The sequence below is a fragment of the Streptomyces sp. NPDC042102 genome, assembly GCF_055582305.1.
The window spans coordinates 360,908-417,553 of the sequence record NZ_JBVJDL010000002.1 but is presented as its reverse complement, the minus strand read 5'-3'; the positions used below and the strand labels follow the sequence as shown (position 1 = coordinate 417,553).

Below are 56,646 nucleotides of genomic sequence, written 5' to 3'. Positions count from 1 at the left end.
CTGATCGATGATCGATCAAAGAAAAGTGTCGAAAAAATGGCCGAAAGCCAAAAGTAGGCACTGCGTGCCGTGTCGAGAGGCACGCAGTGCCGGGCAAAACGGTACAAACGGTCCCGGTCAGGCGCGCGGCGCGCAGCCGAGCACATGCCGCTTCACGAGCAGCCCGATCTCCGGATCCTGGTTCCGGAACGCCTGCACCAGCGCCTCGTGCTCCTCCGCGTACGACTTCTGGACCGTCCCCAGCCAGCGGATCGACAGCGCCGTGAACACCTCGATGCCCAGGCTCTCCCAGGTGTGCAGCAGCACGCTGTTGCCCGCGGCCCGCACCATCTCCCGGTGGAACCCGACCGTGTGCCGTACCTGCGCCGTGCCGTCCTCGCTGCGGTCGGCCTCCCACAGCGCCGCCACGTGCGGTTCCAGCTTCGAGCAGTCCAGCGCGAGGCGCGGGGCGGCCAGCTCGGCGGCGATCTGCTCCAGGCCGGCCCGGACCGGGTAGATCTCCTCCAGGTCCGCCGCCGTCAGGTTGCGCACCCGTACGCCCTTGTTCGGCGCCGACTCGATCAGCCGCAGCGTCTCCAGCTCGCGCAGCGCCTCGCGCACGGGCGTCTGGCTGACTTCCAGCTCCACCGCGATCCGCCGCTCCACGATGCGCTCACCGGGCTTCCAGCGCCCGCTGACGATGCCCTCCACGATGTGCTCGCGGATCTGCTCGCGGAGCGAGTGCACCACGGGTGGGGTGATCATCGGGACGTCATCTCCTGGAGGGTCGCGCAGGGGCCGGGATGAGAGTACTGATGCGTAGACAATACGGCGGCGCCCCCGCCCGGGAGTATCCCGGACGGGGGCGCCGACGGTGAGGCTGGTTACAGGCAGGCCCCGCAACAGCCCTTACAGGCCGAGCTCGACCTCGAACTCGCCGGCTTCCAGGATCGCCTTGACGGCGCTCAGGTAGCGGGCGGCGTCCGCGCCGTCGACCAGACGGTGGTCGTACGACAGGGTCAGGTACGTCATGTCGCGGGCGCCGATGACGGTGCCCTCGGGGGTCTCCATGACCACCGGGCGCTTGACCGTGGCACCGATGCCCAGGATGGCGACCTGGTTCGGCGGCACGATGACCGTGTCGAACAGCGCACCGCGCGAGCCGGTGTTGCTGATGGTGAAGGTCGCGCCCGACAGCTCGTCCGGCGTGATCTTGTTGCCACGGACCTTGGCGGCCAGGTCGGCGGTCGCCTTGGAGATACCGGCCAGGTTGAGGTCACCGGCACCCTTGATGACCGGGGTCATCAGGCCCTTCTCGGAGTCCACGGCGATGCCGATGTTCTCCGAGTCGAAGTAGGTGATGGTGCCCTCGTCGTCGTTGATCCGGGCGTTGACGACCGCGTGGGCCTTCAGCGCCTGGGCGGCGGCCTTGACGAAGAACGGCATCGGGGAGAGCTTGACGCCCTCGCGGGCCAGGAACGACGCCTTGGCCTTCTCCCGCAGCTTCATGATCTTGGTGACGTCCACCTCGACCACGGAGCTGAGCTGCGCCTGCGAGTGCAGCGCCTTCATCATGTTGTCGCCGATGACCTTGCGCATGCGGGTCATCTTGACGGTCTGGCCGCGCAGCTCCGAGACCGCGGCGGCCGGAGCCTTGGCGGCCGGGGCGGCAGCGGCGACCGGGGCGGCAGCGGCGGCCTTGGCGGCCTCGGCGGCGGCCAGGACGTCCTGCTTGCGGATCCGGCCACCGACGCCGGTGCCCTGCACCTGCGCCAGGTTCACGCCGGACTCCGAGGCCAGCTTGCGCACCAGCGGGGTCACGTACGCACCCTCGTCGCCGGTGACGGCCGGGCTGACCGGGGCCGGGGCGGCCACGGGGGCCGGAGCGGCGACCGGAGCCGGGGCCGGAGCGGCGGCGGCGGGCGCGGCCACGACCGGAGCCGGGGCGGCGACCGGAGCGGCCGGGGCGACCGGAGCCGGAGCGGCGACCGGGGCAGCCGGGGCGACCGGAGCCGGAGCGGCGACCGGAGCCGGGGCGGCGGGGGCCGGGGCGGCCGCGGGGGCGGCACCGGCGGCACCGACGACCGCCAGACGCGCGCCGACCTCGGCGGTCTCGTCCTCGCCGACCAGGATCTCCAGCAGCGTGCCGGAGACCGGCGACGGGATCTCGGTGTCGACCTTGTCGGTGGAGACCTCGAGCAGCGGCTCGTCGGCCTCGACCGTCTCGCCGACCGACTTCAGCCAGCGGGTGACGGTGCCCTCGGTGACGGACTCGCCCAGGGCGGGCAGCACGACGTCGGTGCCGGCGGCCGGAGCGGCGGCGGCCGGAGCGGCCGCGGGGGCCTCGGCGACCGGAGCCGGGGCGGCGGCGACCGGGGCCGGGGCGGCGGCGACCGGGGCCGGGGCGGCGGCCGGAGCCTCGGCCACGACCGGCTCGGCGGCCGGGGCCGGAGCGGCGACCGGGGCACCGGTGCCGTCGTCGATGACGGCCAGCTCGGCGCCGACCTCGACCGTCTCGTCCTCGGCGACCTTGATGGACGCCAGAATGCCGGACACAGGGGAGGGGATCTCGGTGTCGACCTTGTCGGTCGACACCTCGAGCAGCGGCTCGTCGGCCTCGACGCGCTCGCCCTCGGCCTTCAGCCAGCGGGTGACAGTGCCCTCGGTGACGCTCTCGCCGAGCGCCGGAAGGGTTACGGAAACCGCCATGGTTTCAGTTGCTCCTAACGGAATTGCGGAAGTGGTCGTCGCGCCCGTGACTGCTAGTCGTGGGAGTGCAGCGGCTTGCCGGCGAGGGCCAGGTGGGCCTCGCCCATCGCCTCGTTCTGGGTCGGGTGCGCGTGGATGAGCTGCGCGACCTCGGCCGGCAGGGCCTCCCAGTTGTAGATCAGCTGGGCCTCGCCGACCTGCTCGCCCATCCGGTCACCGACCATGTGGACGCCGACGACGGCACCGTCCTTGACCTGGACGAGCTTGATCTCGCCCGCGGTCTTGAGGATCTTGCTCTTGCCGTTGCCGGCCAGGTTGTACTTGAGCGCGACGACCTTGTCCGCGCCGTAGATCTCCTTGGCCTTGGCCTCGGTGATACCGACGGAGGCGACCTCGGGGTGGCAGTACGTCACCCGCGGCACACCGTCGTAGTCGATCGGGACGGTCTTGAGACCGGCCAGGCGCTCGGCCACCAGGATGCCCTCGGCGAAGCCGACGTGCGCGAGCTGGAGGGTGGGGACGAGGTCACCGACGGCCGAGATGGTCGGCACGTTGGTCTGCATGTACTCGTCGACCAGGACGTAGCCGCGGTCCATCGCGACGCCCTGCTCCTCGTAGCCCAGGCCCTGCGAGACCGGGCCGCGGCCGACGGCGACCAGCAGCACCTCGGCCTCGAAGGTCTTGCCGTCGGCCAGCGTGACGCGGACGCCGTTCTCGGTGTACTCGGCCTTGTCGAAGAAGGTGCCGAGGTTGAACTTGATGCCGCGCTTGCGGAACGCGCGCTCCAGCAGCTTGGAGCTGTTCTCGTCCTCGACCGGGACGAGGTGCTTGAGGCCCTCGATCACGGTGATGTCGGAGCCGAAGGACTTCCACGCCGAGGCGAACTCGACGCCGATGACGCCGCCGCCCAGGACGATGGCGGACTCGGGCACGCGGTCCAGGACCAGCGCGTGGTCCGAGGAGATGATGCGGTTGCCGTCGATCTCCAGGCCCGGCAGCGACTTCGGCACGGAGCCGGTCGCCAGCAGGACGTGGCGGCCCTGGATGCGCTGGCCGTTGACGTCGACGGAGGTCGGGGAGGAGAGGCGGCCCTCACCCTCGATGTAGGTCACCTTGCGGGAGGCGACCAGGCCCTGCAGACCCTTGTACAGGCCGGCGATGACCTCGTCCTTGTACTTGTGGACACCGGCGATGTCGATGCCCTCGAAGGAGGTCTTCACGCCGAACTGGGCGGCTTCGCGGGCCTGGTCCGCGACCTCGCCCGCGTGCAGCAGAGCCTTCGTGGGGATGCAGCCGTTGTGCAGGCAGGTGCCACCGAGCTTGTTCTTCTCGATCAGGGCAACGTCCAGACCCAGCTGGGAAGCGCGCAGCGCCGCGGCGTAACCGCCACTGCCACCGCCGAGGATCACTAGGTCGAAAACGGTGCTGGCGTCGTTCGCCACGTCACGTCCTCCATGCATGTGCGCCGGGCACCGGTCCTCTGTGACCGGGCGGCGGCTGGTAATCGGCCGCTTTTTTTCGGCCCTGTGGTGGGGGCCCTGTCCTGCCGAGAACCCATCTTCGCATTTGTCGGGGGAACGCGGGACGCCGGGCCCGAGGTGTGGCAGGTCGTTCTGCCCGAAGTAGGGGTTACCCGAGCGTAGAAACGTACGGATTTCGTCGAGAGTGAACACGTGACCATGGACACGCCACACGAAACGGCCCCGGACCAGGCAGGTCCGGGGCCGCGTGTTATCCGTACCACAGCGGCGGGGCCGCCGCGGGATGCGGAGCGTGCGTCAGCCGAGGTCGCCCGTGGCCGTGCGCTCGGCCAGCCGCACCAGGGTGCGCACGGCGGAGCCGGTGCCGCCCTTGGGCGTGTAGCCGTACGGGGCGCCCTCGTGGAAGGCCGGGCCCGCGATGTCCAGGTGCGCCCAGGTGATGCCCTCGCCCACGAACTCCTGGAGGAAGAGGCCGGCCACCAGGCCGCCGCCCATGCGCTCGCCCATGTTGGCGATGTCGGCGGTCGGGGAGTCCATGCCCTTGCGCAGGTCGGCGGGGAGCGGCATCGGCCAGGAGGCCTCGCCGACCTCCTCGGCGATCTCGTGGATCGACGTGCGGAACGCGTCGTCGTTGGCCATGATCCCGAAGGTGCGGTTGCCCAGGGCCAGCACCATCGCGCCGGTCAGGGTCGCGACGTCGACGATCGCGTCCGGGTTCTCCTCGGAGGCCTTGGTCAGCGCGTCCGCCAGGACCAGGCGGCCCTCGGCGTCGGTGTTGAGGACCTCGACGGTCTTGCCGCTGTACATGCGCAGCACGTCGCCGGGGCGGGTGGCCGAGCCCGACGGCATGTTCTCCGCGAGCGCCAGCCAGCCGGTGACGTTGACCTCCAGGCCCAGCTTGGCCACCGCGACGACGGCGGCGAACACGGCGGCGGCGCCGGACATGTCGCACTTCATCGTCTCGTTGTGGCCGGCCGGCTTCAGGGAGATGCCGCCCGAGTCGTAGGTGATGCCCTTGCCGACGAAGGCGAGGTGCTTCTCCGCCTTGGCGTGGGTGTAGGACAGCTTCACCAGGCGCGGCAGGTTCTCGGAGCCCTTGCCGACGCCCATGATGCCGCCGAAGCCGCCCTTGACGAGCGCCTTCTCGTCCAGCACCTGGACCTTGATCCCGTTCTCCTTGCCGGTCGTCTGGGCGACGGCGGCGAAGGCCTCGGGGGTGAGGTCGTTCGGCGGGGTGTTGATCAGGTCGCGGGCGATGTTCACCTCGGCGGCGACGACCTTCGCGCGCTCCGCGGCGGCCTTGTGGTCCTTGTCGCGCGGCTTGGCGCCCAGCAGGGCCACCTCGGCCAGCGGCTGCTTCGGGCCGGCGTCCTTGCCCTTGCCGTTCTTCTCGCCGCCCATGTACGCGGTGAAGGCGTACGCGCCCAGCAGCGCGCCCTCGGCGACCGCGGTGACGGCGGAGGCGTCCTCCAGCGGCAGCGCGAACGCGGCCTTCTTGGTGCCGGTCAGCGCCCGCGCGGCCGCACCGGCGGCACGGCGCAGCGCCTCCTCGTCGTAGGACTCGTCCTTCTCCGGTACGGAGCCGAGCCCGACCGCCAGCACGACCGGGACCTTCAGGCCGGCCGGCGCGGGCAGCTTGGTGACCTCGCCGTCGGCGCCCGAGGCACCCAGGGCGTCGAGCACGGCGGCCAGCTTGCCGTCGAACGCCTCGTCCACGGCCTCGGCGCCGGCCGCGACGACGGGACCCTTGGGGCCCTTCGCCACACCGACCACGAGGGCGTCGGCGCGCAGCGTCGCAGCGCCGGCAGTGCTGAGAGTCAGAGCAGTCACGGTGGTGAAGTCTCGCTTCCGTATGTGTGATGTGGAGCTGCGGTCGGCTCGGGGTCGCCGGCCGTCCCGTGCAGCGATCGTAGTTCCGGCCCGGCGGCCGCCGGAAAGAGCGTACGCGCCCGCACTCGACCGTACGTCACTCCAGAGTTTGGCAAGGTGTTCGATCCCGAACCGTCCAGATTCACCCATCTGTGGACTGTGTTCCGGGTTTGCCTCGCCGACCTGACGAGGTCCGCGAGACTCGGGCCCACTCTCGCAAGGGGACGCGGGGTTCCTTTGCATGATTTCCACAGAGCCTCTCCGGCCCGGCCGACCGCCTGGGGCCGTGTCCAGGGATGCCTGCGGGGGGAAAGGCCGGCATGGTCAGGAAGAACAGGATGAACAGGGTCGCCGCCGCGTGCGCGGTGGCCGCCCTGATGTCCGTGGCGCTGCCCGGCGCGACCGCCTCGGCGGCCGCCGCGACACCGCGCGTCGACCTCAGGGTGCTCGTCGTCGACGACGGCGGCAGCTCGGTCGACGCCATCACCGCGGAACTGAAGGACACCGGAGTCCCGTACACCCGGGTCGCGCTGGGGGAGAGCGGCCGCCCGGTCATCGACGCGGCGTTCCTCGCCGACACCGTCGACGGCCGGCCGCGCGCCAAGTACCAGGGCGTCGTGCTGCCCAACGAGAATCCTTTCGGCGCGGGCAGCGCCGAGATGGCCGCCCTGGTCGCGTACGAGACGGCGTACGGGATCCCCCAGGTCGACGCCTACACCTGGGCGCACCCGGGCGTGGGCCTGGAGTACACCGACAACGGCGGCTACAGCGGCCCGCTCGACGGCGCGCAGGCGGCCGTCACCGCCGCCGGCACCAGCGGCCCGTTCGGCTACCTCGCCGGGCAGGTCGCCTTCGAGGACAACTCGCCCCTGATCCAGGAGAGCTACGGCTTCCTGGGCAAGCCGCGCACCGGCTACACCAGCTACGTCGACGCGCCCGCCGCCGGCGGCCGCGCCTCGCTGGTCGGCGAGTACGCCCACGACGGCCGCCGCGAACTCGTCATCACCTTCGGCTACAACCAGCACCAGCGGCAGTTCCGGCTGCTGGCCCGCGGCATCGTCGAGTGGCTCACCCAGGGCGTCCACCTCGGCCAGAGCCGCAACTACTTCGCCGTCCACGTCGACGACGTGTTCGCGCCCGACGCCCGCTGGAACAAGGAGCTCAACTGCACGCCCGGCGACTACGCCTGCGCGGGCGGCGAGGGCAAGGAGAGCACCATCCGCATGACGGCCGCCGACGCCGTGTACGCGGCCCAGTGGCAGCAGCAGAAGAACTTCAAGCTCGACATGGTCTTCAACGGGGGCGCCGGAGAGGAGTGGAAGGCCGAGAACGGCGGCACCGACGCGATGACCGCCCAGCTGCTCGCCGACCGCGCCAAGTACCGCTGGATCAACCACACCTACACCCACCCCTTCCTGGGCTGTGTGCAGAACGTCGCCACCGTGCCCTGGTCCTGCACCAAGAACGCCCAGGGCGCCGTCCAGTGGATGAGCCGCGCCGACATCGCCGCCCAGATCCGCGACAACAACAACTGGGCGGCCGCCCGCGGCATCTCCCTGGACCGCACCGAACTGGTCACCGGCGAGCACTCGGGCCTGAAGACCCTGCCGCAGCAGAACCAGGACAACCCCAACCTCGCGGCCGCGCTCGCCGACAACGGCGTCAAGTGGATCGCGAGCGACAACTCCCGCGAACCCGCGCAGCGCCCCGTCGGCTCCGCCCTGACCGTCCCCCGGCACCCGATGAACGTGTACTACAACACGGGCACCAACGCCGAGATGGCCGACGAGTACAACTGGATCTACACCAGCCGGGCGCACGGCGGCAGCGGCGTCTGCGAGGACAACCCCGGGACCTCCACCTGCCTGCCGGCCCCGCTCGACGTCAGCACCGGCTACCTGACGCACATCGTCCCGCAGGAGGCCCGCACCGCCCTGCGGCACGTGCTGGCCAACGACCCGCGCCCGCACTACGTCCACCAGTCCAACCTCGCCGAGGACCGCACCCTCTACCCCGTGCTCGACGAGGTCCTCGGCACCTACCGCGGCCTGTACGCCGCCAGCACCCCGATCGTGAACCAGAGCCAGAAGGACACCGGCACCGAGCTCCAGCGCCGTGCCGCCTGGAACAAGGCACTGGCCGACGGCAAGGTCACCGCCTACCGGATCGGCAAGGACGTCACCGTCAAGGCGCCCTCCGGAGTGCTCGCCCCGGTTACCGCGCCGGAGGGCACCCGCAAGCAGATGCTGCTCGGCACCGCGGTGTACGGCTCCCCGTACGCCGGCGCGCGCTCCGCCTGGGCCGCGCCCGAGCTGCTCCAGAGCGCCCTCGTCCTCAAGCTGCTCTGACAGCGACCGCGGGAACGCAGTACCTCGAGTCCGGCGCGCCACCGATCCGGTGGGCGCCGGCCCTTATCCGTCCTGGGGGGACACACACGCATGAGCCATGGGCGTCATGTCACCATGCTCACCGAAGGCACCTATCCGCACGTCCACGGAGGCGTCAGCACCTGGTGCGACCAGCTCGTCCGGGGGATGCCCGAGGTCGATTTCAACGTCATAGCCCTGACCGGCTCCGGCCGGGAGCCGGTCACCTGGGAACTGCCCCGCAACGTCTACCGGCACACCGCGGTCCCGCTGTGGGGACCACCGCCCGGCCGCGGCCGGGCCCGCCGGGCCGCCCTGCGCGGCAGGGCCCACCGCCGCTTCGCCGAGACCTACGAGCAGTTACTCCTCGCCCTCCTCGCCCCGCCGGCCACCGCCGGGGACGCCCCCGTGCACGGCGGGTTATCCGAGGCCCTGCGCGAACTCGCCCGGCTCGCCCGGGCCGGCCGGCTCGCCGCCACCCTGCGCTCCGAATCGGTGCTCCGCCAGCTGATGGCCGTATGGACCCGCCCGGGTCTGGTCACCGCGGCCGCCGCGCCCACCGTCCACGACGCGCTGACCGCCACCGACCTGCTCGAACACGCGCTGCGCCCACTGGCCGTGCGCATCCCGCCCGACTCCGTCGCCCACGCCGTCAGCAGCGGCCTGGCCACTCTGCCCGCGCTGGCCGCCAAGTCCCTCGACGGGGTGCCGTTCCTGCTCACCGAGCACGGCATCTACCTGCGCGAGCGCTACCTCGGCTACCGCACCGCCGCCCACCGCTGGCCGGTCAAGGCCCTGCTGCTCGGCTTCTACCGGGAGCTCAACTCCGAGGGCTACCGGCAGGCCGACCTGATCACCCCGTGCAACCAGTACAACCGCCGCTGGGAGGAGCGCGGGGGCGCCCCCGCCGACCGGATCCGCACCGTCTACAACGGCGTCGACCCGCACGCCTTTCCCGCGGCCGGTCCCGAACCGGAGATCCCCACGCTGAGCTGGTGCGGCCGGATCGACCCCATCAAGGACCTCGAAACCCTCCTGCGCGCCTACGCGTTCATGCGCGCCGAACTGCCCGCGCTGCGGCTGCGGCTGTTCGGCCCGGTCCCGGCCGGCTGCGAGGAGTACCGGCGGCGCCTGGAGCTGCTCGCCGCCGACCTCGGCGTCACGGACGGGGTCACGTACGAGGGCCGGATCGACGACGTCGCCCGGGCGTACGCGGCGGGCAGCGTCGTGATGCTCTCCAGCATCAGCGAGGGCTTCCCCTTCAGCATCATCGAGGCCATGTCCTGCGGCCGCACCACCGTCTCCACGGACGTCGGCGGGGTCCGCGAGGCCGTCGGTGACACCGGCCTGGTGGTACCGCCGCGCGAACCGGAGACGATGGCCCGCGCCACCCTCGCCCTGCTGCGCGACCCCGTGCGCCGCGCCGAACTGGGCCGGCTCGCCCGCCGCCGGGTGGTGGAGAAGTTCACCCTGCACCAGTCCGTGGACGGCTTCCGCCACATCTACCGGGGCCTGGCCCACCAGCAGCACACCGACCGGGCCGTGCTGCCCGTCCGCGCGGGCGCCGACTGGGCGCACTGGCCGGCCGATCCCTGGTACCGCGAACTGGCGGCGGACGGGAGCGTGTGGTGAGCGGCTCCCTCTGGCTGAAACCGGCCGGCGCGCCCGGACCGGCGGGCCTCCCGGCCCGCCGGTTCCCCGGCGCCCCGCCCGGCCCCGACGGGGGCGGCGGCACCCTGCCCGCCGTCCCGCGCCGCCGCCGCGAGGGCCCGGCGGCCGCCGACCCCATGGAGGAACTGGCCGGCCGCCTGGACACGCTGGTCGCGGCCGCCGTCCACCCCGACGAGATCGCCGCCGTCCTGGAGTCCGACGGCATGACGGACGAGCACATCCGGCTGGCCTACGGCCGGCCCGACTCCTTCGGGCTGGCCGAGGACCTCTACGCCCGGGTGCCGCGCGCCTTCCCCGAACCCGCCGAGGCCCCCGACCCGTGGCGGGTCCCGCTCACCGCCTGCCTGCTGCGCGGCGTGATCTTCGCGCTCCCCGGGCTCGCGTACCTGCTGGGCGCGCCCCTGCTGGAGGGGCCGCCCGACCGGCTCGGGCTGCCCGCCGGCACGCTCACCCTGCTCGCCGGGGCGCTCATCGGCTGGGTCTGGGACCAGACGCTGTCCCACCGGGCGTACTCCTGGCTGGGGCTGGGCGACCGGGCCGCCGCCGGGCGGACCCTGCTCGTCGGCGCACCCGTCGGCGCCCTCCTGGGCATCGGCGCGGCGCTCGCCGTACCCGGCGGGCCCGCCTTCTCCTACGCCTTCGCCGCGGGCCAGGCCCTGTACGTCGGGGCCGCCACCGTCCTGCTGGTGCTCGGCCGGGAACGGCTGCTGCTGTGCGCGCTCGCCCCCATGGCCGCCGGCGCCCTGCTCACCCTGCGCGTCGACCTGCCGATCCCGGTGCGGCAGGCGCTTCTCGCGCTGTCCCTGCTCGCCGCGTGCGCCCTGGGCTTACGCGAACTGCCCCTGGCCGCGGGCCTGCGGGGCGCGGCCCGCAGGCTGCGCCGACTGCGCCGGCCCCAGGACCGCGGCACCAGGAAGGGCACCGTCCGCTGGCGGACCCTGCGCGGCGCCGAGGACGAGTTCGCGCCGTGCGGGCCCCGGCTCGCCGACTCGGTGCCGTTCGGCGTCTTCGGACTCGGCACCGGGCTGCTCGTGCTGTACGCGGCGCTCGGCGAAGTCCTCGCGGGCGGGCCCGCCGAGGCGGTGGCGGCGCCGTCCGCCGTGGCGCTCACCCTGAGCATGGGGCCCGCCGAATGGCTGCTGCACCGCTTCCGCAGCGGCAGCCTGGCCGGGCTGCGGGCCGCGCGGTCGCCGCGCGCCTTCTGGGGCCGGATGCTGCTCACCCTGCTGCGCTGCCTGTCCGCCTACCTGCTGGTGGTGCTCTGCCTCGGCATCGTCGGCACCCTGCTGTGGCCCGGAGCCCCGTCCCTGACCGGCGTCCGCGTCGCCGCGCTGCTGCTGCTCGGCGCGGTGATGTGGACCGGGCTGCTCCTGCAGTCCTTCGGCGCCGTACGGATCGCGGCGGCCGTGTGCGCCGGGGCCGCCGTCGCCCAGAGCCTCGCGCTGCTGCTCGACCTCGCCGGGCCCCGCATGGTCCAGCTCGCCGTGGCGGGCTCGGCGGCCGTCCTGCTGGCCGGGACCGTCGTCGTCCTCCTCGGGCGGGCGACCGCCCACCGATGACCCGCCGATCATGAGAGAACCCATGCTGCTGGTGCCCCTGTACGAGCACCCCGCCGACCGCCCCGACGCCTGGGAGACGCTGATCCGCTCCGCCGGGCGGCTGCACTCGGTCGTGCTGAACCCCGACAGCGGACCCGGGGCCGCGCGCGACGAGCGGTTCGCCGCCGTCGCGGCGCGGCTGCGCGACGCGGGCGTGCCCGTCCTCGGGTACGCCGACACCGACTACGGGCGGCGCCCGCACGCGTCGGTCGTCCGGGACCTGCTGTCCCACCGCGACTGGTACGGCACCGACGGCGCCTTCCTCGACCAGACGGCCGCCGGCCCCGAACTGCTGCCCCACTACCGGCGGCTGGCCGTCGCCGCGCGGGCCGCCGGAGCGGGCACGCTGGTCCTCAACCCCGGGACGCACCCGCATCCCGGGTACGCCGAGATCGCCGACCTGCTGGTCACCTTCGAGGGGCCCTGGGACGCGTACCGTGAGGCGGGCACCGCTCCGTCGTGGACCGCCGGGTACCCGGCCCACCGGTTCTGCCACCTCGTGTACGCCGTCCCGCCCGGCGCCCCGGCCGCCGAGCTGGCCACCGAGCGGCGGGCGGGCGTGCACTGCGCGGTGCCCGGGGGCGGGGCGCACCCGTGGGGCACCCTGCCGTACGCCCTGGAGGACACCCGATGAAACGGTCACGCACCGCCCCGTTCCTGCTGCTGCCCGTGCTCCTGCTCCTGCTCGCCGCGTGCACGGCCGGGCCCGGCGAGGGGGACGACCCGACCGGACCCACCCCCTCCCCGCGGGCCCCGGGGGAGCGCTGGCAGCCCAGACCGGGGACCGCCTGGCAGTGGCAGCTCTCCGGCCCGCTCGACCTGTCCGTCAAGGTGCCGGTGTACGACGTGGACGGCTTCACCACCACCCGGGCACAGGTCGCGAAGCTGAAGGCGGCCGGCCGCGACGTCATCTGCTACCTGTCCACCGGCGCCTGGGAGGACTTCCGCCCGGACGCGGACGCCTTCCCCGAGGAGCTGCTCGGCCGGAGCAACGGCTGGAAGGGCGAACGCTGGCTCGACATCCGGCGCACCGACCTGCTGGAGCCGCTGATGGCCGCGCGCCTGGACATGTGCCGGGACAAGGGCTTCGACGCCGTCGAACCCGACAACATGGACGCCTACCGCAACAACACCGGCTTCCCCGTGAGCGCCGACGACCAGCTGCGCTACAACCGGCTCATCGCCCGCCTCGCCCACGACCGAGGCCTGGCCGTCGGCCTGAAGAACGACCTCGACCAGATCCCGCAGCTGGTGGGCGACTTCGACTTCGCGGTCAACGAACAGTGCGCCCAGTACGGCGAATGCGACAAGCTCGCCCCGTTCATCGCGGCGGGCAAGGCCGTCTTCCACGTCGAGTACGAACTGGGCACGGAGCGCTTCTGCGCCACCTCGCGCCGCCTCGGGCTCAGCTCGCTGGAGAAGAAGTACGAGCTGGGGGCCTGGCGCAGACCGTGCTGAGGAGCGGCCGGACCCCCCGCTACATGGGGAGGATCACGTGCACCCGGTAGCCGCCGCCGTAGCGGGGACCGGCGAAGCAGGAGCCGCCCAGGGCGCCCGCCCGTTCGCGCATGCCCAGCAGGCCGTGGCCGCCGCCCCCGTCGGGGGCGGGGGAGGAGTCCGCGCTCGTGCCGCCGTCGTCCAGGACGGTGACCTCGACCGAGGGGCCCACGCGGATCACGCTGACCTCCGCCCGGGCGCCCGGCCCGGCGTGCTTGCGGACGTTGGTCAGCGCCTCCTGGATGACCCGGTACGCCGCCAGGTCGACGGCGGCCGGCAGCGGTCCCCCGGAGTCGTTCAGCGCGACGTCCACCGGCAGGCCGGCGTGCCGGAAGGTGTCCACCAGCTCGTCGAGCCGGGCCAGCCCCGGCGCGGGCTCGGTCGGTGCCTCCGGGTCGCCGGACTGCCGCAGCAGCCCCACCGTCGCCCGCAGTTCGTTCAGCGCCGACCGGCTGGCCTCCCGTACGTGCGCCAGGGCCTCCTTGGCCTGGTCCGGCCGCTTGTCCATGACGTGCGAGGCCACCCCGGCCTGCACATTGACCAGGGCGATGTGGTGGGCGACCACGTCGTGCAGATCGCGCGCGATCCGCAGCCGCTCCTCCGCGACCCGGCGGCGGGCCTCCTCCTCCCGGGTCCGCTCGGCCCGCTCGGCCCGCTCCCGGATGGCGTCCACGAACGCCCGCCGGCTGCGCACCGCGTCCCCGGCCGCCGCCGCCATCCCGGTCCACGCGAAGATCCCCAGGTTCTCCTGCGCGTACCAGGGCAGCGGCCCGGCCAGCATGGCCACGCCGGTCAGCACGGTCATGGTGAGCAGGCCCACCCGCCAGGTCGTGGGCCGGTCGGTGCGCGAGGCCACCGTGTACAGCGCGATCACCGTGCACATGGCGACCGGGGCCCGGGGCTCGCCGGTGCCCAGCTCCAGCAGGGACAGCGCCACGGTCGCGGTCAGCACGGCGAGCGGCCGGCGGCGCCGGAAGACCAGCGCGGCCGCGCCGAGCACCATCAGCACCAGGGACGTCGTGTGCGGCGTACGGGTCCCGAAGGTCGGCCCGTGCGGCCCGTGCGGATCGGCGAACGATCCGACGATCATGCAGACGAGCACCCCGGCCGCGAGCAGGGCGTCGGTGCCCAGCGGATGCGCCCGCATCCAGTTCCGGGTGGGCGCGAGCCGCCCGAGGTGTGTCGTCACCCGGATACGGTACGGCCTGCCCCGCGCGCCCGACACGGGCCGGCCGCCGCGCTCAGCTCCCGCGCTCAGCCCCGGCGCAGGCCTTCCCCGGGCGGTGGCGGTGGCGGCGGCGGGGGCCGGCCCGTGTCGGCCACGGGCCGCGGGGAGCGCCGGGGTCCCCACGCGGCCCGCGCCGCGCACACGGCCATGACCGCGACGATCGCGGCGAGGTGTTCCTTGCCCGCGAGGTTGTTCTTGACCAGCACCTCGACGATCATCACCGCGACCACCAGGAACCCGGTCAGGTACGCCCGGTAGCGCCAGCAGACGTACATCGCGAGCCCGACCACCGCGGCCGACGGCCCGGTGTCGTTGACGATCCGGTCCGACACCGGCAGGCCGAACGGATGGTCCGGGCCGAGCGCGAGCCCAGCCCGCGCGTACGTCGTACCGGCGAGCGTGGCGACGTACCCGACCAGCAGGGTGCGCCACCAGCCGATGCTGATCTCGGCGATCCCGAACACCAGCAGGACCTGGGCGAGCGCTCCCCAGACCGGCAGGTCCAGGGCGGGCACGAACAGCGACAGCGGCGTGCGCAACAGGGCCAGCCAGAACGGGTCGACGGCCTGGACCGAGCCCAGGTCCTGCACCAGCCGGAAGCCCCACGGCCGCTGGTGCTGCACGATGTGGAAGACCGAGGTCAGCGCGACGGCGCCCAGCGTCATCGGGACCGCCCGCCACGCCCTGGTGGCCAGCGCGTCCCGGACGGTCCGGTACAGCGGCCCCCATTCGCGGCGGGCGAACCGCCGCACGGCGGGCGAGGACGTCAACGCTTGCTCTCCAGATGTCTGCGGTGCAGCCTCCCCCAGACTCCGTCCGGGGGGACCCCCAGCAGCCCGGGCGCTTCGAGGAAGCCCTCCGCGCGGCCCGCCGCGATGCCGATCCGCAGCAGGTCGGCGCTCTTCTCGAAGAGCATGAACCGCGGTTCCCAGATCGGCCGGTATTTGGCGTTGGCCCGGTAGAGGGACTCGATCTGCCACCACCGGGAGAAGAAGCTCAGCAGCGAACGCCACATCCGCAGCACCGGGCCGGCGCCCAGCCGGGAGCCGCGCTCGAAGACGGACCGGAACATGGCGAAGTTCAGCGACACCTGGGTGACGCCGATCTCCTTCGACCGCTCCAGGAGTTCGATGACCATGAACTCCATCAGGCCGTTCTCCGAGTCCCGGTCCCGGCGCATCAGATCCAGGGACAGGCCCTTGGCGCCCCACGGCACGAACGACAGCACGGCCCGCAGGTCGCCGTTGCCGTCGGTGCACTCCAGCATCACGCACTGGCCGTCGGCCGGGTCGCCCAGCCGCCCCAGCGCCATCGAGAAGCCGCGCTCGGTCGCCCCGTCGCGCCAGTCGTCGGCGCGCCGCAGCAGCTCGTCCATCTCGGCCGCCGGGATGTCGGCGTGCCGGCGGATCCGCACCTCGTACCCGGCCCGCTTGACCCGGTTGTAGGCCTGCCGGACGGTGCGCATGGCGCGCCCCTCCAGCGTGAACTCGTCGGTCTCCACGATCGCCTCGTCGCCCAGCTCCAGGGCGTCCAGGCCGTGCCGGGCGTAGATCTGCCCGGCCTCCTCGCTCGCCCCCATCACGGCGGGCACCCAGCCGTGCTCGCGGGCCTCGGCCAGCCACGGCTCGATCGCGCCGGGCCAGGCCTCGGGGTCGCCGATCGGGTCGCCGGAGGCCAGCGAGACACCGCCCACGACCCGGTAGGTGACGGCGGCCTTGCCGGTGGGGGACCAGATGACGCTCTTCTCGCGGCGCAGCGCGAAGTAGCCGAGCGAGTCCCGGGCACCCTGGCGGGCCAGCAGCGCCCGCAGCCGCTCCTCGTCCTCCTCGCTCAGCGGGTCCACGGCGCGGCGCGAGCGGAACGCGGCCAGCAGCACCCCCAGGAGCAGCAGGAACGACATGACGTTGATGCACACGTCCACCCACGGCGGGGTGACGATCCCGTGGTAGCCGGTGTCATCCGTGGCCAGGGTGACCAGGCGCATCACGCCGTAGCGCCAGCGCGCCAGGAAGGAGGCCTCCTCGGGCGCCGGGGCGCTGTTGGTGGCGCCCACCAGCAGGGCGGCGACCAGCGAGGTCACCAGCAGGCCGACGGCCGCGACGGCGGTGGCCAGCTTGGGGTTGGAGCGGTCGCCCTTGGCGTAGAACTCGCGGCGGCCCAGCAGCAGCGCGCCGACGAAGAGGGCGGTCAGGCCGAGCGAGACCCAGTTCTGGGCGTGCGCGCGGATCTCCCGGTAGTCCGGCTGGCAGAACGCCGCCACCAGCAGCGCCAGCATCAGGCCGCTGAGCGCCAGGTTCAGGATCCAGGCCGCCCGCTTGCGGCGGCCCATGGTCACGGCGAGCAGCAGGGTGAACAGGCCGGAGCCGAAGCCCGCCGTCAGCAGGTACGGCGTGTACAGGTCGGCGGTGTTGTGGTCCCGCAGGTCCTGCCCCAGCGACACCCACACCGCACTCAGGAAGTTGATGAACGTGACCGCCCGCAGGTACCAGACCGCGAACGCGGCCGCGCGCCGCGACCGGACGCCCCGTCCGGCGCCGTCCCCCTTGCCGTTGTCCCCCGTGCTGCTGCTGTTGCTGCTGCTGCCTCTGGTGGCGCCGCCCGCGTCCGCCCGGGGTGTCCGGTCGGTCGTGCGGTCGGTCTCTGCGCTGGCCAAACGGACCTCTCCCATGAAAAGCGATCATATGGGTCATCGCAGTCCACAGGAGGGGCGGTTGACGTGCCGACTGGTCAGGCCGGCGGTCGACCGCGGCTCACTCCGAAGGCTCCTCCGCCCGCTCCGGGAGCTCCGCCGCGAGTGCGGCGGCCGCCCGGACCAGGGGAAGCGCCAGCAATGCCCCGGTTCCTTCACCTACTGTGACGCCGTGATCGAGCACGGGGTTGAGTGCCATTCGGTCAAGTGCCTTGGCCTGACCCGGCTCCCCGCTGGCCTGGCCGGCCACCCACCAGTCCGGGGCCCGGAACGCCGCCCGCTGGGCCACCAGCCCGCAGGCCGCCGAAACGATCCCGTCCAGGATCACCGGGGTCCGGCGCACCGCGCACTGGAGCAGGAAACCGGTGATCGCGGCCACGTCCGCGCCGCCGACCGCGCCCAGCAGCGCCACCTGGTCGCCCAGCGCCGGGCGGGCCCGGCGCAGCGCGTCCCGGATCGCCGCGCACTTGCGCATCCACGCCAGGTCGTCGATGGGCGTGCCGCCCCGCCCGGTCACCACCGAGGCGTCCGTCCCGCACAGGGCCGCGACCAGGGTCGCGGCCACCGTGGTCCCGCCCACGCTCAGGTCGCCGAGCACCACCAGATCGGTCCCGGAGTCGGCCTCCTCGTCGGCGATCCGCATGCCCAGGCGCAGCGCCGCCTCGGTCTCCTCCGGCGTCAGCGCGTCCTCGATGTCGATACGCCCGCTGCCGCGCCGTACGCGGTGCTCGACGACGTCCTTGGGCAGCAGCTCGGGGTCGCAGTCCAGGCCCGCGTCCACCACCCGGATCCCGATGCCGAAGCTGCGGGCCAGGATCGACACCGGGCTGCGCCCGTCGAGCACCGCCCGTACCAGCTCGTGCGCGCCGCCCGCGGGTCCCGCGGACACCCCGAGGGAGGCCACCCCGTGGTCGGCGGCGAACAGCACCACCTTGGGACGCTCGACCGGCGTGACAGGAACCCGCCCCTGCGCGGCGGCCAGCCATTCGGCGAGCTCGTCGAGCCGCCCCAGCGCCCCCGGCGGCACGGCCAGCCGCTCACGGCGGTCCTCGGCGTCCCGCCGTACGCCCCCGTCGGGGCGCTCGATCAGATCGGAGAAGTCGTCGAGATTCAGCGTGGTCATCTGCCGAAGGGTACAGGCGGTCAGGCCCTGCCCAAGCCCGGTCCTCCGGAGTTGAACGGCGGGCCGCGCCCGGGCCTATTCCTTGAGAACGAGGGCCGTTCCGGCGACCACCAGCAGGACGTGCTCGCACTCCCCGGCGACCGCCGCGTTCAGCCGCCCCAGCTCGTCGCGGAAACGCCGACCGGAGGCGGTGGCGGGCACGACGCCCGAGCCGACCTCGTTGCTCACGACGACCGCCGTGCGCCGGGTGGCCCGGAAGGCCGCCACCAGCTCGGCGGTGCGCTCCCGCAGCTCCTTCTGCCCCGGGCCCGCCCACGTCTCGTCGTCCCAGGCCCCGGCCCGGTCCATCGCGTCCGTCAGCCACAGCGCCAGACAGTCGATCAGCAGCGGCGGCCCGCCCTCGGTCAGCAGCGGTACCAGCTCGCAGGTCTCCAGCGTCCGCCAGCCGGCCGGCCGCCGCTCGCGGTGCAGCCCCACGCGCTGGGCCCACTCCGCGTCGCCGTCACGGGTACCGCCGGTGGCCACATAGTGCACCTCGGGGAAGGTCTCCAGGCGGCGTTCCGCCTCGTACGACTTGCCCGAGCGCGCCCCGCCCAGCACCAGCGTGCGGCGCGGCAGGTCCGGCACCGCGTGGTACTCGCCGACGATCACCGTCGCCCCGTCCGGCACCGCCCGGGCCCCGGCGGCCGCGCAGCGCCGGTCCAGCTCCGCCCCCGGCGGAGTGCCGTGGTCGAGGTGCACGGCGATCACATCGGTGGCCGGGCCCACCGCGCCGACCGCCCGCAGCCGGGCCAGCGCCTCGGGGCGGCCCAGGACGTCGGCGAGCACCATGTCGTACGGCGGGGCGCCCGGCGCCGCGTCCGCCCCGGCCGGGGCCCCGCCGGGCGGCAGGTACAGCAGCCGGTCCCCGTCCGGCCCGGTGACCTCGTACCCGGTGCCCGGCGCGTCCATCGGCACCGCCCGCACCCGGTGCCCGCTGATCACCGCGAGCTCCCGCCCGTCCGGCACCCGCCCGGCCGCCGGCAGCCCCGGCGGCAGCTCCACGGCGGGCCCGTCGTGCGGGTGCGTCAGCAGCACCTGCCGTACCCCGGCCAGCGAGTGCCCGGCCCGCGCGGCGGCCAGCACCGCCCCGGGCGTCAGGTCGAGCAGCAGCGCCCCGTCGACGAGTACGGCGGTCGCGGCGCGCGCCCGGGTGCCCACGGAGACCGCGCACGCGGCGCAGGGACAGCCGGGGCGGGGCAGTCCTTCGGGTGTGCCGGTGCCCAGCAGAGTCAGTTCCACGTAGAAGATCCTCCCGCGTCGCCGCGCGTGATGCGCGCCCGGTTAGTCTGCGGGGCAGACTCACCAGGAGCCCGGACGGCGAGCGGACGGGCAGCGGACGGGCAACGGAGGCGGACATGGCGTGGACGTGGCGGTTCGAGAAGGCCGACGGTACGGAGGGCGCGCCCGCGGTGGAGCCGGAGGAGTTCACCACGCAGGGGGACGCGGAGTCCTGGATCGGCGAGTACTGGAAGGAGCTGCTGGACGGCGGCATCGAGCGGGTGAAGCTGTCGGACGACGCCGGCACGGAGCTCTACACGATGAGCCTGCGCGACGCGGTCGACGCCTGACCCCCCGCCCCGCTCCGGTCCCTGTGACCTGAACGCACACGGCCCCGCTCCGGCCCACGGACCGGAGCGGGGCCGTGTCGGTGTGCGGCGATTCAGCGGCTCGCGCCCTCGGGCCACAGGACGCGCACCGGAACGCCGGTCCGTTCGGCGTACGCGACGACATCGGCGGTGCCGCCGTACCCCCATGCCTGCCTGCCGTCCCAGACCGCGATCAGCTCATCGACCAGGCCCACGAGAACCTCGCTGCCGGCCATGTGCGCAGCCGGGTCGGAGGCCGCCATGCCGGTGTGGTGGATCTCGGACGCGCGGCGCGTCAACTCGTCGTACGCCGGCCAGTGCTCCTCGGGAAGGCCCCCTCGGTACTCCTCCGCCGGAATCACCACCTCCAGGCGCCCGCCGTGAGCGAGTACGTACTGGGCGAACCACGCATCGGGACCGTCTGCGATGCAGGAGACGCCTACCAGGTCGGCGCCGCCGTAACCTGTCACCGCGGCTTCGAGGAGTTTGCGTACCTTCTGCTCGACCTCGGTGCTCAGCCCCCGATGGCCGGTGATTCCCACACGCATGGCGCATTTCCCCTACAGGTAGACATCGTGCAACCGCTCGTCGAAGTCGCGGACCACCTTCGGTGGTGATGCGGTCCGGTACGAGCGTCGGACCGCGCGAGCGCGGTCGACGATCCTTCCGGAACGGTACTGGAGTCCGGTCTCCAGCGCGCGGGACGCCAACGCGAACGCGGCCTCCACGCGGCCTGCCGCCAGGTGGCCGGTGGCGACGTCGAGCACCAGAAGGGCCCGCTGCTTGGCGTGACCGGTCGCGAGCGCCTCGGTGTCCGCCTCCAGCACCCAGGACGGCAGCCCGAGCCGGGCCCCGCATGTGACACGAGCTGCCGCCACCTTGGTCTCGTCGAAGGTGAACACCCACGGCCACGGCGGAGGTTCCTCGGTGTCCAATCGCGCGACCTGAGCCCTGCTCGCGGTCAGCGCCCGGTCCGCGGCCCGCTCATTCCCGGCAGCGGCGTGGGCCGTGGCCTCGACCGAAGACAACCACGCGTCAGCCACCGCGGGCCTTCGCTCATCGAGGTACCCGCGAGCCGCCCGCGTCCAGTTCAGTGCCTGGACCCCGTTGCCCGCATCTGCCTCGAACTGGGCCATGCTCCCGGCCTGGTAGGCGGTGAGCAGAGGGTCACCGGCCGCGCGAGCCGCTTTGATCGCCGACCCGTACCACGTACGGGTCGAGCCGTGGTCGCCCATGTCCCAGGACAGCCACCCGACCAGGCTTGCCGCCTCGCTGCCCGCGGCTGCCAGTCGGGACCGTTGCCGCTCGTCGCCCGCCGCCCTGCTCACGTGCTGTACGAGCCGCAGGTGGGATCTGACCGCCTCGGCCAGTTCGCGGGAGGGAGTGGATCCGTCCAGGCGTCGGTAGGAGGCGGTGCCGAGTCTCAGGGTCGCTGCTTGACCAGCGCCTTCGCCCGGGTCGGGGAGGGCGGACAGGGCTGGGGCGGCAACGACCGCAGCCGCTCCGCCGAGGAAGTTCCGTCGTTCCACGTGCTCGAACCCATCTCGTACTGCCGCGTCCGCGAGACCTACGAGGGGCCCGGGGATGCCCAGGTGTACGGCTATCGCCGCGAGGGCATCCGTCGTGTACGCCCCGGGGCCGCGCTTCTCCAACCGGGAGACGGCCGACTGGGACAGCCCGCAGGCCTGCCCCAACTGGGTCTGCGTCATTCGGGCGTCCTTCCGGACCAGCTCGATGACCTTCCCGTAGTCCTTCGCCCGGGACGCTTCTCTGACCGCCGGCGAAATGCTCAACATCCCCCCAGCCTCGGGATCGACCAGCTCCGTGCACATGCCCGTACCCGCTGCGCGCATACCCGTATGCGCATCCCGCATCGCAGATGCTCCCACGTCCGCTCACGGCCGTTGACTGGTCACAGACGCCTGACGGTCATGACCGCTTCAGGCGACACCCCGCGATGCCCGGCGCCGAGATCGGGCCGCACCACCCGCTGACGACGGCAGGGAGCACCGTTATGGAAGTCCGTGAGACCGGCATGTCGACGTTCGGGCATGTGCCGCACCGGCTGCTCGGGCAGCGGGTCGTGGACACCCGGTCGCTGAGGGAGGGCGAGCTGCGGGCCGTCGTGGCCGGCGACGACGGCGGCCTCACGGCGTACATCCGGGGACGGGACCACCGGGAGTTCGAGGCCCCGCTCGCCTGTGTGCGGGCCGCCACGTGAGCGGGTGGCGGAGCCTGGCCCGGATGGAGGCCGAGGCCGCGAACCTCTTGGTGACGGGTCTCGGGCTGGAGGCACGCGCCTCCCCCGCCCACCCGGGCGGCATCTGCCGCACCGTCACCGTGCCGTGCCCCGCGTGCCGGCGGCCGGGCGCTCTGCAACGGCGGTTCGGCTCCACCTTCGTCCACTGCGCCCGCTGCTCGGCCGGCTTCGGGATCGCGCACGATCCGGTGCGCTGCTGGGAGCCGCTGCGATGACCGGCGGCCCGCTGAACGCCCGAAGGGGCGCCCCCCGCACCGGGGGGCGCCCCTTCGTCGTACGCCGGACCCTGAGGGTCCGTGAAATCCGTCGGAGCCGGAGCGGGAGGTCAGCCGCCGCGGACGCCGCAGAGGTGGAGCAGCGCCGCCACCCCTCGGTAGGGGTCGGTACGGCCGGCCCGCTCCTCGGCGGTCAGCAGCCGCTCCAGCTCGGCCTCCGGCGGCAGCTGCTCGGCGGCCTCGGTGCCGTCGGTGAAGACCCGCACCCCGTACCACGCCGACAGCGGCGCCCCGATCCCGGACAGCGTGGACGTCAGGTCCCCCAGCCGGTCCGCCCGGACGTCCAGCCCGAGCCGGTTGGTGTACGCGGTCGTGTCGAAGGCGGTCAGGGCCGTGGCCCAGTCGCCGGCCATCCCCGGCCGCATCGCCAGCGCGTCCCCGTTGCGGACCAGCAGCGACAGCAGACCGCCCGGGGCCAGCATCCGCGCCAGCCCGGCGAGCATGCCGTCCCGCTCGGGCACGTACATCAGCACCCCGTGGCACAGCACGACGTCGAAGCTGCCCGGAAGGAAGTGCGCGCCGGTCTCCCGGCCGTCGCCCTCCAGCAGCCGGACCCGCTCCCGGATCCCGGCCGGCTCCCGCTCCAGCGCGTCGCGCGCCACGTCGAGCATGCCGGGGTCCTGCTCCAGCCCGGTGACCTGGTGGCCGGCCCGGGCCAGCCGCAGCGCCTGCGTGCCCTGGCCCATGCCCACGTCGAGGACCCGCAGCCGCTGCCCCACGGGGAAGCGCTGTGCGATCTGCTCCTCGATCTGGCGCCCTACGAGCTCTTGCCGGACCGCGTTGCGCAGACCCCCCAGACCCTCCAGCCACAACCGGGAACCCCCGGTGAAAGCGTCCGGGCCCCCCGCTGCGCTCAGGGCCGTTCCCCGCGCTTGACCTGCGGCTTCGGCAGTCGCAGCCGACGCATCTGGAGGGTGCGCATCAGGCCGTACGCGGCGGCGCCGCGCTTGGGCTCGTCCGGGAACCGCTCGTTGAGCGCGCGGCGCAGGCGGATGAACAGGGCGATCGAGTCGACGATGATCAGCGCGATCACACCGAGCCACAGCGTCAGCGCGATGGTCTGGATCGAGGGGACCTTGATCATGGTGAGCACGAGGATGACCACCGCGAGCGGCAGGAACATCTCGGCCACCGAGAAGCGGGAGTCCACGTAGTCGCGGACGAACCTGCGCACCGGGCCCTTGTCGCGGGCCGGCAGGTAGCGCTCGTCGCCGTTGGCCAGCGCCTCCCGCTGCCTGGCCATCTCGACGCGGCGGCGTTCGCGGGCGCGCTTGGCGTCCTCCTTGCGATTGCCGGTCGAGGCCACGACCGCCTTGCGCTGCGACTGGGCCACAGCACGCTTCGGCGTCGGGCGGCCCTTGGGGGCCTGCGGGTCACGGGGCTGCGAGGGGTCAGCGGTCACCTTGTCGGTGGCGGCTGCCTTCTCTTCCTTGGACGAACGGCTACCAAACACAAAACCCAAGGGTACGGGGTCGCGGGGTTGCACCCCCACCCCGGAGGGGAACGATCCCGCAACGGCGGGCGTCTTCCTTGATGGGACGGGAGTGCTTCTCACGTTCCTCGCGGTTCTTCTCGGGGGACTACCTACTCCTTACGCCTGACATGGGCGGTGGTGTAGTCGTCCTGGAGGAGGAGCGCATCCGCCCGCGAACAGTGCGGTAATGGAGACAGGGCCCTTACTGTGGGTTCTGTTGATGACCTGAGGCCGAAGTCCGTCAGAAGGGGGCGCGCGAAGCCCATGAGCGGTGTGATGAAGCGTATGGGGATGATCTTCCGCGCGAAGGCGAACAAGGCCCTTGACCGGGCCGAGGACCCGCGCGAGACCCTCGACTACTCGTACCAGAAGCAGCTGGAGCTGCTCCAGAAGGTGCGCCGCGGTGTCGCCGACGTCGCGACCTCCCGCAAGCGCCTGGAGCTGCAGCTGAACCAGCTCCAGGGCCAGTCGGCCAAGCTGGAGGACCAGGGCCGCAAGGCCCTCGCCCTGGGCCGCGAGGACCTGGCGCGCGAGGCCCTCTCCCGCCGTGCCTCGCTCCAGCAGCAGGTCAGCGACCTGGAGGTGCAGCACCAGACCCTCCAGGGCGAGGAGGAGAAGCTGACGCTGGCGGCGCAGCGCCTCCAGGCCAAGGTGGACGCCTTCCGTACGAAGAAGGAGACCATCAAGGCCACCTACACCGCGGCCCAGGCCCAGACCCGGATCGCGGAGTCCTTCTCCGGCATCTCCGAGGAGATGAGCGACGTCGGCGTGGCCATCCAGCGGGCGGAGGACAAGACCGCCCAGCTCCAGGCCCGGGCCGGCGCGATCGACGAGCTGCTGGCCTCCGGCGCCCTGGACGACCAGTCCGGCCTCGGTTCCAAGGACGACATCCAGGCCGAGCTGGACCGCCTCTCCGGCGGCACGGACGTTGAGCTGGAGCTCCAGCGGATGAAGGCCGAGCTGGCGGGCGGCCCGTCGGCGCAGCAGCAGGCCATCGAGGGCGGCACCCCCGGTGCCGCGCAGCAGCAGTCGCAGCAGAGCCCGCACCGGTTCGACAAGCAGTAGGACAGGGGCCCGTCATGATTGTCCGCATCATGGGGGAAGGGCAGGTCAGGCTCGCCGACGCACACGTCGCGGAGCTGAACGCGCTGGACGACGAGCTCCTGGAGGAGATGGAGTCCGGTGACGAGGCGGGGTTCCGGCGCACGCTGGAGGCCTTGCTGGACGCCGTACGCCGGCTCGGCAGCCCGCTGCCGGACGACGCGCTGGAGCCGTCGGAGCTGATCCTGCCGGCGCCGGACGCGACGCTGGACGAGGTCCGGGAGATGCTCAGCGACGACGGGCTCATTCCCGGCTGATCCCCGGCGGCTCCGGACGGTCGTGGTCCGGAGCCGGGTCCGGGGTCTTCTCCGGGTCCGGGGCGCCTCCGATGAAGTCCTGGAACCGGCGGCGCGGACCCGCCCAGCGGCGGTCGTGGTGGAAGGCGCGCAGCCCGGCCCTGGCCCGGGCGCGCGGCCGGTTGGCGTAGAACCGGTTCGCGTACGGGGACCCGGGCCGGGCCAGCCGGACCGCGCCGATCAGCGCGACGAACGGGACCACGGTGCCCACCAGCGCCGTGCGTGCCTTGCCCTTCCACAGGGCGACCAGGGCCAGGAAGAAGTTCAGGGCGGTGTTCATGACCACCAGCCCGCGGTTGTGCCGCTCGTCGGCGGTCAGCTCGTTGACCCCGAAGGGCAGAAAACCGCCGAGGACCAGCGCCACCAGCGCCGCGGTCAGCACGACGATCTCCACGCTCTTGCGGCCCTGCTCGCTCCAGTAGACGTCGTCGAGGTGCAGGATCAGCGCGAACTCGTCCAGGACCAGGCCCGCGCCCAGCCCGAACAGCACGGCGGAGAGCATCGCCCCGAAGCTGTTCCCGGTGCTGCCGACCGCCCCGAAACCGCCGATGATCACCAGGACCACGCCGGGCACCACGTGGTGGACGTGCAGCCCGCCCGGGGTGATGTTCTTGAACGGCCCCCGCCCGGCCCGGATCAGCCGGGTGATGGTCCGGGTGACCAGGAACGACATCACGAACGAGACGAGCGCCAGCAGCAGCGGCAGCTTCCCCGGTTCGACGATGTTCCGGTACCACCAGTGACCCATGCCCAGCTCCCCATGTGGTGCGTAAGGGGCAATTTACCGGCTGCTTCGAACAGGTAGCGTTCGCCGGGATGACCGGATCCCCGCCCCCGCCGCCCCCCGCTCCCGCGTCCCCGGCCCCGGAGCGCGCCTCGCTGCTCGACGGCGTCCGCTTCGCCTTCGGCACGCTCACCGTGCTGCCCGCCCGCATCACGCGGTGGGACCGGCCCGCGGCGCGCACCGGCATGGTGTGCGCCCCGCTGGCCGGGCTGGTCGTCGGGCTCTGCGCCGCGGCCCTCGGCACCGCCCTGGTCCTGCTGTCCGCGGGCCCGCTGCTGGCCGCCGTCGCCACCGTCGCCGTCCCCGCCGCCCTGACCCGCGGGCTGCACCTGGACGGCCTGGCCGACACCGCCGACGGCCTGGGCAGCGCCAAGCCCGCCGAGACCGCCCTGCGGATCATGAAGCAGTCCGACATCGGCCCCTTCGGCGTCATCACCCTGCTCCTGGTCCTCCTGACCCAGGTCGCCGCGCTGTACGACCTCTACGCCGGCGGCTGGGCGCCCGGCGCCCTGGCCGCCGTGACCGCCGCCGTGACCGCCCGCCTCGCCCTGACCCTCGCCGCCCGCTCCGGCGTCCCCGCGGCCCGGCCCGGCGGCCTGGGCGCCGCGGTCGCCGGTGTGGTCCCGGGCCCGGCCGCGGCGGCCCTCGCCGTCCTCACCGCGCTCGCCGCGGCCGCCGCCGCCCTGCCGCTCGGCCTGCCGGCCGCCGTCCAGCACGCGGGCGCGGTCCTGGCGGGACTGGCCGCCGCCGAACTGCTGCTGCGGCGCTGCGTCCGCCGCCTCGACGGGGTCACCGGGGACGTCTTCGGCGCCGTCGAGGAGACCGCCACGACCTGTGCCCTGGTCGTCCTCGCGCTGGGCTGACCGCCCCCGGGCGGGCGGGGCGACGTACGCTCTGGTCCGTGGAACACCCCCTGCCCCCGCCGGAAGAACAGTCCCCGGACCCGTCGGCGACGCCCATCAGGGTGCTGCTCGCCGACGACCAGGCGCTCCTGCGCAGCGCCTTCAAGGTGCTCATCGACTCCGAACCCGGCATGCGCGTCGTGGGGGAGGCCTCCGACGGCGCGCAGGCCTGCGCGCTCGCCCGGGAGCTGAAGGCCGACGTGGTGCTCATGGACATCCGGATGCCCGGCACCGACGGCCTCGCCGCCACCCGCGCGATCAGCGCCGACCCGGAGCTGGCGGACGTCCGCGTGGTGATGCTGACGACCTTCGAGGTGGACGAGTACGTCGTCCAGGCCCTGCGCGCGGGGGCGTCCGGGTTCCTCGGCAAGGGCGCCGAACCCGAGGAACTGCTGAACGCCATCCGCATCGCCCACGCCGGCGAGGCGCTGCTGTCCCCGGCCGCCACCAAGGGCCTGATCGCCACCTTCCTCGCCCAGGGCGGCCGCTCCGGCCCCGCCGACGGGGTCCCCGACGGCGCCCGCGCCCAGCGGCTGGCCGCGCTCACCGGACGCGAGCGCGAGGTGCTCGTCCTGGTCGCGGCCGGGCTGTCGAACGACGAGATCGCCGGACGGCTGGAGGTCAGCCCGCTCACCGTCAAGACCCACGTCAACCGGGCCATGGCCAAGCTCGGTGCCCGTGACCGGGCGCAATTGGTGGTCATCGCGTACGAATCGGGACTTGTCCGCCCGCGCGCGGAGTAGCCGGGCGCCGAGATGCGTACTGCGTTCGCGGTATGCGTGAGATAAGGACGCGACCTGGGGCCGAGGTCCCGGTGCCACCCGGTGGGATGGGATGGGAGGGACCAGCTTTCGGCCACAGCAGAGAGATCCCACCCATGTCCTGGCTGTCCCGCTTCAGCCTCGCCCAACGCGCGCTGATCGGACTCGTGTCGATCGTCGCGCTCCTCTTCGGCGTCATAGCCATCCCGCAGCTCAAGCAGCAGCTGCTGCCCTCCATCGAACTCCCGATGGTCTCCGTGCTCGCGCCGTACCAGGGCGCCTCGCCCGACGTGGTCGAGAAGCAGGTCGTCGAACCGATCGAAGGCGCCCTCAAGGGCGTCGACGGGATCACCGGCATCACCTCCACCGCGACCGAGGGCAACGCCCTGATCCGCGCCACCTTCGACTACGGCGACTCCGGCACCAAGCAGCTCGTCGCCGACGTCCAGCAGGCCGTCAACCGGGTCCGCGCCACGCTGCCCGCCGACGTCGACCCGCAGGTCGTGGCCGGCTCGACCGACGACATCCCCACCGTCGTCCTCGCCGTCACCTCCGACAAGGACCAGCAGGCCCTCGCCGACCAGCTTCAGCGCACCGTCGTCCCGGCCCTGGAGGACATCGACGGCGTCGGCCAGGTCACCGTCGACGGCGTGCAGGACCTCCAGGTCGCCGTCACCCCCGACACCGCCAAGCTCGCCGCCGCCGGCCTCGACGCCGGCAAGCTGGGCGAGGCCCTCAAGGCGGGCGGCGCGACCGTCCCGGCGGGCTCCCTCGACGAGGCCGGCCAGAACCGCACCGTCCGCGTCGGCGGCGGCTACACCTCCCTGGCCCAGGTCCAGGACCTGCGGCTGAGCGCCGGCACCGGCAAGGGCGCCGTCCGGCTCGGCGACGTCGCCACCGTCACCCAGCAGCCCGCCAAGGCGGTCTCGCTGACCCGCACCAACGGCAAGCCCAGCCTCGCCGTCGTCATGACGATGGACAAGGACGGCAGCGCCGTCGCCATCTCCGACGCCGTCACCGCCAAGCTGCCCGGGCTGCGCGCGGACCTCGGCTCCGGCGCCGCCCTGACCGTCGTCAGCGACCAGGGCCCGGCCGTGGCCACCGCCATCTCCAGCCTCACCACCGAGGGCCTGCTCGGCCTGCTCTTCGCGGTGATCGTGATCCTGGTCTTCCTGGCCTCGCTGCGCTCGACGCTGGTCACCGCGGTCTCCATCCCGCTGTCCGTCGTCCTCGCGCTCATCGTGCTGTGGACCCGCGACCTGTCGCTGAACATGCTCACCCTCGGCGCGCTCACCATCGCCATCGGCCGCGTCGTCGACGACTCGATCGTGGTCCTGGAGAACATCAAGCGCCACCTCGGCTACGGCGAGGAGCGCGAGAGCGCGATCATCGCCGCCGTCAAGGAGGTCGCCGGCGCGGTCACCTCCTCCACCCTGACCACCGTCGCCGTCTTCCTCCCCATCGGGCTGGTCGGCGGCATGGTCGGCGAGCTCTTCGGCTCCTTCTCGCTGACCGTCACCGCCGCCCTGCTGGCGTCCCTGCTGGTCTCGCTGACCGTCGTACCGGTGCTGGCGTACTGGTTCCTGCGCGCCCCCAAGGGCACCGCCGAGGACCCGGCCCGGGCCCGCCGCGAGGCCGAGGAGAAGGAGGCCCGCAGCCGGCTCCAGCGCCTGTACGTGCGGGTGCTGGGCTTCGCCACCCGGCGCCGCCTGACCAGTGTGGTCATCGCCGTCGTGGTGCTCCTGGGCACCTTCGGCATGACCCCGCTGCTGAAGACCAACTTCTTCGACCCGGGCGAGCAGAAGGTCCTCACCCTCAAGCAGGAGCTGGCCCCCGGCACCTCGCTGGCCGCCTCCGACGCGGCCGCCCAGAAGGTCGAGAAGGTCCTCGCCGACACCGACGGCGTCAAGGACTACCAGGTCACCGTCGGTTCCTCCGGCTTCCTCGCGGCCTTCGGCGGCGGTACGGGCTCCAACCAGGCCTCGTACCAGATCACCCTGAAGGACTCGGCCTCCGCCGAGGACACCGTCCGCCGCATCGAGAAGGGCCTGGCCGGCCTCGACGGCATCGGCGAGACCAACGTCGTGGCCGGCGAGGCCTTCGGCAACCAGGACCTCAGCGTGGTCGTCAAGGCCGCCGACGCGGCGGTGCTGGCGAAGGCCGCCGAGCAGGTCCGCGCCGAGGTGGCCGGCCTGAAGGACGTCACCAACGTCCAGAGCGACCTGTCCCAGTCGGTGCCCCGGATCTCCGTCACCGCCACCCCCAAGGCCGCCGAGGCGGGCCTGGACCAGACGATGCTGGGCGGCATCGTCGCCCAGGCCGTCCACGGGATCCCGGCCGGCAAGGCCGTCCTGGACAACACCGAGCGGGACATCGTCATCACCTCCGCGCAGCCCGCCAGGACCCTGGCCGAGCTCCAGGCGCTGCCCGTCGGCCCGCTCCGGCTCGGTGACGTCGCCGAGGTCGAGGAGGTGCCCGGTCCGGTCGGCATGACCCGTATCGACGGCGCCCGCGCCGCGACCGTCACGGCCAAGCCGACCGGCGACAACACCGGCGCGGTCAGCTCCGCCCTGCAGACCAAGCTGAAGGCCCTGGACCTGCCCGACGGCGCCACCGCCTCGATCGGCGGGGTCTCCGAGGACCAGGACGAGGCGTTCGCACAGCTGGGGCTGGCCATGTTCGCGGCCATCGCCATCGTGTTCATGCTGCTGGTCGCGACCTTCAAGTCGCTGGTCCAGCCGCTGATCCTGCTGGTGTCCATCCCGTTCGCGGCCACCGGCGCGCTCGGCCTGCTCATCGTCACCGGCACCCCGATGGGTGTCCCGGCGATGATCGGCATGCTGATGCTCATCGGCATCGTGGTCACCAACGCGATCGTCCTGATCGACCTCGTCAACCAGTACCGCGCCCAGGGCCTGGGCGTCGTCGAGGCGGTCGTCGAGGGCGGCCGGCACCGGCTGCGCCCCATCCTGATGACGGCCCTGGCGACGATCTTCGCCCTGCTGCCGATGGCGCTCGGCGTCACCGGCGAGGGCGGGTTCATCTCCCAGCCGCTCGCGGTGGTCGTGATCGGCGGCCTGATCAGCTCCACCCTGCTCACGCTGCTCCTGGTGCCGACCCTCTACACGATGGTCGAGCTGCGCAAGGAGCGCCGCCGGCAGAAGCGGGCCGCGAAGCGGGCCGGCCGGCTGACGGTGGTCCCGGCCGCGGACACGCCGGCCTCGTCGGGTACCTCGTCGGGCTCCTCGCCGGACGACGACCCGGTCCGGGTCTGACGGAGCCGAGGGCCCTTCGGGGTCCGGAGTACGACGAAGGGGCGCCCCCCCGGTGCGGGGGGCGCCCCTTCGGGCGTTCAGCGGGGCGGGCCGGGCGTTACGGCAGCGCCAGCATCCGCTCCAGCGCGAGCTTGGCGAAGCTCTCGGTCTCCTTGTCGACCTGGATCTGGTTGACCAGCGTGCCCTCGGCGAGGGATTCCAGGGTCCACACCAGGTGGGGCAGGTCGATGCGGTTCATCGTCGAGCAGAAGCAGACCGTGCGGTCGAGGAAGACGACGTCCTTGCCCTCCGGGGCGAATCGATTCGCCAGGCGCTTGACCAGGTTCAGCTCGGTGCCTATCGCCCACTTCGAGCCGGCCGGGGCCGCCTCCAGGGTCTTGATGATGTACTCCGTCGAGCCGACGTGGTCCGCGGCCGCCACGACCTCGTGCTTGCACTCGGGGTGGACCAGCACGTTCACGCCCGGGATGCGCTCGCGCACGTCGTTGACCGAGTCCAGCGAGAACCGGCCGTGCACCGAGCAGTGGCCCCGCCACAGGATCATCTTCGCCGCGCGCAGCTGCTCGGCGGTCAGACCGCCGCCCGGCTTGTGCGGGTTGTAGACGACGCAGTCCTCCAGCGACATGCCCATGTCGCGGACGGCGGTGTTGCGGCCCAGGTGCTGGTCGGGGAGGAACAGGATCTTCTCGCCCTGCCCGAACGCCCACTCCAGGGCCTTCTTCGCGTTGGACGACGTACAGATCGTGCCGCCGTGCTTGCCGGTGAAGGCCTTGATGTCGGCGGAGGAGTTCATGTACGACACCGGCACGGTGACGTCGGCGACACCGGCCTCGGTCAGCACGTCCCAGCACTCGGCGACCTGCTCGGCGGTGGCCATGTCGGCCATCGAGCAGCCGGCGGCCAGGTCCGGGAGGACCACCTTCTGGTCGTCGCCGGTCAGGATGTCGGCCGACTCCGCCATGAAGTGCACGCCGCAGAAGACGATGTACTCGGCCTCCGGCCGGGCGGCCGCGTCCCGGGCCAGCTTGAAGGAGTCACCGGTGACGTCCGCGAACTCGATGACCTCGTCGCGCTGGTAGTGGTGGCCGAGGATGAAGACCTTGTTCCCGAGCTTCTCCTTGGCCGCGCGGGCGCGCGCCACCAGGTCCGGGTCCGACGGCGAGGGCAGGTCGCCCGGGCACTCGACACCCCGCTCGCTCCGGGGGTCGGCCTCGCGGCCGAGCAGCAGCAGGGCGAGGGGCGTCGGCTGGACGTCCAAAGGCTGGGCGGTGGTCACGACACGCACCCTTTCTGTTCCGCGACGACGAGATCTCGGTCCTGGCCGGTCCAGGAAGATGCGACTTCTCGTCTATTTGACGCTATCTATCATAGCCGTTTCATGTCACTTTGACGATGGCGATAGTGTCGATGTGACGAATTCGCCGTCCCCGGGCGAGCGGCTCCACCGCTCCGCCCGGGTGTGCGAGCATGAATGTCTGAAACAAGCGTCAGGCCCGGAATGAATCCGCGGCCGCGTCGGTTGCAGCCGACGGCAAGAGTCCGACGTTTCCCTGCCCCGGCGGGGAGCCGCCCCACTTCGGGAGTGAATGCAGATGTCCGTTCAGGACGACAAGACCACTGTGAGCGACGGCATCCTCCTGTCCGACGCCGCCGCCGCCAAGGTCAAGGCCCTGCTCGACCAGGAAGGCCGGGAGGACCTGGCACTGCGCGTCGCCGTCCAGCCCGGTGGCTGCTCGGGCCTGCGCTACCAGCTCTTCTTCGACGAGCGCTCGCTCGACGGTGACGTGGTGAAGGACTTCGACGGTGTGAAGGTCGTCACCGACCGCATGAGCGCCCCGTACCTGGGCGGCGCCTCCATCGACTTCGTCGACACCATCGAGAAGCAGGGCTTCACGATCGACAACCCGAACGCCACGGGCTCCTGCGCCTGCGGCGACTCCTTCAGCTAAGGCTCAGCCGTGCGTGAGCCGCGCCTGTAGCGGTACGCGAGGGGCCCCGCCGGAATCGTCCGGCGGGGCCCCTCGCGTATGCCGCCAGGCCCCTCGCGTATGCCGTCGAGGCCCCTCGCGCATGGCCGCGGGCCGGTGTCCGCGCTCAGGAGGCGCGCGGCAGCTCCTTGGCGGTCTTCGCGTCGATCACCTTCCGGTTCCCGAGCGGCTCCTGGAGCGTCACCGACCGGGACATCTCCTCCGCGATCAGGATGCACGCACGGCCCGGCTCCCGCGGCGTATCGGTGATCTTGACCAGCACGGACGCCGCGCTCTCGCGCGCCTCGAGGGCGTAGTCGCTGCACACCCCGCCCCAGAAGTGCACCGTCAGCTTCCGGTCGCTCTCGCTGTACGAGAATCCGGGCACCGTCTGGCCACCGCCGTTACCGCCGCCGCCGTCCGCCGGTGCCTCCGCGGCGGCCGGCTGCGCCACCGTGTGCCCGGCCGCGGTGCCCTGGCCGGCCACCTCGAACAGCCAGGCCGGCACCAGGCCCCGGCCGCCGTCCACCGTGCCCGGGGCCAGCCCCAGCACCGCCTTGGCCACCTGCTCCGTCCGCGGCGGCTTCATCGGCCGCGGCTCGGGGTTGCAGGGCAGCGGGCCGTCGGAGGACACCGGGGCGTCCGGCTCCAGCGGCACCGACGTGGCGCAGCCGCTCGGATCCGGGTTCCGCACCGGGCCCGAACGTCCGTTGAGCCGCTTCAGTGCCTCCTCGGCCCCGATCACCGGCCGGTCGGCGGTCTTCACGGGGGCCTTCAGCTCACCGCTGCCGCCCACCACCTGGCCGTCCGCGCCCACGTTCACCTTGGTGGCCCAGCCCTGCGTGGGCAGCCCGCCGATCACCGGGTCGGCGCTGACCACGCGCACGGCGCCCTGGGTGAGCCGGGCGTCCAGCCGCGCGCCGCTCTGCCCGACCGCCGTCAGCACCGCGGCCGCGGCCGTCTTCGCCGCCTCCTCGGGCACCGCCTTGCCCGGGTTCCCCTCGGCGGGCGGCACCGGACCGCAGGTGTCCTTGCCCTTCTGGCAGTTGTCCCCGCCGCCCAGCTGGGCGTGCGTGTACGTCCAGGAGCCCGGCGCCTTGCGGGTCACCTGGAGCCGCGGGCCGGAGGAGTCCCGGACCGTGCCGGCCTGCCACACCTCGCCCGACAGCCGGGGCTCGCCCTCGATCCCGAGCGCCGCCGCCAGCCGGGCCACCTCCTCCTTGGACACCTCGCCGTCCGCCTTGAACGCGGGCGCGGACGCGGGCCCCTGCGGCAGCGGTCCGGTGGCCTCGTACGTCACCCCGCCGCCGGACGGGTCGGGCTCACCGGGCGCGATGCCGGGCGTGGAGGCGGCCGGGCGGGGCGCCGTCCGCAGGGAGGCCGCGGCGTCCGCCGTATCGGCGCGTTCGCTGCTGCTGCCCTGGGCCGTCGTCGCCCAGTACGCCGTACCGCCGCCCGCCAGCAGCACGGCCGCCGCGATCGAGCCGACCGCCCAGTGCCGCCGCCGTCGGTGGGGGTGAGGGGTGGTGTGCTGCTGGTCGCTGGTCACCGCATCGCTCCTTCGCCGTGTGGCTGATGCGGGTGTGACGCGACGCCGTCCGTTCCGGTTCCCCTACGCGCCTGCCGGCCTACTGGCCTACTCGCCGTACTGGGCGGTGGCGGCGATCAGGCGGGCCGAGGACGGGGGCACGCTGATCCCGTGGATCTGGGAGGGGGCCACGCGCGCGGGGTGCGGCTCGGCCGGGACCGTCCAGTGCGGGGCCATCCGGGCGCAGTCGCCGAGGAGCTGAGCGAGGCCTTCGGGGTGCCCGTAACCATCGGTAGACGTCATGGGGGCACGGTAGGCACGGCGGGCCGCGCGGAGAAAGACCTACTACGGGGTAGTTTCGGGCATTCGGCCGAACGGCCGGGACCGGGTAGCGTTGACTGTCCTCTGTCGCCCCTCGCCCACGCAGGAGCATCAACGCCGTGCGTATCGCAGTCACCGGCTCCATCGCCACCGACCACCTCATGACCTTCCCCGGCCGCTTCGCCGACCAGCTGGTCGCGGACCAGCTGCACACGGTCTCCCTCTCCTTCCTCGTCGACAACCTCGACGTGCGCCGGGGCGGTGTGGGCCCGAACATCTGCTTCGGCATGGGTCAGCTCGGCACCCGGCCGATCCTGGTCGGCGCGGCCGGCTACGACTTCGACGAGTACCGCGCCTGGCTGGACCGGCACGGCGTCGACACGCAGTCCGTCCGTATCTCCGAGGTGCTGCACACCGCGCGCTTCGTCTGCACGACGGACTCCGACCACAACCAGATCGGCTCCTTCTACACGGGTGCGATGAGCGAGGCCCGGCTGATCGAGCTGAAGGCCGTCGCCGACCGCGTGGGCGGCCTGGACCTGGTCCTGATCGGCGCGGACGACCCGGAGGCGATGCTGCGCCACACGGAGGAGTGCCGGACGCGGGGCATCCCGTTCGCGGCGGACTTCTCGCAGCAGATCGCGCGGATGGACGGCGACAACATCCGCACGCTGATGGAGGGCGCGACGTACCTCTTCTCGAACGAGTACGAGAAGGGCCTCATCGAGTCGAAGTCCGGCTGGAGCGACGAGGAGATCCTCGGCAAGGTCGGCACGCGCGTGACCACGCTGGGCTCGCGGGGCGTGAAGATCGAGCGGACCGGCGAGGCCCCGATCGTCGTGGGCTGCCCGGAGGAGACCGCGAAGGTCGACCCGACGGGTGTCGGCGACGCGTTCCGCGCGGGCTTCCTGACGGGGCTGGGCTGGGGCGTGGGCCTGGAGCGGGCCGCGCAGGTCGGCTGCATGCTGGCGACGCTGGTCATCGAGACGCTGGGCACCCAGGAGTACACGCTGGCCCGTGCCCACTTCATGGAGCGCTTCACCAAGGCGTACGGCGACACGGCCGCCGCGGAAGTCCGCGCCCACCTGTCCTGACACCGGGCCCCCGGGCCCACGCTCGCCGGCCCCGGGTCCGACCCGCATCCCGGGCCGCCCGGCCGGGCCGCCGGGCCCGACCCGCCCCACCGGCCGGGGCCGGGACCCACGTCCCGCCCGGCCCTCCGGGTCCGACCTGGGCCGGCCGACCACCGCCCCCTGGGCCCTGCGCGGTGGGGGTCGGGCCCTGCGGGGCTCGTTCCCCCACCCCGCCCCTTCCCGAAACCGGGGCTCCGCCCCGAGACCCCGCCCGGGGCCGATACGGGCGCTGCGCGCCCGTGCGCTCAAACGCCGCGCGGGCTGGAAGTGCCGCGCGCCGCACTTCTCAGCCGCGCGGCGACACCAACCCAGCCTCGCCGGCGTTTGAGGCGCGGGGGTGTGGGGGCGGAGCCCCCGCGGGGGTGGTCCGACGAGCGGGCTCCGGCTCCGGCACGGGCACCTTTCCAGCCTCGCCGGCGTTTGAGGCGCGGGGGAGTGGGGCGGGGCCCCGGGGTCAGTGGGTGCGGCGGACCTTGTACGACGTGCCCTTCGGGTGGGGGGACTCGCCCAGGTAGTCGTGGCCGCGCAACGTGCACCACGCCGGGATGTCCAGGCGGGCCACCTCGTCGTCCGACAGGACCGTGACCGTCCCGCCCACCGCCACCGTGCCGATCGCCCGCGCCAGCTCGATCACCGGCTGCGGGCAGCGCAGGCCCAGGGTGTCCACCTCCACCGAGGGCGTGGACACCGACGGCTCCGGCGGCGGCGGGGTCGCGCCCAGGCGGGCGCGGACGTCCGCCACCACCCCCGGCAGGACCTCCAGGAACGCGTTCACCGACTCCGCCGTCGTCCCCACCGGCAGCGACACCCGCACGTTCCCCTCCGACAGCACCCCCATCGCCCGCAGCACATGGCTCGGCGTCAGCGTGGAGCTCGTGCAGGAGGAGCCCGACGACACCGAGAAGCCCGCCCGGTCCAGCTCGTGCAGCAGCGTCTCGCCGTCGACGTACAGGCAGGAGAACGTCACCAGGTGCGGCAGCCGCCGGTCCGCGTCGCCCACCACCTCCACGTCCGGCACCAGCCGGGCGACCCGCCGCCGGATCCGGTCCACCAGCACCCGCAGCCGCCGCCCCTCGGCCTCCGCCTCCGCCCGCACCGCCCGCAGCGACGCCGCCGCCGCCACGACCGCCGGCAGGTTCGGGTAGCCGGGCGAGCGGCCCGACTCCCGTTCGTCGGCGGGGCCTTGGGGCGCGTACCGCACCCCCTTGCGGACGGCCAGCAGGCCGACCCCCGGCGGCCCGCCCCATTTGTGCGCGCTCGCCGTCAGCAGCGACCAGCCCGCCGGCGGCCGCTCCCACGGCAGCGACTGCGCCGCGTCCACCAGCAGCGGCACGCCCGCCGCCGCGCAGGACTGCGCCACCTCGGCCACCGGCTGTACCGTGCCCACCTCGTGGTTGGCCGACTGCAGGCAGGCCAGCGCCGTGTCCGCGCGCAGCGCCCCCGCGTAGGCGTCGGCGTCCACCGCGCCCACGCGCGAGACCGCCACCCGCGTCACCGAACCGCCGCCCGCCTCATGGGCCTCCGCCGCGTGCAGCACGGAACTGTGCTCGACCGCCGATACGACCAGGTGGCTGCCCACCCGCCGGCGGCCCGCCAGCGCCCCCGCCAGACCCGCGTGAACCGCGTGCGTCCCCGAAGGAGTGAACGCCAGCTCGTCGGGGCGGCAGCCCACGGCCTCCGCCGCCGCCTCGCGCGCCGCGTCCAGCAGCAGCCGGGCCCGCCGGCCCTCGCGGTAGAGGCGTACGGGGTCGGCCCAGCCCTCGTCCAGCGCGGCCAGCAGGGCCTGCCGGGCGACCGGGTGGAGGGGAGCGGCGGACGCGGCGTCGAAGTACGGCATTGCGCCACCGTAGGCCAAGGCCCGGGCTTCACCAGGTCAGGGACCGTCAGATGGCTTCCGGAGAGCCCCGTTCCGGGGTGTCCGGCCCGTCCCCCGGACGGCCGACCCACCCCTTCGGGGGCTGTAGCGGCGCGTTGGGCACCCTCCCCGCGCGACCCCAAATAGCGTCCAGTAGGGTTTGGTCCGCATAAACATCCAAACCCCTGCCCGCGTCAGGGCCGGCGACCGACCCGCGAGACGGCCGCAGCCGGTCGCGCGGGCCGAGACTCTCGGGAAGGCGCTACGTGAGTCCCTACGGCTCCGACCGCTCGCCGCGGCGCCCGATGCGGCGGAAGCTGCTGCAGGCGCTGACTGCGGGCGCGGTTCTGGCGACCGCCACTGGTTGCACATATAAAGACTTCCCCACCCTCGGAATGCCCGACCCGGTCACCGAGGAGGCGCCGCGCATCCTCTCGCTGTGGCAGGGTTCATGGGCCGCCGCCCTCATCACCGGCATCCTGGTGTGGGGTCTGATCCTGTGGAGCGTCATCTTCCACCGGCGCAGCCGCACCAAGATCGAGGTTCCGCCGCAGACCCGGTACAACATGCCCATCGAGGCGCTGTACACCGTGGTTCCGCTCATCATCGTCTCGGTGCTCTTCTACTTCACCGCGCGTGACGAGTCCAAGCTCCTCGAGCTCACCGCCAAGCCGCCGCACACCATCAACGTGGTCGGCTTCCAGTGGAGCTGGGGCTTCAACTACATCGAGAACGTCGATGGGGATGCCGCGACGCCGAAGGCGGGCGCCGTTCCGAAGGAGCTCGCCTCCATCCCGGACCGGTACACCAAGGACTTCCCGGCGGGCGCCGAGGGCGTCTACGAGAAGGGCACGCCGGCCGATGTGAACGCGGAGAAGGGCTGGCCGGGCCCGACCCTCTACCTGCCCAAGGGCGAGAAGGTCCGCTTCATCCTGTCGTCCAACGACGTCATCCACTCCTTCTGGGTCGTCCCCTTCCTGTTCAAGCAGGACGTCATCCCGGGTCACACCAACGTCTTCGAGGTCACGCCGAACGAAGAGGGCGTCTTCATGGGCAAGTGCGCCGAGCTCTGCGGCGTCGACCACTCCCGGATGCTCTTCAACGTCAAGGTCGTCTCTCCCGAGGAGTACAAGAAGCACCTCAAGGAACTGGCTGAGAAGGGGCAGACCGGCTTCCTCCCGGCCGGCATCAAGCAGACCGACCCGGCCCGGAACTCGGAGACGAACAAACTGTGAGCATCCTCAACGAACCTCAGGGTGCCGCGGCAGCTGAAGACTCGTACGAGAACGAGCTGCCGGTACGGCGCAAGCGCCCGGGATCCGTGGTCGTCAAGTGGCTGACCACGACCGACCACAAGACCATCGGTACGCTCTACCTGGTCACCTCGTTCGTGTTCTTCATCATCGGCGGCATCCTGGCCCTGGCCATGCGTGCCGAGCTGGCCCGTCCGGGCACGCAGATCATGTCGAACGAGCAGTTCAACCAGGCGTTCACGATGCACGGCACGATCATGCTGCTGATGTTCGCGACGCCGCTGTTCGCCGGATTCGCCAACTGGATCATGCCGCTGCAGATCGGCGCGCCCGACGTGGCGTTCCCGCGGCTGAACATGTTCGCGTACTGGCTCTACCTCTTCGGCTCGACCATCGCGGTGGCCGGCTTCGTCACGCCGAACGGCGCCGCCGACTTCGGCTGGTTCGCCTACTCCCCGCTGTCCGACGCGGTCCGCTCGCCGGGCATCGGCGCCGACATGTGGATCATGGGTCTGGCCTTCTCCGGCTTCGGCACGATCCTCGGTTCGGTCAACTTCATCACCACGATCATCTGCATGCGCGCCCCCGGCATGACGATGTTCCGCATGCCGATCTTCACCTGGAACGTGCTGCTGACCGGTGTCCTGGTCCTGCTCGCCTTCCCGGTGCTGGCCGCCGCGCTCTTCGCGCTGGAGTCCGACCGCAAGTTCGGCAGCCACATCTTCGACTCGGCCAACGGTGGCGCACTGCTCTGGCAGCACCTCTTCTGGTTCTTCGGACACCCAGAGGTGTACATCATCGCGCTGCCGTTCTTCGGAATCATCTCCGAGGTCATCCCGGTCTTCTCCCGCAAGCCGATGTTCGGTTACATCGGCCTGATCGGCGCGACGATCGCGATCGCCGGCCTCTCGGTGACCGTGTGGGCGCACCACATGTACGTCACCGGCGGCGTATTGCTGCCGTTCTTCTCCTTCATGACCTTCCTGATCGCGGTACCGACCGGTGTGAAGTTCTTCAACTGGATCGGCACCATGTGGAAGGGCTCGCTGTCCTTCGAGACCCCGATGCTCTGGGCCGTCGGCTTCCTGATCACCTTCACCTTCGGTGGTCTGACCGGCGTCATCCTGGCCTCGCCCCCGATGGACTTCCACGTCTCCGACTCGTACTTCGTCGTCGCGCACTTCCACTACGTCATCTTCGGCACCGTGGTCTTCGCGATGTTCTCCGGCTTCCACTTCTGGTGGCCGAAGTTCACGGGCAAGATGCTGGACGAGCGCCTCGGCAAGATCACGTTCTGGACGCTGTTCGTGGGCTTCCACGGCACGTTCCTGGTGCAGCACTGGCTGGGTGCCGAGGGCATGCCGCGCCGTTACGCGGACTACCTCGCCGCCGACGGCTTCACCACCCTGAACACGATCTCGACGATCAGCTCCTTCCTGCTCGGCCTGTCGATGCTTCCGTTCATGTACAACGTGTGGAAGACCGCCAAGTACGGCAAGAAGATCGAGGTCGACGACCCGTGGGGCTACGGCCGTTCGCTCGAGTGGGCGACCTCCTGCCCGCCGCCGCGCCACAACTTCGTCACCCTGCCGCGGATCCGCTCCGAATCCCCGGCGTTCGACCTGCACCACCCGGAGATCGCGGCCCTCGAGCACCTTGAGGACCACAGCGCCGGCACCAAGGCCGTCACCGGTGGCAAGGAGGCCGGCAAGTGAAGATCCAGGGCAAGATGTTCCTCTGGCTCGCCCTCTTCATCCTGATCATGACCGTCGTGTACGGCGTCTGGTCGAAGGAGCCCGTAGGAACCACCGCGCTCGCCCTCGCCTTCGGCCTGAGCGCCATGATCGGCTACTACCTGGCCTTCACGGCCCGGCGCGTGGACGAGATGGCCCAGGACAACCTGGAGGCGGACGTCGCGGACGAGGCCGGCGAGCTGGGGTTCTTCTCCCCGCACAGCTGGCAGCCGCTCTCCCTGGCCATCGGTGGCGCGCTCGCCTTCATGGGCGTCATCTTCGGCTGGTGGCTGATGTACTTCTCCGCCCCGATCATCGTGATCGGCCTGTGGGGCTGGGTGTACGAGTACTACCGCGGTGAGAACCAGAACCAGTAGTACGCGTTCCGCATGACCTGCCTGGGGCCCGGACACCTCTTCGGAGGAGTCCGGGCCCCTCGTTTGCAGTCACCCCGCGCGCACTGATGGTCATACCTTCATAGCGTTGGCTCCATGAGCCACACACCGCGTCTTTGGACGGTAGTCAGCTGCGCCATGCTGGTCGCGTCCCTCGGGGCCGGCGCCACCGCGTGCGGCGGGTCCGGCGACCACCCGCTGTCCGCGCGCCCCTACGACGCGGCCGGTCAGGTCGCCTTCAACCAGGCCGCGGGCAGCCGCCCCGTCGACCCCGACCGGCCGCTGGAAGTCACCTCCAAGGGCGCCGACGGCCGGATCACCGACGTCACCGTCGTGGACACCCACGGCCGCCGCCTGGCGGGCGAGCTGTCGGCCAAGGGCGACCGCTGGCACAGCACCACGCCCCTGTCCGCCGGCGTGCGCTACACCGTCACCGTCAGCACGGAGGACCAACGGGGCGCCCCGGGACAGCGCACCATGACGTTCGACACCGCACCGGCCCACAAGGTCCTCCAGGTCGAATTCGGCCCGGAGGAGGGCAAGTACGGCGTCGGGCAGCCCCTCATCGCCGAGCTCAACGAGCCCGTCCACGACAAGGCCTCCCGCGCCCTCGTGGAGCGGGCCCTGGTGGTGGAGGCCAAGCCCAAGCCCGTGGAGGGCTCCTGGCACTGGGTGGACGACTCCCGGCTGCACTTCCGCCCCAAGGACTACTGGCCCGCCCACTCCACCGTCTCCGTACGGAGCAACCTGGAGGGCGTCAAGATCGGCAACGGGGTCTACGGGGCCGCCTCGAAGCCGCTGAAGCTGGAGATCGGCGACCGGGTCGAGGTCATCACCGACGCCTCGTCGCACTGGATGACGTTCAAGCGCAACGGAGAAGTGATCAATTCCATTCCGATCACCACCGGAAAGCCGGGCTTCTCCACCCGCAACGGCATCAAGGTGGTGCTCGGCAAGCAGTACTACGTCCGGATGCGCGGCGACACCGTCGGCATCGGCGGCAGCGAGTACTACAACCTGCCCGTCTACTACGCCACCCGTGTCACCTGGAGTGGTGAATACGTGCACGCCGCCCCGTGGTCCATCGATTCCCACGGCTACGCCAACGTCAGCCACGGCTGCACCGGCATGAGCACCGGCAACGCCGCCTGGTTCTACGAGAACATCACCGAGGGCGACCTCGTCACGGTCATCAACAGTATCGGCGAGGAGATGGACCCGTTCGGCAACGGGTACGGCGACTGGAACCTGGACTGGAAGGACTGGCGCGACGGCAGCGCGCTGCTCAAGGACACCCAGGAAGGCCGCAGCCCCATCGACAAGGCGCGACTGCGGCCCCAGGTGTAAAACGGCCGTACCGGACGGCCCTGCGGCCCTCAGGCCTCCACGGAGAGCCTGGTGCGCAGCAGGGCCGCCAGCCGGTCCGGGAACTCCACCGGATCCACCGGAAGGGTCACCGCCGCGTCCGCGCGGCTCCACGTGGCCAGCCAGGCGTCCTGCGGGCGCCCGATCAGCAGCAGCACCGGCGGACACCGGAAGATCTCGTCCTTCAGCTGCCGGCACACGCCCATCCCGCCCGCGGGCACCGCCTCACCGTCCAGCACGCACAGGTCGATCCCGCCGGCGTCCAGTTCCTTGAGCACGGCCGGGAGCGTCGCGCACTCGACGAACTCCACCGGCGGGAGGTCCGCGGCCGGCCTGCGCCCGGACGCCAGCCGCACCTGCTCCCGGGTCCCCGCGTCGTCGCTGTAGACCAGAACCCTTGCAGTCGCCCGCATTGTTTCCTCCACGCGTCAGGAAATCCTGCGCGGGATGCTACTCCGTCCAACGCGCTGTCAACATCGGTTCGCGCGCCCTCGCGCCCGGACGTCGATAGCCCATCTGATGGGCCGTTCGGGCAGTGCACACCCCTCGGACACTCCGAACGGCACCCCCCGGGGTGAGGGCGGGATAAGCGACCGACATAATGTCGGTCGTGGCGACAGCAACGACAGTAGATACCGGGCACGCGCACCCGACGGTCAACAGGCCGAACCTCGTCAGCGTCGGAACCATCATCTGGTTGAGTTCCGAGCTGATGTTCTTCGCGGCCCTCTTCGCGATGTACTTCACCCTGCGATCGGTGACGGGCTCCGAGTACTGGACGGCTCAGGCGGACACCCTGAACCTCCCGTTCTCGGCGACGAACACGACGATCCTGGTGCTTTCCTCCCTCACCTGCCAGCTCGGCGTCTTCGCCGCCGAGCGCGGTGACGTGAAGAAGCTCCGGACGTGGTTCATCATCACGTTCGTCATGGGTGCGATCTTCATTGGCGGCCAGGTGTTCGAGTACACCGAGCTGGTCAAGCACGAGGGCATGAGCCTCTCGTCCGGTCCGTACGGCTCGGTCTTCTACCTGACCACCGGCTTCCACGGACTGCACGTGACGGGCGGTCTCATCGCCTTCCTGCTGGTCCTCGGCCGGACGTACGCGGCCAAGAGGTTCACCCACGAACAGGCCACGTCGGCCATCGTCGTGTCCTACTACTGGCACTTCGTCGATGTCGTCTGGATCGGCCTCTTCGCCACGATCTACCTGATCAAGTAGCGAACACGTGGCCGGGTACGGCCCGGCACACCATCCAGAAACACCGACGCAGAAGATCCTGACACCGGGGTAATCCGTGAAAAAGCTCTCCGCACGACGACGCCATCCGCTGGCGGCGGTCGTCGTTCTACTCCTCGCGCTGGCGGCCACTGGGGGGCTGTACGCCGCCTTCGCGCCCGCGGGCAAGGCGCAGGCCGATGAAACCGCCCAGTCCCTCGCCATCGAGGAGGGCAAGAAGCTCTACGCCGTGGGCTGCGCAAGCTGCCACGGAACCGGCGGTCAGGGTTCCTCTGACGGCCCGAGCCTGGTGGGCGTCGGCTCTGCCGCCGTCGACTTCCAGGTGAGCACGGGCCGCATGCCCGCCCAGCAGCCCGGCGCCCAGGTGCCGAAGAAGCCCGTGATCTACACCCAGGCGCAGATCGACCAGCTGGCCGCGTACATCGCCTCCCTCGGCGCCGGCCCGATCACGCCGACCGCCAAGCAGTACGACCCGGCGGGTGCCGACATCGCCAAGGGTGGCGAGCTGTTCCGCAACAACTGCGCGCAGTGCCACAACTTCACCGGTGAGGGCGGTGCGCTCACGCACGGCAAGTACGCCCCGAACCTCGAGGACGTCTCGCCGAAGCACATCTACGAGGCCATGCTCACCGGCCCGCAGAACATGCCCTCCTTCCCGGACAGCACGATGCCGGAGAAGGAGAAGAAGGACATCATCGCGTACCTCCAGAACGTGAACGGCGAGAAGTCGGTCAACCCCGGCGGCCTCAAGCTCGGTGGCCTCGGCCCCGTCTCCGAGGGTCTGTTCGGCTGGATCTTCGGTCTGGGTGCGCTGATCGCTGTCGCCGTCTGGGTCGCGGCCCACACCGCTAAGGCCAAGAAGTCATGAGTAGCCAAGACATTCCCGAAGAGAACCTGCCGAGCGAGCAGGGCAACGCGCACCACGGTGGTGTAGCCGTCGCGGACGACCCGTTCGCCGACCCCGGCATGCCGGCCCACAAGCCGCGCATCCAGGACATCGACGAGCGGGCCGCCAAGCGGTCCGAGCGCACCGTGGCGATGCTGTTCACGCTGTCGATGCTGGCCACGATCGGCTTCATCGCCGCGTACGTGATCATCCCGGTCGACAAGATCGTGTTCATCTGGCCCCTCGGCAAGGTGAGCGCGCTCAACTTCGCCCTGGGCATGACGCTGGGCATCGCCCTCTTCTGCATCGGCGCGGGCGCGGTCCACTGGGCCCGCACCCTGATGTCCGACGTCGAGGTCGCCGACGATCGCCACCCGATCGCCGCTTCGCCGGAGGTCAAGGCCAAGGTCCTGCAGGACTTCGCCGACGGTGCGGCGGAGTCCGCCATCGGCCGTCGCCCGCTGATCCGCAACACCATGCTCGGCGCGCTGGCCATGGTGCCGCTCGCCGGCGTCGTGCTGCTGCGCGACCTGGGCCCGCTGCCCGAGGAGAAGCTGCGCAAGACCCTCTGGGCCAAGGGCAAGCTGCTCATCAACCAGAACACGATGGAGCCGCTGCGTCCCGAGGACGTCGCCGTCGGTTCGCTGACCTTCGCCATGCCCGAGGGCCTGGACGAGCACCAGCACGACTTCCAGACGCAGATCGCCAAGGCCGCCCTGATGATCGTCCGTATCCAGCCGGAGAACATCAAGGACAAGCAGGAACTGGAGTGGTCCCACGACGGCATCGTGGCCTACTCCAAGATCTGCACCCACGTCGGCTGCCCGATCAGCCTGTACGAGCAGCAGACCCACCACGTGCTCTGCCCGTGCCACCAGTCCACCTTCGACCTCTCCGACGGCGCCCGTGTCATCTTCGGCCCGGCCGGTCACGCGCTTCCGCAGCTGCGGATCGGCGTGAACCAAGAAGGCTTCCTCGAGGCGCTCGGCGACTTCGAAGAGCCCGTCGGTCCTGCATTCTGGGAGCGCGGATGAGCACTGCCACCGATACGAAGCGCAAAGCGCCGGCCGGGGAGCGCGTAGCCGACTGGGCGGACGGCCGCCTGGGCATCTACAGCCTCGCCAAGGCCAACATGCGCAAGATCTTCCCGGACCACTGGTCCTTCATGCTGGGTGAGATCTGCCTCTACAGCTTCATCATCATCATCCTCACGGGTGTGTACCTGACGCTGTTCTTCCACCCGAGCATGAACGAGGTCGAGTACCACGGCTCGTACGTGCCGATGCAGGGCGTGCTGATGTCCGAGGCCTTCGCCTCGACGCTCGACATCAGCTTCGACGTCCGCGGTGGTCTGCTGATCCGCCAGATCCACCACTGGTCGGCCCTGATCTTCGTCGCGGCGATGATCGTGCACATGATGCGCGTCTTCTTCACCGGCGCGTTCCGCAAGCCGCGCGAGATCAACTGGATCTTCGGCTTCCTGCTGCTGGTCCTCGGCATGTTCACCGGCTTCACCGGTTACTCCCTGCCGGACGACCTGCTCTCGGGCACCGGTGTCCGCTTCATGCAGGGCGCGATCCTGTCCGTGCCGGTCGTCGGCACGTACCTGTCGTTCTTCCTGTTCGGCGGCGAGTTCCCCGGCGGCGACTTCGTCGCCCGGTTCTACTCGGTCCACATCCTGCTGCTGCCCGGCATCATGATGGGCCTGCTGGTGGCCCACCTGATCCTGGTCTTCTACCACAAGCACACCCAGTTCGCGGGCCCCGGCCGCACGAACAACAACGTCGTCGGCATGCCGCTGCTGCCGGTCTACATGGCCAAGGCCGGAGGCTTCTTCTTCCTGGTCTTCGGTGTCATCGCGGCCATCTCGGCGATCGCCTCGATCAACCCGATCTGGGCGCTCGGCCCGTACCGCCCGGACCACGTGTCCACCGGTGCGCAGCCCGACTGGTACATGGGTATGCCGGAAGGCCTCATCCGTGCCATGCCCGGCTGGGAGATCAACCTCTGGGGTCACACGCTGGTGCTCGGCGTGTTCATCCCGCTGATCCTCTTCCCGCTGGTCCTCGGCTCGATCGCGGTGTGGCCGTTCATCGAGTCCTGGGTCACCGGCGACAAGCGCGAGCACCACATCCTGGACCGCCCGCGCAACGCCCCGACGCGTACGGCCTTCGGTGTCGCCTGGATCGCGGAGTACATCGTGCTCCTGATCGGCGGTGGCAACGACATGTTCGCGCAGTACTTCCACCTCTCGATCAACGCGATCACCTGGTTCGTCCGGATCGGCTTCTTCGTCGTCCCGGTCCTCGCGTTCATCGTCACCAAGCGGATCTGCCTCGGCCTCCAGCGCCGGGACCACGACAAGGTGCTGCACGGTCGCGAGACCGGCATCATCAAGCGTCTGCCGCACGGTGAGTTCGTCGAGATCCACGAGCCGCTGCCGCAGGGCCAGCTGCACACGCTGACCGCGCACGAGCAGTACAAGCCGCTCGAGATCGGCCCGACGGTCGACGAGAACGGTGTCGAGCGCAAGGTCGGCGCCATGGAGAAGCTCCGCGCGAAGCTCAGCAAGGGCTTCTACGCGGAGGGCAACCAGATTCCGAAGCCCACGGTGGAGGAGTACAAGGAGATCCAGAGCGGCCACGGCCACCACTGATCTCCGGCCGCCCGGTCCGGCCGACTGATCCGGCCGAAAACTGATCGCCACGGCAAGAGCCCCGTCCAGTGTCTGGACGGGGCTCTTCGCCGTCCGTGGAGCTGGATAGGCTGGGACCCTTCCCATCGGCATCTGTGGACCCTGGAGCGGACCATGAACGTTGTGACCCCGGCAGGCGGCGACAGCGTGGCGGCCCCTTCCTGGCCGGGCCTCCTGGACGCGCTGCTCGCCGGCCGGAACCTGGCCGTGGACGACACGGCCTGGGCGATGGACAAGATCATGCGCGGTGAGGCGACGGACGCCCAGATCGCCGGTTTCCTGGTGGCCCTGCGGGCCAAGGGGGAGACGGTGGACGAGATCAACGGCCTCGTGCGCACCATGTACGAACACGCCAATCTCATCGAGGTGCCGGGCCGGACGGTGGACATCGTCGGCACCGGCGGCGACGGCGCCAAGACCGTCAACATCTCGACGATGTCGGCCGTCGTGGTCGCCGGTACGGGTGCCAAGGTGGTCAAGCACGGCAACCGGGCCGCCTCCTCGTCGAGCGGGGCCTCGGACGTGCTGGAGAAGCTCGGCGTCAACCTGGACCTGTCCCCCCAGCGGGTCGTGGCGGTCGCCGAGGAAGCCGGCATCACCATGTGCTTCGCCGTGAAGTTCCACCCGGCCCTGCGGCACGTGGCGGCCGCCCGCCGGGAGCTGGGCATCCGCACCACGTTCAACGTCCTGGGCCCGCTGACGAATCCGGCCAAGGTGCGCTCCCAGGCGACGGGTGTCGCCGACCCCCGGATGGCCCCGATCGTCGCGGGCGTGCTGGCCGAGCGCGGCTCCTCGGCGCTGGTCTTCCGCGGTGACGACGGCCTGGACGAGCTGACCACGACGGCGACCTCGCGGGTGTGGTGGGTCCGCGACGGCAAGGTCACCGAGCAGCCCTTCGACCCGCGTGACGTGGGCATCTCCCTGGTCGACGTCTCCGCCCTGGCCGGCGGGGACCCCTCGTACAACGCGGACGTGGCCCGCCGGCTGCTGGCCGGCGAGACGGGCCCGGTGCGCGACGCGGTGCTGCTGAACTCGGCGGCGGCCCTGGTGGCCCTGGACCCGGGCCCGGGCACCCTGGAGGAGCAGCTGCGGGCCGGTATCGAGCGGGCGGCCGAGTCGGTGGACTCGGGCGCGGCCAGGGCGGCCCTGGAGCGCTGGGTGAACGTCAGCAACGCGTAGCCTCCCGACGGCGTGACGGCTCGAAACGGGTGACCCCGGTCCAGCATGCGGACCGGGGTCTTGCCGTTCCGCGTGCGTATGGCAGGATGCTCACCAGGTCACGAGTGACAGCGTCAAGGCCCCGGCTCGCTGTCCGGCAACCCTCCTTCCGTGGCGGGGTGCCCCGGGTGATGACCAGGTCGCAGGCAGCAAGGCCTGCGGCAAGCGCGGATCCCTCGACACCAGGGGTCCTGGTCTCTCGAGGAGCGTTTTCCGTGAGCAAGCGAATGCGATAGGGCGGCTCCCGCCCCTTCTTCCCCCCTCGGATCCGGGCCACTTCGGCGTACCCACGTACCCACTCACCGGTGTACGGACGTGCCCGCTCGACGCCCCCCGTGCTCCGAGGCATCCCGTACCCCGGACGGCCTCCGCGCCGTACCCGCGTACGGGCGATCCGTCGAAGCCATTCAGCCCTGCCGCCGGGAGATTCCGCCATGTCCGCTGCCACCCACGCCACCCACGCCACCGCCGGCACCGGCTGTGCCGAGCCGCTGCCCGTCCTCGGCCGGGACGTCACCGTGCCGCTGGTCACCGGGGGCGAGGTCACGTACGCCGCGCTCGACTACGCCGCCAGCGCCCCCGCCCTCCAGCGGGTCTGGGACGACGTCGCCGGCTACGCCCCGTACTACGGCAGCGTGCACCGGGGGGCCGGCTACCTCTCGCAGCTGTCCACCGACCTGTTCGAGGCCAGCCGCGCCACCGTCGCCGAGTTCCTCGGCTGCCGCTCCACCGACCAGGTGGTCTTCACCCGGTCCACCACGGACTCGCTCAACCTCCTGGCGCGGGCGCTCCCCGCGGGCTGCCGGGTCTTCGTCTTCGAGACCGAGCACCACGCCTCCCTGCTGCCGTGGGGCGACGCGCAGGTCACCTGCCTCGACGCCCCGCGGACCCCGGCGCAGGCCGTCGAGACCCTGGAGCGGGCGCTGGCCGCCCGCACCGCGACAACGGAAGGGGGGTACGGCCCCGCGCTGGTCTGTGTCACCGGTGCCAGCAATGTCACCGGTGAACTGTGGCCCGTCAAGGAGCTCGCCGCCGCGGCGCACGCCCACGGCGCGCGGATCGTCCTGGACGCCGCCCAGCTCGCCCCGCACCACCCGGTCTCGGTGACCGAACTGGACGTGGACTGGGTCGCGTTCTCCGGGCACAAGCTGTACGCGCCCTTCGGCTCCGGCGTCCTGGCCGGCCGCGCCGACTGGCTCCAGCGGGCCGAGCCGTACCTGGCCGGCGGCGGTGCCTCGCGCACGGTCTCGCGCCGTACGGACGGCGGGGTCGACGTGGAGTGGCACACCACCGCGGCCCGCCACGAGGCCGGTTCGCCCAACGTCATCGGCGTCTACTCCATCGCCTCCGCCTGCAAGGCGCTCACCGAGGCCGGCTTCGACTCGCTCGTCGCCCGCGAGGAGCGGCTGATCGCCGCGGTCCGCGCCGGGCTGGCCGAGGTGCCCGAGGTCCGCGTGCTGTCCCTGTTCGGTGACGACGCGCCGCGGGTCGGCGTCATCTCCTTCGTGGTGGACGGCTGGAACAGCTCGCACTTCGCCGCCGCGCTCTCCGCCGAGTACGGCATCGGCGTCCGCGACGGCCTCTTCTGCGCCCACCCCCTGGTGCGCACGCTGCTGGGCGGCGCCCCGCAGGAGCCGGGCGAGTGCGGCGCCCCGGAGGCGGCCCCGGACGGGAGGTCCCTGAACGCCATCCGCGTCAGCTTCGGCGCGGGCACCCCGGACGAGCACGTGGAGCGGTTCGTGGGCGCGGTGAAGGAACTGGTCACGGACGGCGCGAAGTGGCAGTACCGCACGCAGGAGGGCCGCTGCGTCCCCGTCTCCTGACGGACCCTCGCACCGCTCGGCGTACGCTGCGCCGCATGACCTACTGGGATCCGGTACCGACGTTCAGGGAGGCGGTCGGCAGGCCGCTGCCGCAGTGGGCACCGGGGGCCGGCAGAGCTGGTCCGCGACTGGCGGCGCGAGCGCGGCCGGGTGCGGGAGTGGGCCGTGCGGCGCTGCCCGGCGAGAGCCTCCCGGCGCTGTGACGGCCGCGACGGCGGACCCGGGCCCGTCCGTCGGCCGGGCGCCGGGCCGCTGCCGTCCCTCCCCGGCCAGGGGCTACGCGTCGAGGCCGATCGCGAACGCCGCTTCCAGGTCGTGCTGGGAGTACGTACGGAACGCCACGTGCGTGTCGGTGGCCTCCACGCCCGGGATCTTGCTGATGCGGCCCGGGATGATGTCCGCCAGGTTCTCGTGGCGGGCCACGCGCACGAGGGCGATCAGGTCGTACGTACCGGTGACGGAGTAGACCTCACTGACGCTGTCCAGCGCGGCGATCGACTCGGCGATCTCGGGGATGCGGTCCACGCTGGTCTTGATGAGCACGATCGCGGTGATCACGGCTGGCTGTCTCCCTCGGTGGCCGTCGCTGGTCGCTTCACTCTAGTCGTACGCCGGTAGCGCGCCCACGCCCCCAGGAATCCCAGCGAGAACCCCACCACGTGCGCGAGGTACGCCACGCCCGGCCCGCTGCCCGCGCGGTGCGCCGCCAGCCACTGCAGGGCGAACCAGGCCAGCAGCACGAGCCACGCCGGGAAGCGCAGCGGCAGGAAGAGCAGGAACGGGAACAGCGTCGTCACCCGGGCGCGCGGGAAGAGGCAGAGGAAGGCGCCGAGCACCGCCGAGATCGCGCCCGAGGCGCCCACCAGCGTCTCCGGGGAGGCGGCGTGCGCGGCCGCGTACGCCACCAGCGCGAGATAGCCGGTGACCACGTAGAAGCCGAGGAAGACCGTCCGGCCCATCCGCTCCTCCGCCATCGTGCCGAAGACGTAGAGGAAGAGCATGTTGCCCAGCAGGTGCAGCCAGCTGCCGTGGACGAACAGGGCGGTCAGCGGGGTGAGCAGGCTCCGCGCCTCCGGGGGGAAGAGCTCGGCCGGGACCACCCCCCAGCGGCGGAAGTACGCCGTGCCCGAGGCCAGGAGCTGCTCGCCCGTCCCGTAGGAGGGGTTCAGGCCCGAGGCCGGTCCGAGGAGGAAGACCACGCAGCAGGCGGCGATCAGCACGTGGGTCACGGTGACGCCGGCGGGTCTTACGATCATGGGACAGAGCATGGCGCACCGGGCGGAGGCGGTCAGCTCGCCTCGCCGCCGTCCCGGATCCGGGAGGGGCCCCACCCGCCATGCCCGCAGGCCGTAGGGTTACGTGCTGCCACACCATCGAGGTTTTAATTGAACGAGCGACGAAGGAGTGAGGACGGCCGATGACGGTTCCCCTGCCGACCGCCACCACCCGGTGGCGCTGCACCTTGTGCGGCAACCTCACACGGTTCGACGTCACCCGCTCGTCGAAGGTCGTCGAGTACGTCCACCTGGACCTCGCCGGGGAGGCCAAGGTCGAGGAGCGCGAGGTGGTCAATGAGACCATCGAATCGGTGCGCTGCCGCTGGTGCGACGCGGTGGACCGGATCGAACTCGTGGACAGGCCGGGCGCGGACTCCTGACGGAGCCGGCGCCCGAAGGTAAGAAGCTGACGGTAGGGGTGACGGATCGTGGAGCCAGCAAGCGGCGCTGAGCCTGCCGACGCGGCCGGCGACGCCGCCGAGGTGCTCGACCGCCCGCTGCCCGAAGGCGTACGGCGCCGGGTCGTCGCGCTCGTCTCGGAGGCGTTCGGCGGGCTGACCGTCGCCGATCTGCCGGCGCAGCTGCGCCAGTACGCCCGGTTCACCCCCACCCGGCGGGCCAAGTTCGCCGGGAACGCCATGGCCGCCGCCGTGGAGACGGACGCCGTCTTCCGTTCGCGCGTCGCCGAGAAGCTCCGCGAGGCCCAGCCCGACCTCGCCGGGGCCCTGGAGACCGGTGCGCCGCCGGCCGCCGCGGACCCGCTCGACGTGGCGGCCGCCGCGTACGTCCTGCGGCCGGTCGGCTGGGTCAAGCTGGTGGCCGCCGCGGGCGAGGAGGCGCAGCGCGCCGACGCCGAGCGGGTGGGCGAGGAGACCCAGCGCGAGCTGGAGCGGCTGCGCGAGGAGCTGGCCCACGTACGGGAGCAGCAGCGCACCGGTGGCGAGCAGCTGCGGACCGAGCTGGAGGCCGTGCGCAAGGAAGCGGAATCGCTTCAGCGCAAGCTCCGCAGCGCCTTGAACGACGTGAAGCGGGGCGAGGCCGCCCTGCGGAAGGTCACCGCGGAGACCGACGGCATCCGGGCGGAGGCCGCCGGTCAGGTCGCCGCCGCCGAGAGCGAGTCGCGGCGGCTGAAGTCCCGGCTGGCGGAGGCCGAGGCGGCGCTGGAGGCCTCGCGCCGGGCCACCCGCGAGGGGCGCAGCATCGAGGACATGCGGCTGCGGCTGCTGCTGGACACGGTGCTCGACGCGGCCCAGGGGCTGCGCCGGGAGCTGGCCCTGCCGCCGGTCTCGACCCGTCCCGCCGACACCGTGGACGCGGTGGAGCCGGGCCGGATGACGCCCAAGGACATCGCCAACCGCGCGCTGTCGGAGACCGATCCGGCGCTGCTGGACCAGCTGCTGGCGCTGCCGCAGGCGCACCTGGTCGTCGACGGCTACAACGTCACCAAGACCGGCTACCCCACGATGCCGCTGGAGAAGCAGCGGCTGCGGCTGCTGGGCGGGCTGTCGATGCTGGCCGCGCAGACCGGCGCCGAGATGACGTGCGTCTTCGACGGCGCGGAGCTGGCGGCCCCGGTGCTGCTCGCGCCGCCGCGCGGCGTACGGGTGCTGTTCTCCAAGCCGGGCGTGACGGCGGACGAGCTGATCCGCCAGCTGGTGCGGGCCGAACCGCCGGGCCGTCCGGTGGTCGTGGTCTCCACCGACCGCGAGGTGGCCGACGGCGTGGCCAAGGCGGGGGCGCGGCCCGTAGCGTCCGCTTTGCTCCTCAAGCGGCTTTCGCGCGTCTCGTAACACAGGGCCGTCATGCCCGAATTGGCAGCGGCCGCGCGGAACGTAGGGTCAAGTGGCCGCCACGCAGTGTGCGCTGAAGGTAAAGAAGCTGGTGGGGGCGTGAATTTTTGTCCGCAGGGTTTGAAGTGATCACGGCGCCCTCACTAGGGTCTGGCCAAACCTTCGTGCGGTAGGTCACTCATTAGGGGTGCCGGCGGAGGAGCCGCCGTGTGTGCCCCGGCGGCCGGAGGAAGGAGAGCGCCCCCGTGGCGTCCCACCGTCGACCCAGGCAGCCGAACCGCGCGCGCGTCACCGTCCTCACCGCGACCGCCGCCGCGGCCGTCGCGCTCTCCGCCCATGGAGCCTCCGCCGCCCCGGCCAAGCCCGGCAAGGACGAGGTCAAGGCCCAGGTGGAGAAGCTCTACGAGGAGGCCGAGCAGGCCACCGAGAAGGCCAACGGGGCCAAGGCGCGCCAGGAGAAGCTGGAGAAGGAGATCAGCCGGCTCCAGGACCAGGTGGCCCGGGGGCAGGCCGAGCTCAACGAGGTCCGCGGCAGGCTCGGCACGATGGCCACCGCGCAGTACCGTTCCGGCGGGATCGACCCCTCCCTCGCCCTCCTGCTCGCGGACGATCCGGACGAATACCTCCAGAAGGCCTCCACGCTGGACCAGTTGAGCGGCAAGCAGGTCGAGGCCGTCCAGAAGATCCAGGCCAAGCAGCGCAGCCTCGCGCAGCAGCGCCAGGAGGCCTCCGGCAAGCTCGCCGACCTCGACGCCACCCGCAAGGAGCTGGCCGAGAAGAAGAAGACCTCCCAGGGCAAGCTCGCCGAGGCCCAGAAGCTCCTCAACACCCTCACCGCGGGGGAGCGCGCGCAGCTCAAGGACGAGGAGGCCCGCGCCAGTCGCGCCGACGGCGACCGCGTCGACCTCGGCAACGAGAAGGGCAGCGGCCGCGCCGCCGCCGCGCTCGCCGCCGCCAAGACCAAGGTCGGCAGCGCGTACATCTCCGGCTACGAGGGCCCCAACGCCTTCGACTGCTCGGGGCTGGTCCAGTGGGCCTACAAGCAGGCCGGGGTCTCCCTCTCGCGCACCACCTACACCCAGGCCAACGACGGCCGGCGGATCGGCCGGAGCGAGCTCCAGCCCGGCGACCTGGTGCTGTTCTACTCGGACCTGCACCACATCGGCCTGTACGCGGGCAACGGCACGGTGCTGCACGCCTCCAACCCGCGCGGCGGCGTCAAGTACGAGTCGATCAACAACATGCCGTTCCAGTTCGGCGTCCGCGTCTGACCCCGGCCGGCCCCGGCCGGCCCTCTTGACGCTGAACGCGGTGCGGCGCGCCGTACACCGCCCATCCGGGCGAATTGCGCGGCCCGCCCGCGACCCCGCCCCGCGCCGGTGACCTGCGCCTTGAGCGGGGCGCCCCGTCGCGCGGACGGGCGGCGGTCGTTGGCCGGTGTGTGGTCGCGCGGTTACTGTCGGCCCGCGCGGAGCCCGGTACAAGGCCGTCCACGGGGGGCGGACCCGGGCCACGCAGCGGAAGGGAGCGGCTCCACGTGGCGTCCCATCGCCGGTCCGCGGCCACGGGCCCCGGCCTCGACCGGAACACCAGGGTCACCGCCCTGACCGCCGCCGCGGCGGCCGCCGCGGCCGCCCTCACGGGCACCCCGGCCCTCGCGGCCCCCGCCGCCCCGCAGGACCCGGCCTCCACCGTCCGGGCCCAGGTCGACCGGCTCTTCGAGGAGGCCGAACAGGCCACCGAACGCTTCAACGAGGCGGGGGAGCGGGCCGCGAAGCTGCGCGAGGAGGTCCGCCGCATCCAGGACGCCGTCGCCCGCGGCCAGGACCACATCAACACCATGCGGGGCGTGCTCGGCGCCTTCGCCGGGGCCCAGTACCGCTCCGGCGGCCTCGACCCGGCCGTCGCGCTGATGCTCTCCGAGGACCCCGACGCCTACCTCGACAAGGCCGCCGCCCTCAGCCGGCTGACCGGCCGTCAGACGCAGGCGCTCGCCGAACTGCACGAGGAACGGCGCCGGCTCGCCCAGCAGCGCCACGAGGCCTCCGGCAAGCTCGCCGAACTGGAGGGCCTGCGCTCCGACGTGGCGCGGCACAAGCGCTCCGTCACCGCCAAGCTCGCCGCCGCCCGGCGGCTGCTGAGCGCGATGCCCACCGAGGAGCGGGCCGCGTTCGAACGGGCCTCGCGCTCCGGCGGCCGCGCCGACGGACTGCCGGAGCTCTCCTCCCTCGGCCCCTCCTCGGGCCGGGCCGCCGCCGCAGTGATGGCCGCCCGGGCGGCCATCGGCCGGCCGTACATCTGGGGGTCCACCGGGCCCTCCGGATTCGACTGCTCCGGGCTGATGGTGTGGTCCTACCGGCAGGCCGGGGTCTCGCTGCCGCGCACCTCGCAGGCCCAGCGGTTCGCGGGCCGCCAGGTCCCGCTCTCCGAGGCACGGCCGGGCGACCTGGTGACGTACCGCTCGGACGCCAGCCACGTCGGCATGTACGTCGGCAACGGCCAGGTGGTGCACGCGCCGTACCCCGGAGCCCGGGTGCGCTACGACCCGGTGGGCATGATGCCGGTCTCGTCGGTCACCCGCCCCTGACGCCCAGCGGTCGGCAACGCCGCGGCCGCACGGACGTACGATCGGCGGATGGTCCGGGTCCTCCTGCGCGCGCTCGTGGCGCTGCTCCTCTGCGCGGCGGCGGGGTGCTCCGCGCCCGCGCCGGCGGACGGCGCCGAGCGGGACGTCCGGCGCGCGGTGGCCGCGTGGCCGCAGCCTCCGGCCGGGATCCCCTTCGACTCCTTCGGCTACGAGGTCACCTCCGTACGCCGTGACGGCGACCGGGCCGTGGCCGCCGCCGAGCTGCGCTACCGGCTCGCCGGGTACGACGGGGCGCCCGCCACCTCGGCCCGCGAGGTCGAGCTGACCTCGGCCGGCGGGGCCTGGCGGGTCACCGCGGAGCGCCCGGCGCCCGGCGCGCCGGCCCAGCCCTGGGACCAGGGCCCGGTCACGGTGGTGCACGGCACCCACAGCCTGGTGCTCGGCACCGGGCAGGACCGGGCGCTGCTGGAGGCGGGGGCGGGGCCCCGGGGCGGCGCGGGGGCCCCCCCCCGCCCGGCCGGGCCCCCCCCCCGGGGGGGGCCCGGGGGGGGGGGGGGCCCCCGCGCCCCCCCCCCGCTTGGCGCCCAGCGGGGGCGGCCGGCGTCGCCCTAACC

General features: G+C 72.2%; 51 protein-coding genes and 1 riboswitch. Of the genes, 30 read left to right on the top strand and 21 right to left on the bottom strand.

Going from position 1 to position 56,646, the window contains the following annotated elements:
* Nucleotides 1-117 precede the first annotated feature (117 nt).
* The 4 genes from ACZ6KO_RS09925 to ACZ6KO_RS09910 all read right to left on the bottom strand — a co-directional run bounded on the left by ACZ6KO_RS09925 (nucleotide 118) and on the right by ACZ6KO_RS09910 (nucleotide 5,999).
* A complete protein-coding gene (locus tag ACZ6KO_RS09925) occupies nucleotides 118-741 on the bottom strand; it encodes a GntR family transcriptional regulator (protein WP_401448297.1) in 624 nt (207 codons plus the stop codon).
* Between the two features lie 147 nt (nucleotides 742-888).
* Nucleotides 889-2,688: a 2-oxoglutarate dehydrogenase, E2 component, dihydrolipoamide succinyltransferase gene (sucB, locus tag ACZ6KO_RS09920; RefSeq protein WP_469302458.1), complete on the bottom strand. Its 1,800-nt coding sequence runs from the start codon at nucleotides 2,686-2,688 to the stop codon at nucleotides 889-891.
* A 53-nt stretch (nucleotides 2,689-2,741) separates the two neighbouring features.
* On the bottom strand, nucleotides 2,742-4,130 hold the full coding sequence (gene lpdA, locus ACZ6KO_RS09915; RefSeq protein WP_401447966.1) for a dihydrolipoyl dehydrogenase: 1,389 nt from the start codon (nucleotides 4,128-4,130) through the stop codon (nucleotides 2,742-2,744).
* Between the two features lie 336 nt (nucleotides 4,131-4,466).
* Nucleotides 4,467-5,999 (bottom strand): leucyl aminopeptidase, encoded by a 1,533-nt coding sequence (locus ACZ6KO_RS09910; protein ID WP_469302456.1) that lies wholly within the window; start codon nucleotides 5,997-5,999, stop codon nucleotides 4,467-4,469.
* Between the two features lie 359 nt (nucleotides 6,000-6,358).
* On the opposite strand from ACZ6KO_RS09910, the gene ACZ6KO_RS09905 reads away from it, so the two are divergent.
* The 5 genes from ACZ6KO_RS09905 to ACZ6KO_RS09885 all read left to right on the top strand — a co-directional run bounded on the left by ACZ6KO_RS09905 (nucleotide 6,359) and on the right by ACZ6KO_RS09885 (nucleotide 13,131).
* A complete protein-coding gene (locus ACZ6KO_RS09905) occupies nucleotides 6,359-8,386 on the top strand; it encodes a hypothetical protein (RefSeq protein ID WP_469302454.1) in 2,028 nt (675 codons plus the stop codon).
* A 90-nt stretch (nucleotides 8,387-8,476) separates the two neighbouring features.
* Entirely contained in the window at nucleotides 8,477-10,036 is a 1,560-nt protein-coding gene (gene pelF / locus ACZ6KO_RS09900; protein ID WP_469302453.1) for a GT4 family glycosyltransferase PelF, read from the top strand.
* Nucleotides 10,033-11,634: a hypothetical protein gene (locus ACZ6KO_RS09895; protein WP_469302451.1), complete on the top strand. Its 1,602-nt coding sequence runs from the start codon at nucleotides 10,033-10,035 to the stop codon at nucleotides 11,632-11,634. Before pelF ends, ACZ6KO_RS09895 begins: the two co-directional genes overlap by 4 nt.
* Nucleotides 11,635-11,644: 10 nt before the next feature.
* Nucleotides 11,645-12,307, top strand: a complete 663-nt coding sequence (locus tag ACZ6KO_RS09890) for a spherulation-specific family 4 protein (protein WP_469302449.1) — start codon at nucleotides 11,645-11,647, stop codon at nucleotides 12,305-12,307.
* Entirely contained in the window at nucleotides 12,304-13,131 is an 828-nt protein-coding gene (locus tag ACZ6KO_RS09885; protein WP_469302446.1) for an endo alpha-1,4 polygalactosaminidase, read from the top strand. Before ACZ6KO_RS09890 ends, ACZ6KO_RS09885 begins: the two co-directional genes overlap by 4 nt.
* Before the next feature lie 19 nt (nucleotides 13,132-13,150).
* On the opposite strand, the gene ACZ6KO_RS09880 is transcribed toward ACZ6KO_RS09885, so the two are convergent.
* From ACZ6KO_RS09880 to ACZ6KO_RS09860, 5 genes are all read right to left on the bottom strand, one after another.
* Nucleotides 13,151-14,317 carry a sensor histidine kinase gene (locus ACZ6KO_RS09880; RefSeq protein ID WP_469303821.1) on the bottom strand — a complete coding sequence of 389 codons (1,167 nt, stop codon included), beginning with the start codon at nucleotides 14,315-14,317 and terminating at the stop codon, nucleotides 13,151-13,153.
* 107 nt (nucleotides 14,318-14,424) lie between these two features.
* Nucleotides 14,425-15,168: a hypothetical protein gene (locus ACZ6KO_RS09875; protein WP_469302443.1), complete on the bottom strand. Its 744-nt coding sequence runs from the start codon at nucleotides 15,166-15,168 to the stop codon at nucleotides 14,425-14,427.
* Entirely contained in the window at nucleotides 15,165-16,880 is a 1,716-nt protein-coding gene (locus ACZ6KO_RS09870) for a phosphatidylglycerol lysyltransferase domain-containing protein (RefSeq protein ID WP_469303819.1), read from the bottom strand. The genes ACZ6KO_RS09875 and ACZ6KO_RS09870 overlap by 4 nt, the downstream gene beginning before the upstream one ends.
* A gap of 268 nt (nucleotides 16,881-17,148) precedes the next feature.
* Complete coding sequence (gene cobT / locus ACZ6KO_RS09865; protein WP_469302441.1) at nucleotides 17,149-18,210, bottom strand: nicotinate-nucleotide--dimethylbenzimidazole phosphoribosyltransferase; 1,062 nt, start codon at nucleotides 18,208-18,210, stop codon at nucleotides 17,149-17,151.
* Between the two features lie 75 nt (nucleotides 18,211-18,285).
* Nucleotides 18,286-19,491, bottom strand: coding sequence for a bifunctional adenosylcobinamide kinase/adenosylcobinamide-phosphate guanylyltransferase (locus ACZ6KO_RS09860; protein WP_469302439.1), 1,206 nt, complete (start codon nucleotides 19,489-19,491; stop codon nucleotides 18,286-18,288).
* A gap of 116 nt (nucleotides 19,492-19,607) precedes the next feature.
* Here ACZ6KO_RS09860 and ACZ6KO_RS09855 point away from each other — a divergent pair, with 116 nt between their 5' ends.
* Nucleotides 19,608-19,820, top strand: coding sequence for a hypothetical protein (locus ACZ6KO_RS09855; protein ID WP_469302437.1), 213 nt, complete (start codon nucleotides 19,608-19,610; stop codon nucleotides 19,818-19,820).
* Nucleotides 19,821-19,912: 92 nt separating this feature from the next.
* Here ACZ6KO_RS09855 and ACZ6KO_RS09850 read toward each other — a convergent pair whose 3' ends face one another.
* Both ACZ6KO_RS09850 and ACZ6KO_RS09845 read right to left on the bottom strand, forming a co-directional pair.
* Nucleotides 19,913-20,386, bottom strand: coding sequence for a hypothetical protein (locus tag ACZ6KO_RS09850; protein ID WP_469302435.1), 474 nt, complete (start codon nucleotides 20,384-20,386; stop codon nucleotides 19,913-19,915).
* 12 nt (nucleotides 20,387-20,398) lie between these two features.
* A complete protein-coding gene (locus tag ACZ6KO_RS09845; protein WP_469302432.1) occupies nucleotides 20,399-21,670 on the bottom strand; it encodes a helix-turn-helix domain-containing protein in 1,272 nt (423 codons plus the stop codon).
* A gap of 182 nt (nucleotides 21,671-21,852) precedes the next feature.
* On the opposite strand from ACZ6KO_RS09845, the gene ACZ6KO_RS09840 reads away from it, so the two are divergent.
* Complete coding sequence (locus ACZ6KO_RS09840; protein WP_469302429.1) at nucleotides 21,853-22,059, top strand: hypothetical protein; 207 nt, start codon at nucleotides 21,853-21,855, stop codon at nucleotides 22,057-22,059.
* Nucleotides 22,056-22,313, top strand: coding sequence for a hypothetical protein (locus ACZ6KO_RS09835; RefSeq protein ID WP_469302426.1), 258 nt, complete (start codon nucleotides 22,056-22,058; stop codon nucleotides 22,311-22,313). Before ACZ6KO_RS09840 ends, ACZ6KO_RS09835 begins: the two co-directional genes overlap by 4 nt.
* 110 nt (nucleotides 22,314-22,423) lie before the next feature.
* Here the strand turns inward: ACZ6KO_RS09835 and ACZ6KO_RS09830 are convergent, their stop codons facing one another.
* On the bottom strand, nucleotides 22,424-23,185 hold the full coding sequence (locus ACZ6KO_RS09830; RefSeq protein ID WP_469302424.1) for a class I SAM-dependent methyltransferase: 762 nt from the start codon (nucleotides 23,183-23,185) through the stop codon (nucleotides 22,424-22,426).
* A gap of 41 nt (nucleotides 23,186-23,226) precedes the next feature.
* Entirely contained in the window at nucleotides 23,227-23,835 is a 609-nt protein-coding gene (locus ACZ6KO_RS09825) for a DUF3043 domain-containing protein (protein ID WP_469302421.1), read from the bottom strand.
* Between the two features lie 276 nt (nucleotides 23,836-24,111).
* Here ACZ6KO_RS09825 and ACZ6KO_RS09820 point away from each other — a divergent pair, with 276 nt between their 5' ends.
* Nucleotides 24,112-24,912 carry a PspA/IM30 family protein gene (locus ACZ6KO_RS09820; RefSeq protein WP_469302419.1) on the top strand — a complete coding sequence of 267 codons (801 nt, stop codon included), beginning with the start codon at nucleotides 24,112-24,114 and terminating at the stop codon, nucleotides 24,910-24,912.
* Nucleotides 24,913-24,926: 14 nt separating this feature from the next.
* Nucleotides 24,927-25,205: a PspA-associated protein PspAA gene (gene pspAA / locus ACZ6KO_RS09815; protein ID WP_469302416.1), complete on the top strand. Its 279-nt coding sequence runs from the start codon at nucleotides 24,927-24,929 to the stop codon at nucleotides 25,203-25,205.
* Here pspAA and ACZ6KO_RS09810 read toward each other — a convergent pair.
* On the bottom strand, nucleotides 25,192-25,992 hold the full coding sequence (locus tag ACZ6KO_RS09810) for a hypothetical protein (protein WP_469302414.1): 801 nt from the start codon (nucleotides 25,990-25,992) through the stop codon (nucleotides 25,192-25,194). The two genes, pspAA and ACZ6KO_RS09810, sit on opposite strands and share 14 nt — an antisense overlap.
* A 68-nt stretch (nucleotides 25,993-26,060) precedes the next feature.
* On the opposite strand from ACZ6KO_RS09810, the gene ACZ6KO_RS09805 reads away from it, so the two are divergent.
* From ACZ6KO_RS09805 to ACZ6KO_RS09795, 3 genes are all read left to right on the top strand, one after another.
* Nucleotides 26,061-26,891, top strand: a complete 831-nt coding sequence (locus tag ACZ6KO_RS09805) for an adenosylcobinamide-GDP ribazoletransferase (protein ID WP_469302411.1) — start codon at nucleotides 26,061-26,063, stop codon at nucleotides 26,889-26,891.
* Nucleotides 26,892-26,929: 38 nt separating this feature from the next.
* Entirely contained in the window at nucleotides 26,930-27,673 is a 744-nt protein-coding gene (locus ACZ6KO_RS09800) for a response regulator (protein WP_469302408.1), read from the top strand.
* Between the two features lie 134 nt (nucleotides 27,674-27,807).
* Nucleotides 27,808-30,966 (top strand): efflux RND transporter permease subunit, encoded by a 3,159-nt coding sequence (locus tag ACZ6KO_RS09795; protein ID WP_469302406.1) that lies wholly within the window; start codon nucleotides 27,808-27,810, stop codon nucleotides 30,964-30,966.
* A 97-nt stretch (nucleotides 30,967-31,063) separates the two neighbouring features.
* On the opposite strand, the gene nadA is transcribed toward ACZ6KO_RS09795, so the two are convergent.
* On the bottom strand, nucleotides 31,064-32,251 hold the full coding sequence (nadA, locus tag ACZ6KO_RS09790) for a quinolinate synthase NadA (RefSeq protein WP_469302403.1): 1,188 nt from the start codon (nucleotides 32,249-32,251) through the stop codon (nucleotides 31,064-31,066).
* Between the two features lie 307 nt (nucleotides 32,252-32,558).
* On the opposite strand from nadA, the gene ACZ6KO_RS09785 reads away from it, so the two are divergent.
* Nucleotides 32,559-32,915 (top strand): iron-sulfur cluster assembly accessory protein, encoded by a 357-nt coding sequence (locus ACZ6KO_RS09785; RefSeq protein WP_028811387.1) that lies wholly within the window; start codon nucleotides 32,559-32,561, stop codon nucleotides 32,913-32,915.
* Between the two features lie 145 nt (nucleotides 32,916-33,060).
* Here the strand turns inward: ACZ6KO_RS09785 and ACZ6KO_RS09780 are convergent, their stop codons facing one another.
* Both ACZ6KO_RS09780 and ACZ6KO_RS09775 read right to left on the bottom strand, forming a co-directional pair.
* Nucleotides 33,061-34,482: a hypothetical protein gene (locus ACZ6KO_RS09780; RefSeq protein WP_469302400.1), complete on the bottom strand. Its 1,422-nt coding sequence runs from the start codon at nucleotides 34,480-34,482 to the stop codon at nucleotides 33,061-33,063.
* 87 nt (nucleotides 34,483-34,569) lie between these two features.
* On the bottom strand, nucleotides 34,570-34,764 hold the full coding sequence (locus tag ACZ6KO_RS09775) for a hypothetical protein (RefSeq protein ID WP_401447905.1): 195 nt from the start codon (nucleotides 34,762-34,764) through the stop codon (nucleotides 34,570-34,572).
* Between the two features lie 137 nt (nucleotides 34,765-34,901).
* On the opposite strand from ACZ6KO_RS09775, the gene ACZ6KO_RS09770 reads away from it, so the two are divergent.
* The gene (locus ACZ6KO_RS09770) at nucleotides 34,902-35,876 is read left to right on the top strand and encodes a carbohydrate kinase family protein (protein WP_469302396.1); all 975 of its coding nucleotides are present in this window, start codon (nucleotides 34,902-34,904) and stop codon (nucleotides 35,874-35,876) included.
* Between the two features lie 493 nt (nucleotides 35,877-36,369).
* Here ACZ6KO_RS09770 and ACZ6KO_RS09765 read toward each other — a convergent pair whose 3' ends face one another.
* Nucleotides 36,370-37,752, bottom strand: coding sequence for an aminotransferase class V-fold PLP-dependent enzyme (locus ACZ6KO_RS09765; protein WP_469302394.1), 1,383 nt, complete (start codon nucleotides 37,750-37,752; stop codon nucleotides 36,370-36,372).
* 284 nt (nucleotides 37,753-38,036) lie between these two features.
* Between ACZ6KO_RS09765 and ctaC the strand changes: the two genes are divergently transcribed.
* The 4 genes from ctaC (at nucleotide 38,037) to ACZ6KO_RS09745 (ending at nucleotide 42,498) form a co-directional block, all read left to right on the top strand.
* Nucleotides 38,037-39,005, top strand: a complete 969-nt coding sequence (gene ctaC, locus ACZ6KO_RS09760; RefSeq protein WP_469302391.1) for an aa3-type cytochrome oxidase subunit II — start codon at nucleotides 38,037-38,039, stop codon at nucleotides 39,003-39,005.
* Nucleotides 39,002-40,738, top strand: coding sequence for an aa3-type cytochrome oxidase subunit I (gene ctaD, locus ACZ6KO_RS09755; protein WP_401447896.1), 1,737 nt, complete (start codon nucleotides 39,002-39,004; stop codon nucleotides 40,736-40,738). Before ctaC ends, ctaD begins: the two co-directional genes overlap by 4 nt.
* Entirely contained in the window at nucleotides 40,735-41,133 is a 399-nt protein-coding gene (locus ACZ6KO_RS09750) for a cytochrome c oxidase subunit 4 (protein ID WP_401447894.1), read from the top strand. Before ctaD ends, ACZ6KO_RS09750 begins: the two co-directional genes overlap by 4 nt.
* A gap of 114 nt (nucleotides 41,134-41,247) precedes the next feature.
* Nucleotides 41,248-42,498, top strand: coding sequence for a L,D-transpeptidase (locus tag ACZ6KO_RS09745; RefSeq protein ID WP_469302388.1), 1,251 nt, complete (start codon nucleotides 41,248-41,250; stop codon nucleotides 42,496-42,498).
* A gap of 29 nt (nucleotides 42,499-42,527) precedes the next feature.
* Here the strand turns inward: ACZ6KO_RS09745 and ACZ6KO_RS09740 are convergent, their stop codons facing one another.
* Nucleotides 42,528-42,929, bottom strand: coding sequence for a response regulator transcription factor (locus tag ACZ6KO_RS09740; protein ID WP_401447890.1), 402 nt, complete (start codon nucleotides 42,927-42,929; stop codon nucleotides 42,528-42,530).
* Nucleotides 42,930-43,117: 188 nt separating this feature from the next.
* Here ACZ6KO_RS09740 and ctaE point away from each other — a divergent pair, with 188 nt between their 5' ends.
* From ctaE to ACZ6KO_RS09710, 6 genes are all read left to right on the top strand, one after another.
* The gene (gene ctaE, locus ACZ6KO_RS09735) at nucleotides 43,118-43,738 is read left to right on the top strand and encodes an aa3-type cytochrome oxidase subunit III (protein ID WP_469302386.1); all 621 of its coding nucleotides are present in this window, start codon (nucleotides 43,118-43,120) and stop codon (nucleotides 43,736-43,738) included.
* Between the two features lie 76 nt (nucleotides 43,739-43,814).
* Nucleotides 43,815-44,624, top strand: a complete 810-nt coding sequence (gene qcrC, locus ACZ6KO_RS09730; RefSeq protein ID WP_469302384.1) for a cytochrome bc1 complex diheme cytochrome c subunit — start codon at nucleotides 43,815-43,817, stop codon at nucleotides 44,622-44,624.
* A complete protein-coding gene (gene qcrA, locus ACZ6KO_RS09725) occupies nucleotides 44,621-45,676 on the top strand; it encodes a cytochrome bc1 complex Rieske iron-sulfur subunit (RefSeq protein ID WP_469302382.1) in 1,056 nt (351 codons plus the stop codon). Before qcrC ends, qcrA begins: the two co-directional genes overlap by 4 nt.
* Entirely contained in the window at nucleotides 45,673-47,298 is a 1,626-nt protein-coding gene (gene qcrB / locus ACZ6KO_RS09720) for a cytochrome bc1 complex cytochrome b subunit (protein ID WP_469302379.1), read from the top strand. The genes qcrA and qcrB overlap by 4 nt, the downstream gene beginning before the upstream one ends.
* 153 nt (nucleotides 47,299-47,451) lie before the next feature.
* Nucleotides 47,452-48,516, top strand: coding sequence for an anthranilate phosphoribosyltransferase (trpD, locus tag ACZ6KO_RS09715; protein WP_469302375.1), 1,065 nt, complete (start codon nucleotides 47,452-47,454; stop codon nucleotides 48,514-48,516).
* A 96-nt stretch (nucleotides 48,517-48,612) separates the two neighbouring features.
* Nucleotides 48,613-48,729: riboswitch (SAM riboswitch) on the top strand.
* Nucleotides 48,730-48,989: 260 nt separating this feature from the next.
* Complete coding sequence (locus tag ACZ6KO_RS09710; protein ID WP_469302372.1) at nucleotides 48,990-50,378, top strand: aminotransferase class V-fold PLP-dependent enzyme; 1,389 nt, start codon at nucleotides 48,990-48,992, stop codon at nucleotides 50,376-50,378.
* A 276-nt stretch (nucleotides 50,379-50,654) separates the two neighbouring features.
* Here the strand turns inward: ACZ6KO_RS09710 and ACZ6KO_RS09705 are convergent, their stop codons facing one another.
* A complete protein-coding gene (locus ACZ6KO_RS09705) occupies nucleotides 50,655-50,936 on the bottom strand; it encodes an Lrp/AsnC family transcriptional regulator (protein ID WP_008738815.1) in 282 nt (93 codons plus the stop codon).
* Nucleotides 50,933-51,634, bottom strand: a complete 702-nt coding sequence (locus tag ACZ6KO_RS09700) for a rhomboid family intramembrane serine protease (RefSeq protein WP_469302363.1) — start codon at nucleotides 51,632-51,634, stop codon at nucleotides 50,933-50,935. The genes ACZ6KO_RS09705 and ACZ6KO_RS09700 overlap by 4 nt, the downstream gene beginning before the upstream one ends.
* A 161-nt stretch (nucleotides 51,635-51,795) precedes the next feature.
* On the opposite strand from ACZ6KO_RS09700, the gene ACZ6KO_RS09695 reads away from it, so the two are divergent.
* From ACZ6KO_RS09695 to ACZ6KO_RS09675, 5 genes are all read left to right on the top strand, one after another.
* On the top strand, nucleotides 51,796-52,035 hold the full coding sequence (locus ACZ6KO_RS09695; protein WP_469302361.1) for a hypothetical protein: 240 nt from the start codon (nucleotides 51,796-51,798) through the stop codon (nucleotides 52,033-52,035).
* A gap of 45 nt (nucleotides 52,036-52,080) precedes the next feature.
* Complete coding sequence (locus tag ACZ6KO_RS09690; RefSeq protein ID WP_469303817.1) at nucleotides 52,081-53,445, top strand: NYN domain-containing protein; 1,365 nt, start codon at nucleotides 52,081-52,083, stop codon at nucleotides 53,443-53,445.
* A 245-nt stretch (nucleotides 53,446-53,690) separates the two neighbouring features.
* A complete protein-coding gene (locus ACZ6KO_RS09685) occupies nucleotides 53,691-54,716 on the top strand; it encodes a C40 family peptidase (RefSeq protein ID WP_469302359.1) in 1,026 nt (341 codons plus the stop codon).
* A 266-nt stretch (nucleotides 54,717-54,982) separates the two neighbouring features.
* Nucleotides 54,983-56,032, top strand: coding sequence for a C40 family peptidase (locus ACZ6KO_RS09680; RefSeq protein ID WP_469302357.1), 1,050 nt, complete (start codon nucleotides 54,983-54,985; stop codon nucleotides 56,030-56,032).
* A 48-nt stretch (nucleotides 56,033-56,080) separates the two neighbouring features.
* On the top strand, nucleotides 56,081-56,644 hold the full coding sequence (locus tag ACZ6KO_RS09675) for a hypothetical protein (protein ID WP_469302355.1): 564 nt from the start codon (nucleotides 56,081-56,083) through the stop codon (nucleotides 56,642-56,644).
* Nucleotides 56,645-56,646 lie beyond the last annotated feature (2 nt).

Coding starts and splice junctions, on each gene's coding strand:
- ACZ6KO_RS09700 (WP_469302363.1), bottom strand. CDS start 51,634: ATGATCGTAAGACCCGCCGGCGTCACCGTGACCCACGTGCTGATCGCC.
- ACZ6KO_RS09905 (WP_469302454.1), top strand. CDS start 6,359: ATGGTCAGGAAGAACAGGATGAACAGGGTCGCCGCCGCGTGCGCGGTG.
- ACZ6KO_RS09765 (WP_469302394.1), bottom strand. CDS start 37,752: ATGCCGTACTTCGACGCCGCGTCCGCCGCTCCCCTCCACCCGGTCGCC.
- ACZ6KO_RS09855 (WP_469302437.1), top strand. CDS start 19,608: ATGGCGTGGACGTGGCGGTTCGAGAAGGCCGACGGTACGGAGGGCGCG.
- ACZ6KO_RS09845 (WP_469302432.1), bottom strand. CDS start 21,670: ATGTGCACGGAGCTGGTCGATCCCGAGGCTGGGGGGATGTTGAGCATT.
- ACZ6KO_RS09890 (WP_469302449.1), top strand. CDS start 11,645: ATGAGAGAACCCATGCTGCTGGTGCCCCTGTACGAGCACCCCGCCGAC.
- ACZ6KO_RS09810 (WP_469302414.1), bottom strand. CDS start 25,992: ATGGGTCACTGGTGGTACCGGAACATCGTCGAACCGGGGAAGCTGCCG.
- ACZ6KO_RS09795 (WP_469302406.1), top strand. CDS start 27,808: ATGTCCTGGCTGTCCCGCTTCAGCCTCGCCCAACGCGCGCTGATCGGA.
- qcrB (WP_469302379.1), top strand. CDS start 45,673: ATGAGCACTGCCACCGATACGAAGCGCAAAGCGCCGGCCGGGGAGCGC.
- ACZ6KO_RS09695 (WP_469302361.1), top strand. CDS start 51,796: ATGACGGTTCCCCTGCCGACCGCCACCACCCGGTGGCGCTGCACCTTG.
- sucB (WP_469302458.1), bottom strand. CDS start 2,688: ATGGCGGTTTCCGTAACCCTTCCGGCGCTCGGCGAGAGCGTCACCGAG.
- ACZ6KO_RS09785 (WP_028811387.1), top strand. CDS start 32,559: ATGTCCGTTCAGGACGACAAGACCACTGTGAGCGACGGCATCCTCCTG.
- trpD (WP_469302375.1), top strand. CDS start 47,452: ATGAACGTTGTGACCCCGGCAGGCGGCGACAGCGTGGCGGCCCCTTCC.
- ACZ6KO_RS09710 (WP_469302372.1), top strand. CDS start 48,990: ATGTCCGCTGCCACCCACGCCACCCACGCCACCGCCGGCACCGGCTGT.
- ACZ6KO_RS09775 (WP_401447905.1), bottom strand. CDS start 34,764: ATGACGTCTACCGATGGTTACGGGCACCCCGAAGGCCTCGCTCAGCTC.
- ACZ6KO_RS09885 (WP_469302446.1), top strand. CDS start 12,304: ATGAAACGGTCACGCACCGCCCCGTTCCTGCTGCTGCCCGTGCTCCTG.
- ACZ6KO_RS09820 (WP_469302419.1), top strand. CDS start 24,112: ATGAGCGGTGTGATGAAGCGTATGGGGATGATCTTCCGCGCGAAGGCG.
- ctaE (WP_469302386.1), top strand. CDS start 43,118: ATGTCGGTCGTGGCGACAGCAACGACAGTAGATACCGGGCACGCGCAC.
- ACZ6KO_RS09840 (WP_469302429.1), top strand. CDS start 21,853: ATGGAAGTCCGTGAGACCGGCATGTCGACGTTCGGGCATGTGCCGCAC.
- ACZ6KO_RS09880 (WP_469303821.1), bottom strand. CDS start 14,317: ATGCGGGCGCATCCGCTGGGCACCGACGCCCTGCTCGCGGCCGGGGTG.
- cobT (WP_469302441.1), bottom strand. CDS start 18,210: ATGACCACGCTGAATCTCGACGACTTCTCCGATCTGATCGAGCGCCCC.
- ACZ6KO_RS09740 (WP_401447890.1), bottom strand. CDS start 42,929: ATGCGGGCGACTGCAAGGGTTCTGGTCTACAGCGACGACGCGGGGACC.
- pelF (WP_469302453.1), top strand. CDS start 8,477: ATGAGCCATGGGCGTCATGTCACCATGCTCACCGAAGGCACCTATCCG.
- ACZ6KO_RS09850 (WP_469302435.1), bottom strand. CDS start 20,386: ATGCGTGTGGGAATCACCGGCCATCGGGGGCTGAGCACCGAGGTCGAG.
- pspAA (WP_469302416.1), top strand. CDS start 24,927: ATGATTGTCCGCATCATGGGGGAAGGGCAGGTCAGGCTCGCCGACGCA.
- ACZ6KO_RS09805 (WP_469302411.1), top strand. CDS start 26,061: ATGACCGGATCCCCGCCCCCGCCGCCCCCCGCTCCCGCGTCCCCGGCC.
- qcrA (WP_469302382.1), top strand. CDS start 44,621: ATGAGTAGCCAAGACATTCCCGAAGAGAACCTGCCGAGCGAGCAGGGC.
- ACZ6KO_RS09745 (WP_469302388.1), top strand. CDS start 41,248: ATGAGCCACACACCGCGTCTTTGGACGGTAGTCAGCTGCGCCATGCTG.
- ACZ6KO_RS09675 (WP_469302355.1), top strand. CDS start 56,081: ATGGTCCGGGTCCTCCTGCGCGCGCTCGTGGCGCTGCTCCTCTGCGCG.